The sequence below is a fragment of the Nafulsella turpanensis ZLM-10 genome (genome assembly GCF_000346615.1).
GTDB classification, from domain to species: domain Bacteria; phylum Bacteroidota; class Bacteroidia; order Cytophagales; family Cyclobacteriaceae; genus Nafulsella; species Nafulsella turpanensis.
In genome coordinates this window covers 1-57671 of record NZ_ANNU01000013.1, presented here as the reverse complement: position 1 = coordinate 57671, position 57671 = coordinate 1, and the positions used below count along the sequence as shown (strand labels likewise).

Sequence of the window (57671 nt, the reverse complement as noted above, 5' to 3'; positions counted from 1 at the left end):
TCGTATCTTATGGATTGGGAGCTAACTTTCAGGCAGGTATTACCATTACAGATGTAACAACGAATTTCGGGCCGGAAGAAACCTTCTTTCCCATCGATTCCGTAAAGCCAGGGTTAAATCCGGATGTGCTGGTGAATTTTTCCAAAGGGTGGAAATTAAGTAAAGGAACCTGGCTGGGTATCGGAACGATGTCCGGGTTCAATGTAGCCGATAATGGGGCAGACTTCTCTTCTTTTAATTACTTTAACGGCCAGACAAAAATCTTTAAGGATAACCTGGTCCTGCTGGGGGTTTATTACGGCAACGACACCCGGCTTGTCACCAAAGAAGGCAAATTTGGATTGCTAGCCGGATTTAAAGTGCCACTCTCAAAGAAGTGGTCATTTGCTGGCGATTATATTTCCGGGAATAATGCCAGGAGCTATATTAACACCGGATTTGGCTACAAAATTACCAGTCATTGGGCAGCCTATGGAGGAGCTGTTATCCCGGCTCCGGATAGTGGCAACAAGCTAGCAGGAACCCTCCAGTTCAGGTATTTAGGGGGGAAGGAGAAGAAGAAGAAAAAGCCGTAAAATAGCGGTAAAGAATTGCCATTCTTTTGTAGAGGTATGAAAAGAAACAGGTAAAATAGAATACTTAAAATCAATGAAGAACTGCGCCTCCCTGCACCTGCGGGAGGCGCTTTTTTTTAGAGGTTGATGAGGTTTTTCTTCCGTCAATAATATATTCTGCTTAATTAACCATTTAGTTAATTCCAGCCTGCTTTCCTTTAGTAAGTGTCGTTCCTTTATGCTTTCTTTGGGAACAAGCTGTTAACATAAATGAAAAACGTAAGGCTGGTTTTAGGAAGCGGGAGCGCAAGGGGTATCGCCCACATAGGCGTTATAGAAGAGCTTGAAAAGGAGGGGTATACCATTAAGGAAGTAGTAGGCTGCTCCATGGGAGCGCTGGTTGGAGGAATTTATGCGGCAGGATGCCTTCCGCAGTATAAAGAGTGGCTCCTTAAACTTAGCAAGCTGGACGTGTTCAGGTTGTTCGATTTTACTTTTTCTGTGCAGGGTCTTATCAAGGGCGAACGGGTATTTTTAGCCATAGAGGAATTGATAGGCGACCAGCAGATCGATGATTTCAGTATTCCTTTTACCGCAGTGGCCGTTGATGTGCTTAACAGAGAAGAGGTTTACTACCGCCGCGGAAGTCTTTTCAAAGCTTTAAGAGCCTCTATTGCCATTCCTACCTTGTTTACTCCTGTTCCGGATGGAGGAGCACTTCTGGTGGATGGGGGAGTGCTGAATCCATTGCCGCTCAACCTGGTAAATAAAGAAGAGGGAGACATAGTGGTGGCAGTAAACCTGAATGGAAAACCAGCTCCCTGTGCCCCACAACCTCTTACTGTCGAGAATAAAGAAAAAGCGGCTTACCTGAGAATGCTGGAGGCATTTCGCACCCAGATTTTAAAGATGGATACAAAAGCAGAAGAGAAGGCAGCTTATATGGGCTTCTTCGCTCTCCTTAATACCTCCTATGAGCTTACCCAGGATAAGGTAGCAGAGCTGATGGTGCACATTCACCAGCCCGATATTATGGTGACCATCTCGCGCGACAGTTGTGGAGTGTTTGAATATTACCGTGCAGAGGAGCTGATAGAAGAGGGGCGGAAGGCCTTCCATAAAGCACGTCAGCTAAGCCAGTAAACCGCTTATTTAATAAAACCTCCCGAGCTTGTTATTTGCCCCGGCAGGAAACCGTTCAGAGGACAAGACCATTCCTGCCTGATGGCTTTGTCCTCTCTGTAGGCTCATGAGAAACGGAACACACTGTGCTCAGTTACCGGCCCTAAATTTTACATATTGTAGAACTGCTTCAGAAAAGTTTCCACATCAACTGGCTCTCTTTGGAGAATACTTCGCAGGGTGTTATCCGGATAATCGAACTCACCTTTTTGGAGGGCATCAGCCATGTTGGTGCTGATGTCGATAACAGGAGCAGGCACCTGTGCATCTTTCATGCTTTTTCTCATGTAATCTGTAGAGATGGGGATATACTTCACCGGCTTATTGGCTGCTTTACTTAATGCAACTGCCACATCATAAAAAGAATAAGTTTGTGGAGCGGAAATCGTGTATACTTGGCTCTCCTGCTCTTTTCTGAGGATTACTTTTGCAATGGCTTCGGCAATATCTTCTCTCAGTACAAAGCCTGCCCGCTGCTCACCACCGGCAAAATAAAGAGAACCACTTTCTACTGCATTTCCGGCTATGTCCGGCAATAAATCGAGGTAAAGATTATTGCGGAAGAAGGTATAGGTGATTCCTGTTTCTTTTATAGCTTTTTCAGTTTCGAAATGTCCGGGAGTAGCTCCAAAGGTTGCATCAGCCGAAGGATTTACGATGCTGGTGTAGTAAATATGCCGGATTCCCGCTTCATGGGCGGCCTTTACAACATTTGAATGCTGGCGGGTTCGCTCTTCTCCGGTTACAGAAGTAGAAATAAAAAGAAGCTTCTCCACTCCTTCAAATACCTTTTGCAGGGAAGGATAATCCTCATAATCGGCCTGCCGAAGGGGCACGTTCCTGGATGTTAAGGCACCCGCTTTATCCGGGTTTCTTACCATGGCCCCTACCTGCTCTGGCTGAAGATGCTTTAGAAGAAAATCAATCGTTGATTTTCCGAGATTTCCGCTTGCTCCTGTTATTAATAGCATATAGATATTCGTTTAGCGTTAACTTTTGTTTCTACTAAACTATACTGCTATGACCCCTGAAGAGTTGTGGCCTCTTCCTTATTATTAGAAGGGCTCGTTTAAAGCATTGCTCTTCCTGCTGAGGTTAGGCAGGTTTCTTGGTTTTTTCCATCATCCAGTCGGGGCGGGAAATTCTTTCAAACCCATACTGCTCATATAGTCCGTGTGCGTCTTTGGTATTGAGTCCCCACCTTTGGAGACCCTGAAGGGAAGGGTGCTTCATTACTTCTTCCATTAGTTTTTTGCTCAGGCCTTTACCCCTGTATTCCTCTACAATAAAAACATCCATTATCCAGGCAAACACACTATAATCTGTAATTATTCTGGCAAATCCCACCTGCTCATTCTGTAAAGTGTATACTCCAAAACAAAGGGAGTTTTCGATAGACTTTTCTACAGTATCCCTGCTTCGCCCCCGGGCCCAGTAGGAATGGTTGGCTAAATAATCCCAGATAAGGGCGACGTCGAGTAGGCTCTGATCGGTAGAAATAAAAAAGCTGCGCTCTGCCATGGAAAGTTGATTAAGGTAGGCTGTTTATCATATACGGGCAATATAAGTTATCTTGGGTAAATTTTGTTTGTGACAATATATATGGAAATCCTTCTCCGCCGTAAAAAATGCCTTTAGTCTGGCTGATTAGCCCCCTGGACGGTAGATGGAAGGAAGTACTGTAATTAGAGTGGGCTTAATGTTGCCGGGAGCCGGACAAAAGTTGGTAAAAAAAGAGCTGGCAGGAATTTTCCTGCCAGCTCTTTCTTCGATAAAAGACTACTTTAGCCTATCCATTCACCGCCATTTACATGAATTACCTGGCCGGTGATGTAAGAGCCATCTTCTGAAGCCAGCAATACATAAGAGGGTGCTACTTCACATGGCTGTCCTGCCCGCTCAAGCAAACTGCTGGAGCCAAATTTCTCTACCTTCTCAGGTGGAAAGGTGGAGGGAATCAGCGGGGTCCAGATTGGGCCCGGCGCCACACCATTTACTCTTATTTTCTTCTTTCCAAGATTTAAAGCCAGGGCCCGGGTAAAGGATAATATGGCTCCCTTCGTGGAGGAGTAGTCCAGCAGGGTTGGGTTGCCTTTAACAGCCGTTACACTGGTGGTGTTAATGATGGCATCGCCTTCCTTTAAATGAGGGGAGGCTGCCTTGGTAAGATAGAACATACCGAAGATGTTAGTCTCAAAGGTTTTTCGCATCATTTCGGTATCTATGTCCTCAATCTCCTTGGCAGGGTGCTGCTCTCCTGCATTATTTACCAGTATATTGAGCTTTCCGAATTCATTAATTACCTCCTCAACTGCCTTCTGGCAAAACTGCTCGTCTTCAAGGTTCCCTTTTATGAGCATACAGCGCTGCCCTTCAGCTTCTACCAGCTTCTTGGTCTTGTATGCATCCTCATCCTCGCTAAGGTAAATAATGGCCACATCGGCTCCTTCACGGGCATAGTGAGCGGCTACAGACTGGCCAATTCCCGAATCTCCTCCGGTAATGAGGGCTACCTTTCCCTTTAATTTTTCTGCCCCTTTATATGAATCTCTGATAATGATAGGATCCGGGTTCATTTTACCCTGTTTTCCTGGTGCTTCCTGCTCCTGTGGCGGAAACTGCTTATTTTTTTGTTCTCCCATTGCTTAAAAAATTTATTAAAGTTTTACAACTATCAAATTAAAGCTCTCTTGATTTTTACTTCCTGGTGCTGTGGCTATGCCGGCAGTTACAATTAGATTACCTATCTGCCTTACATATAGCACCTTACCATTAAAAGAACGGTGGCGGAGGTTGAATGTTCGGAATATTTAAAGCCCTTGTCCACTTATCTTTAACAGGGTGTAAAGAGGATATAATGGATGTTACGGCCTTTCTTTATACCACATATTATATGTTAGAGGCCTTTAAGCAGCTAAAAAAATAAGAGGAGGAGCCTGTTGAGATTCCGTAGAATTGAATTCTTCTTTTTCCCATCAAAGAAAATTCTTTCTCCCGTAACTATAGCGGATTCTTTATAACTGAGGAGAGCTACTCCTCCCTGTTTAAACAAAAACAGGTCAGGGTATCTTACTTTTAAAACTGTTTATTATTTCTTTTGGAAACTAAAATTTTTACAGTATGGGCCTGACCTTCGGAAATCTTTTTTTTGTAAAGAAGGAAATGTTTTCTCCTGAAAAGCAAGCTGCTCACGAGGAACATCACCGGGGCATCAGTTGGGTGTATTATGCTATAATGGTGCTGGGGTTATGGCTTCTTGCCAATCCACTTACCTTTTATTATGAACAGACGGTAATGACCTGGAACGACATTCTGTCGGGCCTCTTGCTGATAGGGCTCAGCTACTTTGCACTGAAGCCTTATAATTTATGGGCACAGTGGGGGCTTGTTTTCCTGGGAGTTTGGCTTTTTGTAGCGCCAATGGTCTTCCACGTCCGGGATGGTACTGCCCTTTTAGTTGATTATTTTGTAGCAACCCTTACCGTTGGCTTTGCTATTGTGGTGGCCCGGCAGCCTGGCATTAAACTGTTCGCCCAGCCGGGACCTGGTATACCCCCGGGCTGGAGCTACAATCCTTCCTCCTGGGGTCAGCGGGCGCCGGTTATTTTTCTGGCTTGGCTGGGCTTTTTTATTGCCCGGTATATGGGTGCTTTTCAGCTGGAAATTATCCACACCGTGTGGGATCCATTCTTTGGCGATGGAACCAAGCAGGTGCTCACTTCAAAGGTTTCCAAATCCTTCCCGGTATCGGATGCTATGCTCGGTGCCTTTTCCTATATACTTGATGTTTTATTTGGATATGCGGGAGGAGTCCACCGCTGGCGTACCATGCCGTGGGTGGTTATTATTTTTGCTATCATGATTGTTCCGCTGGGAGTGGTAAGCATTACCCTAATTATTCTGCAGCCTGTCTCTGTGGGGTATTGGTGTTTTCTTTGTCTTTGCAGTGCCACCATTTCTCTTATTATGATTCCTTTTACAGTGGATGAAGTTGTAGCTACCATCCAAATGATTAAGGAGGAACGAAAGAAAGGGAAGTCATTCTGGGAGCTATTCTGGTTCGGTGGCACCATGGAAGGAGGCAAAATGGAAGAAAAGGAAGACCCCAAGTTGCTGCTCGGCAATACCATCCGGGCCATGGGAAAAGACCTTCTCATCAGGCCCTGGAATCTGTGCCTGATTGCCATTATTGGTATTTGGATAATGAGCTCTCCGGGCCTGCTAGGTTTTAAAGGTACCATGGCCGACAATAATCATGTGGCAGGAGCTCTTATTGTAACATTTGCCGTTATCAGTATGTCGGAAGTGGCCAGAATTGTTCGCTATATTTTTATCCTGTTTGGAATCTGGCTTATCGCAGCTCCTTTTATTTTTGGAACGGAACAAAGCATGGTAATGTGGGCTACGATTATTTCCGGAGTGCTACTAATACCACTCTCATTTCCAAGAGGAAAAGTGGAAGATAAAAGAGGAAGCTACGACAAGTACATCAAATGATGGCTCTTCTTTTGATGCCGTACAGGCCACAGTTAAATTCTGGTGAGTCAACAAATCCCAAGGCCCTTCTGGTGGTTTAGGTGGTGTTGAATGAGCCGGTAAAAAGCGGCTAAATACTAAAGGTAAACTTCCTGTTTTAATGGAGAGGGAAGGATTACAGAAATGGGTTCTTTGCCGTAGATTCAAAGCTAAACTTCGGGAATCTAAAGCAAAGAACCCTTCTTTTTTTATGGAGCTTATATTAACTATTCATTAGAACCCGGGCTTACCTTCGGTAGGGTTATCCTTAAAAGAATGTAACCACCTACACCTGCAATGGTAGAGCCAAGCAGGATGCCTATTTTCGCTGCCCCCAGTAATTCAGCATCTGTAAAGGCAAGGTTGGCAATGAAAAGAGCCATGGTAAATCCAACCCCGCCAAGGAGTCCCAGTCCAATAATGTGTTTCCAGTACGTTCCTTCAGGTAGGCTGGCAAAGCCCGCTTTAACGCCTATCCACGAGAGCAGGGTAATGCCCACCGTTTTTCCTATTAATAAACCCATGGCAATATTGAGGGTAAGCGGATTACTGAAAGCTGCTCCGGCATCTCCCAAAGCTACTCCGGCATTGGCCAGGGCAAAGACGGGCAGAATAAAGAAAGCCACAAAAGTATGGAGGCTATGTTCGAGCTTTTGCAAAGGTGGCTGCACGCTTTCGGCAGCACGCTCAATGGTACCAACAGCAGAAAGCTGTTCATAAGTAAGAAGGCGGTCGTTGGGTATATTATAATCCCTGAAATCGGTAAGGTTTTCTTCTATTTCCTCTACAAACTCTCTGCAGCGGATGCGGGAAGAAATAGGGATGGTAAAAGCAACCATAATACCGGCAATGGTAGGATGTAAGCCTGATTTGAGGAAAAAGTACCAGATTACAATTCCTAAAAGGAGGTAAGGCGTTTTTTTCTTGACATTGAAAAAGTTGAGAATCGGTAGAATGGCAAAAAGACCTAAAGCTATGTAAAGGGCAGTTAAATATATTTCGTTGCTATAAAAGAGCGCAATAACCAGTACCGCACCAATATCGTCGACTATGGCAAAAGCAGTAAGGAATATCTTCATGCTTACCGGCACTCTTTTGCCCAGCAGGCTTAAAATCCCAAGGGAGAAGGCGATATCCGTTGCCATAGGGATACCCCAGCCAGATGCCCCTGGTCTTCCTTGCTGTAACAGAATAAAAAGAAGGGCAGGTAGCACCATTCCTCCAATAGCCGCAAAAAAAGGAAGGGAAGCTTTTTTTACGGAGGATAACTCCCCAATTAGCACTTCCCGTTTAATTTCGAGTCCGACCAGGAAAAAGAAAATGGCCATTAGCCCGTCGTTTACCCAAAGAATTAACTCTTTTGAGAGAGCCCAGTCACCAAAGCCGATGGTGAGCTTGTTTTCCCATAGTGCAAAATAGCTTTGCGCCCAGGGTGAGTTTGCCCAAAGCATAGCAAAAAGGGTAAAGAAGATAAGCAAAATGCCACCTGCCGATTCGGTATGGAGGAAGCGCTGAAAAGGAGTTAGAATGGTTTTACGAATTACTTGAGTTGTCGGAATTCCGGCCATATTAAAGTTTGTGGTTTCTTAAATTATTAATAATTGAAACAGCTTATTGTTTGGCCTTAAAATAGGGGCTTATAAACAAGAAAAGGAAATGCACCGTTAATTTTATAAGCTGAAGGGTATAGCGTGGAGAACAGGAAGATCTTTATTTGCACATTATTCAGACTGGTAAGCTGAGCACGAAAGCCTGGAATAGCGAAATGGATGAATACTCTTTAACTTCAGATTTTGTGTAGGTATTGGACCTTCTTAATTAATAATGAAAATCCACTTTGGCGAGAATACCATTTTAATATGTCTTTATTTACCAGGCTAATCATCAGTAAAATAAACGAGGAAGTAAATGGGGTAAAGACCTTCAGCTTTGAAGGTGAAGAAGCGAGAAAAATATCGTACCAGGCAGGACAGTACCTGACCTTTGTTTTGCCCACTAATGCCGGAGAAATCCGCCGTTCTTACTCTTTAACCTCCAGTCCGGCAACGGGCGAGCCATTATCGGTGGCTGTAAAGCGAATAGAAAATGGTGTTTTTTCGCGCTACCTGGCAGAGGAGGCAAAAGTAGGAGATGAGCTTCTAACTACCGGAGCAGCAGGTTTCTTTACCTTTCCGGGTGATTTTGCCGGCTATAAACAGCTGTTCTTTTTTGCTGCAGGAAGTGGTATAACCCCAATCTATTCCCTTACTAAGACTGCTCTACTTACTCATCCTGAAAAGAAAGTGGTGCTGGTGTACAGCAACCGTACAGAGGAAAGCACCTTGTTCCTGAAAGAACTACAGGCACTGGAGAAGAAGTTTCCTGACCAGCTTAGCATTGAATTCCTTTATAGTACCTCGCCCGATCTTTACCGGGCCCGGCTGCACAAAGATTTATTAAAAACGCTGGTGAAGGCTCATTCGGTAGCACCAATGGAGAGGTCGCTCTTTTATTTATGTGGCCCTGAAAATTATATGGTAATGTGTGGCTATGGCTTATACCAGTTAGGCGTTCCGGATTCCAATATCCGTAAGGAAACTTTTACAACGGCTAAGGTTCTTCCAAAGTTAAGTCCGCCTGATAAGGAACCGCATGAAGTGAGGCTGAAACTGTTAGGGGAGGAGTATCACTTTATCGTGCAGTTTCCGGAAACTATCCATAGGGCAGCCAAAAAGAAAGGCATCATTCTACCCTATAGCTGTGAGGTGGGGAGATGCGGCAACTGTGTGGCCCGCTGCAAACAGGGAGAAGTATGGATGTCGTACAACGAGGTTCTTAGCGAACATGAATTGGAAGCAGGACTGGTGTTAACATGTGTAGGCTACCCGATCGGAGGAGATGTTGAGCTGGAAATCTCCTGAAAAAGATATGCAAAGTTTATGAAGTCAACCAGCAGTGAAATTAAAATTCTACCTACGGTAGGAGGAGGCTGAGAAGAGAATTTATATTTTTCCTGCAGAGTATTTCGCTTTTCGGCAAGAAGTTCTACTTTTGCAAAGCATTTAGCACCCGTAGTTCAACTGGATAGAATGCCAGATTCCGGTTCTGGTGGTTGCAGGTTCGAACCCTGCCGGGTGCACAAAACTGGTTCGTTTGAAATTAGTGGAAAGTAAAAAAAGGCCGATATGGAAATATATTCGGCTTTTTTTATTTCTACCCGCCAAAGGAAGGTGTTAAAAGATAGACCGAAGTAAAAACATAGAAGGTACCGTTATGTTCACTACTCAACAGATAAACAGACTTTTAACCTTTCATACAAAACGATGGCAGACAGCACAATTTTTACAGGCCTTGCTAAAGTAGGCGGAGCATTAGGAAAAGGATTAATTGCCGGCTTTGCTGGTACAGTGGCAATTACCGTATCGCAGATGATTGAAATGCAAATCACGAACAGGGAAGCGAGCAATGCTCCGGTGAAGGTGGCAGGTAAGGCCTTAGGTGTAGAACCAAAAGGGAAGGCAGAGTTAGAAAAAGAAAAAAACGGACGGGAGGAGCCCTCAGAAGAGACACAGCAGAAGGTAGAGGAGAATAAGCAGAAGTTTTCTGAAATGATGCACTTCAGCTATGGCACAAGTTGGGGTGTGTTTCGTGGAGCTCTGGACCTGGCCGGTATTCATGGCCCGGTGGCCGACCTGTGTCACTTTAGTGCTGTTTGGGGAACTGCACAGGTTATGCTGCCTGCTGCTGCCGGAACTCCTCCTATTACCCAATGGTCGCCAAAACAAATTGCTATCGATGCCATGCATCATGCGGTTTATGCCTGTGCAGTAGGCCTGACGTATGACGCAATGAGAAAGGCGGAGAAAAGAAGAATCAGCCGAAGGGCATCCTGGCTGGATCATTTGTTGTCCGGGAATCTTAAAAAGCCGGCTTAGCAGAAAATCAAAGTGGTGCTCCTGCGTGGAGGTTGCTAATTCTGAATGGGAGGGACCAGCAAGCGAACAAAGCCTGTAACTGTAAGACCCGGCACTAGTTCAGCTTCCTGAAGAGCTCTATTGCTTTTTTTATCAGCTTGTTAACAGGATCTTTACTCTTCTTTTTTTCCATTTCATGCTTCAGGTCAATAACAGCCCCTATAAAAGAGGCATGCACGAAAGTTTGAGGAATATTGCCGATCATTCTTTGATGCTCCACATCTGCTTCTTCAGAAAAAAAGCCCAGGTCAGTGGTGTACTGCAACGTTTCATCAATAATCTTTCTGGCTTTATCGAGCTCCTTTAAATAAATATAATATTGTGCCATCCAGAGGCTGCCGGCAAGAAAAGCACCTTCTTTTCCACTATCTGCATCAAACAGGTGACGCCTGTATAGCAAGCCTTTTTTATAATCTCTTTCCAGCACTTTCACAGTTGCCTTTACTTCCGGAGCATCAATTTCAGTGTAGGCCCAGGCCGGGAAAAGAATGGCAGAGATATCAACGCACTCTTCTCCGGCTGCGGCAGCATAGGCGCCTTCTGCATTAAGGCAGTTTTCCTTCACAAAAAGTCGTATGTCTTTTTCGGCCTTTTTCCACTTCTTTTTTTGTGCAGCGTCCTTGGTATGCTTGGCAATAAACATGAGGCCGCAGGCAACTATTACTTTTGAGGAAGTATAGTGCTTTTTAACTTTTTCCTCCCAAATCCCATGGTCTTCTCTGTGCCAGCTGTCGGCCAGGAAATCAGCGGTTGCAGCCATCACCTCCCAGTGTTCCCGGGTATCATATTTATTGTATATCAATTTGGCCGCCAGTAAAATATTGGCGGTGGTACCTAATTGAAGCTGGTTTCTTGCCCCGTTTCCCACCATAACAGGCCTGCTGTTTAAGTAGCCCTTCAGCTCTATTACCTGCTCCTTTGGCAGCAGTTTTTGCTCTGCGGTATACATAGGGGCAAAATGAGTGCCTTCCTCACCTTTTGCTGGTTCAAGGCCACAGATAAACTTCAGAAATCTTCTTTCTTCCACGCCATTACTTCCTGCACGGGTCAGGGCACTTACTATCATGCCTGCATCCCTCAGCCATACATATCGGTAGTCATAATTTCTGTCTCCACCTACTAATTCCGGCAGAGAGGTAGTACCGGCAGCTAATATCCCGCCACTTTCTTCATAGGTAAGCATGCGGATAGCTCGAATAGACTGGGCCACCTCTGCCTCATAAGGTCCATAGTAGCTAAACCGGTCGGCTATTTTTTTCCAGAAAGCCCTGGTGTTGTCCAGCCACTTTTCTGGTGCAGGCGCTTCCTTTAGCCGCCCTTCTGATAAAAACATCCACCCGCGGGTAAGGGAATCCAGCTGAATTTCAATTCGGTCCTCTACTACCTGCGCAGGAAAAGAGCTGTAGAAGAAGTGGCGATCGTTTATCCTGATGCAATTTTGTTCCTCCACGAGCACGGCCTTTTCCCGGCCAAAGTCGGGCGCAGGCTGGAGCTGAATGGTGCAGGGGGCTGCGCTTGCTTCCAGCATCCGGCAGATACCCTGAGGGCTGTTTTTTCCGGCAGGCATGAAATCAGTCACCACGTTTACTTCCTGGCCCTGTTGATACAGGCTGATCAGGATGGCTGAATCTTCTTCATAATCCCGCCGCTTAAAAGTGCTGTTATGCCATTTTATGCTCCATTCGCCCCCTTTTTCCTCATCCAGAAGACTGGCAAATAAGCTTCCGTTGTCGAACCTACCGGGGCAGTACCAGCAAATACTTCCTGTTTTACTTACTGCTGCCATGGTTCTTCGGTCGCCAATAAATGCCAGCGATTTTAAGGGTAGGCTCATTATCTTTCTGTTTAAGGAATAAGGTGTTTGACTTCCAACTTAAACCATTGCCTTTTATGATAGTTTGAAAATTAAGCAGGAGGGGTGGAAAAGCCTCAAGCTCGTGAAAAGAAGAAGTAGAGAATAAAAGAATTAGCCAGGGAAGAGGAAGACAGCAGAAAAACACCTGATATAACAGGTTCTTTTCTGGAGAGGTGCCTTAAACTCTCTTCATATTTCTCCCTTCCCGGCCTGAGGCTGGAGATAAATGGGAAAAGGGCATTACAATAAAATTGCGGGCACCTATGACCAAAGATGGAAGAATTACACCAGAAGGACCCTCCATAAATTGATGGAATATTTGCCGGCTTCACTTGAGGGGAAAAGGGTGCTGGACTTTGGTTGTGGTACAGGAGAGCTGATAAAAATACTGCTCAGGCATAAGCCGAAACTGAAGGAGGTAACAGCTTATGACCCTGCAGAAGAAATGCTCCGTCAGGCCCGGAATAAGCTTGAAAAGCTGCCGGAAAGACAGCAGGAAAAGGTGGTACTGCTGAATAAGCAGGAGTATGGGACAAATTTCGACCTGGTGGTGTCCAGCAGTGTTCTGCATTATCTGCCAGAACCAGCAGAAACGCTTCTCCATTTCAATTCTCTCCTGAAAGGAGGAGGCACTTTAGTTCTGCTGGATTACACGAAGAATAGCCTGCCGGTAAAGTACTTCAGGTGGCTTGTTCGATGGGTTGATCCGGCACACCATCAGGCTTTTTATCCGTAGCAAATGCGTGAAATGGTAGAAAAGGCAGGCTTTGCTTTTGACAGGGAGGAGACATTCAGGATTTATTTCCTGTGGGAAGGTAATGTTATCAGGGCCAGGAAACCCTGATGATAGAGCCTATCATAGATGAAGAGAAGTTGAAAGACAATTAGTCCTTAGCCCCTCTCTTTTTATTTCGCTTCCTATTTAGCTAAACAGGCATAAAAACAGTATAGTAAAGTTAGGAGGTGAGGTGGAGAAAGGAATGATCATATTAAATTTTTAATTTTTAGCGATGGAAAAGGTAAAAAAGACAGTGGTAAGGAAGATTCAAAGCAGAAACGATCAAAAGGCACTGCACCGCCGCGATATTGCCCTGCTTAGTGCAGCAGGAATTATAGATTTTATTCCTATTTCCCTTTATCAGCTCGGTATTATTAAACACATACCCGATTTTCCGACGAAAATTTTTGATTCTGATTATGTTAATGCCTCTAAAGAAGCCCAAATAGCAGGAGTACCCGACGGGCCGGTAAGCCTGCTAATGTATGCGGCTAACCTGGTGACAATTGGTGCAGCTTTGAAGAAGAAGAAACGGAAAAATGTATTTGACTACCTTGTGGCTGCTAATTCCATAGGACAGGCAGCCGGGGGTGCTTTTTACCTATATAACATGGCAACCAAACAAAAAAAGGTGTGCATATACTGTGTAACAGGTGCACTGTTGAATTTTGCTACGCTGGTTCCGCTGAAAAGACTCTTCTTTAGCAGCAAGTAATTGATAAAGAGGGCTTTGTTTCTGAATCCACTGTCGTGGAAATGATTACGGAGCGGTTGGAAAATACTTTATCTTTGCTGAATGCCTGCAGGTCCTGGAGGATCTTTCACATTCATGAAATTCCTGAAGAAAATTATGATTCCGTTACTAATAGCCACCGGCCTAATCGGTGCAACCACCTTATTTGTCATTCATCAACCACCTTTTGGAGGAAAACCAACGAAGGAACAACTTCTCCGATATCGAAAGTCTCCCAACTATAAGGACGGGAAATTCCATAATCTGGTGGAAACTCCTGTAATGGCTCCCGAAGCCTCTTATATAGACCTGCTGCGGCAGCAGTTGGCGGGAGGCGAAAGCAGAGCTCCTCAGGAAGCTATTCTGGTAGTGAAAAGAAATATGAAGGAGACTCCTTCATCCGGAAACCCCCACCTTACCTGGTTCGGCCATTCCTCTTACCTGCTGCAGTTGTCTGGTTACAATCTTTTGGTTGACCCGGTCTTTAGTGAAAGAACTTCTCCTTTTGATTTTGTGGGAACAAAAGCCTTTGCCGGCACAACAGAGATTGGAGTAGAGGATTTGCCTGCTATTGATTTTGTGCTGATAACGCATGATCATTACGATCACCTCGATTATCCCACCATTCAAAAGCTAGCCCATAAAGCAAAGGGCTTTTATGTTCCATTAGGAGTAGGGGCCCACCTGGAAAGATGGGGTGTCTCTTCCGATCAAATTCATGAACTCGACTGGTGGGAAGAAATCCCACTTGTGGCGGACCTGCAGCTTATTGCCACACCAGCCCGCCACTTTTCAGGCAGGGGAATCACCGATCGAAATAAAACCCTCTGGGCCTCCTATGTACTTAAAAGTAAACAGCACTCCTTGTATTTGGGTGGGGATTCGGGTTATGGGCCTCACTTTAAAGAAATCGGCAATCTGTTCGGGCCTTTCGATTTAACCCTGCTGGAGTGCGGTCAATATCATCCTTACTGGCCCAACATTCATATGATGCCAGAGGAAACAGTACAGGCGCATCTGGATTTAAAAGGAAAGGTGTTAATGCCTGTACACTGGGGTAAGTTTACCCTTTCCCTCCATGCCTGGAATGAGCCAGTTGAAAGGGTGACGGCAAAAGCCAAAGAAAAGGGGGTAACAGTAGTTACTCCCCGGATAGGCGAGCAGGTAGTGGTGGACTCAAAGCTCCCTGTGAAGCCATGGTGGTAAGTCATCTGTTTAGGTACTCCTGTAGGAGCTGAAGTTAAAAAAGCTCTTCAGGCATCAACTATATACACTGGAGATTTAAAGTTTGAAGAAGCATTCTGTAGTCTGGTTTCTCGATTTTACAGCTTAAAAGATAAACCGAAGGTGGCAAATTTACGCAGATATTCCATGAATCGGGCATCTGAAGTTGCCAAACAGGCAGCTGCAGATATAGAAGCCCTGTTAAGAAGGCAATCGAAGACCGTTGATGTTATTAATGTTGAAAATGACCCCATTTACCGGGAAAAGGATATTGATGTATTGTGGATAGTGAAGACCGAAGAAGGAGCTGTAAAAACAATTGGCATAGAAATTAAAGGGGACAGGTGGCATAAAACAGGGAACTACTTTTTTGAAACGGTCAGTAATGAAGAGAAAGGCACACCCGGCTGCTTTATGTACACGGAGGCCAGTTTTATTTATTATTACTTCGTGGAAGAAAGAGAGCTCCATATTTTACCTATGCCGGCAACAAGAGACTGGTTTAAGAAAAATGAAGAGACATTTCAGGAAAGAAAAACTTCTACGCCTGTAGGAAGGGGAGAGCATTATGTAACGGTGGGGCGTTTAGTCCCTCGCCACAGGGTGACTACTGAAGTTGCGGGGGTAAAAATTCTGAAGATTTGACCATGTGATAAAGAATAACGGAAAGTTGGTACTACAATTCTTTATTGCAGTCTTCCAGGCTTTTAATGATTGTGAATAAATGATAGAAATAATTTTTCTCACCTTCACTTCCAGTTCTCATTTACCTGTTTCTGTAGAAAGAGCTATCATGAATTTATTGAAAGGGAAATGAGCAAAAGAAAGAAAATTCATTTACCACAGGACGGCCAGCAGTATAATTTCTTTTCAACTTTCAGGGCAAACAAATAACCCGGGAAGAGCGGAGGATCGCTTTAAGAATTTAAAGAGGATTTAAGAGCATCCGCATCCGGGGAAGTGGTATTTCCCAGCACATGATCGTTTGATATGATCAACTCAAATATCTCACCACGGCCGCTCCCTTTTGAGTTGATAGCCCGCTTCGCTTTTACCCTTTCAATAGTGTATTCCTTGTACAGCTCCTGAAAGAAGGTATTACTCTCATCATTGTTGGTGGTATCAGAATTACTCTGCACAAAATAGGCCCCTCCCTTATTTACCAAATCGCAGAAAGCTTTAAGCCTAAGCTGATCATCATCAAAAAAACCACCTTTGGCATACGTATTAAAGGAGGCCGTTGTGCTGAGGGGTTTATACGGGGGGTCCAGATAGAAGAAAGTCTGCTCATTAATATAGCTTTCCGTTTCCGTAAAATCAGTGTTTAAGATTTCCACCTTCTGAAGTGCCTGGCTATTCGCTCGTATTACCTCTGCATTACAAATGGTTGGTTTTGCATATTTGCCAAAGGGAACATTAAAAAAGCCCTTTGAATTGACCCTGTATAGCCCGTTAAAACAGGTTTTATTTAAGAATATCATCAGCGCACTTTTTCGTACTGCTTCGCCTTCCAAATGATTAAACTCCTCTCTTTTTTCTAGAAAAAGCTTTTTCCTGTCCTCCTGCCCGGAGAAGCTAAAATACTGCTGTTCAAGCTTTGCCAGTTGGCTGATGAGGGGCTCAGGCGATTGCTTGATGATACTATAGCAATCTGTTAATACCGGGTTTAAATCATTTATGACAGCACGTTTTATATGCTTCCCGTACTTCCTGAGGAGGAAGAACAAAACAGCACCGCTACCCACAAATGGTTCAATATAGTTTACAGAAGTGTTTTTATGTAACCGTTGAATGAGTTTAGTTTCAATGGAAGGTAATAGCTGGGTTTTGCCGCCTGCCCACTTCAAAAAAGGTTTTATCTTTGCTTCAACTTCTGACATGCTCTGCTAAAAGGTGTTTTCAAAGATACTGAATTTAGGCAAAGCATTGAGAGAAAATGCTGTTAGCAGTTTTAGGTGGATGAGAGGGATAATCAAATTGAAAGAATAAATCATACTGCCTCCTCTTCAGTAAAGTACTGTTCTGCAAAATTATTCAGGAAGAAAAAAATGACCCAAGTGGCAGGAGCGCTAATTTATGGAAAGCCGATAGTCAGGTACACGTTCGCTGAAGCGAAGGAAAAAAGTCCTTCTGCAATAAGAGGTAATTTTTATAAACCTAACAGGCAGAGAGCCAAGTGTAAAAGAGATTACAAAAGAATGGGTACTTCCCGGGAAAAATAACCAGGGAAGTACCCAGATAAAACTATCTTTTCTTCTATGCACAGGGTTATTCCGGCAGTTGACTAATTTCCCTCTTATTGTTGCGAGATCCCCGGCAGAGCCGGATGTAAAATGTACAACCCTTTTTTTGCTAAAATTTAGGCAAGGGAAAAGATACCAGTTCCATCGAAGATGTTGCTAAAAGGAGTTGCCTTGCTTCGGGAGCCGATATTAAAATAAGGTATACCCCAGTATTATGGAGGATGTTTGGTAGTTTGAACCCCAGTATACATACTCAAACAAAACTTCTCTGCTGGTATGATATCTTAACTCTATGCTGTACCTGTTATTATATTCGTAGCCAACTCCCATTGAAAAATTATTATTGGTCACGATATCCAGTGAATACAGAACTGATTCGTCTGATCTGGTAAATTCAATGGAAGAATGAAAAGGGAAGTCAAAAATATAAGAAGCATTGATGAACACTTTAGATTTTTCATTCAGAAAAAAATAGTGTCTTAAACTGAGAGGAAGCTCAAGGGACTGGTAATTAATGCTCTTGTTGATTTTGCCTCCTTTTATATCATTTGCTTCATCTGTTGCTTCTGCCTTAAAAGATTGAAAAGTTGGTTCTACCAGGAGAGCCCATTTATTTTTATTATAGGGTAAAATGAATTCCAGCTCAAGTCCGAACCTGAGACCAGGTTTACTCCCAAAAACAGTACTTCTGGAATCTAAATAATAGTTTTGTATACTTAATGAAGAGCTGTATATACCAGGTCTGGCGGTGAGGTTAAATAAGTCCCTGTCCTGGTTTTCAGGACTTGTAAAATCGGAATTCTTACATTGGTTATGTTTTATGAAAAAATTGGTTAATTCTTTTTTGTTGTATCCTAAATTTTCAACTTTATGTAAGGAGAGGGTGGGGCATTTTAAATCGTTCCACAGCTGCTGCCTGAATCTGTTATTTTCATTGATTTGATTGTCGGGAGTTTTGTATTTTTTAAAAATTAGTTGTTCGACTGTAGAGCTGTCATGCTTATAAAAATACTTTTGCAGGTTTCCATCTGCATATAAAAATAAGCTGGCATCACCTTCTACAAGTATTTTTAAAAAAAGGACCTCTTCCTGGAATACCGGCTTCCTGAAGCTGGTCAGTTGGCTGAGCATTTCACTTGACCTGTCAATATTTACGCGGTGCCTTACATACCTGGATGCACTGTAAATTTCAAATTCTTTAACAGATTCAATGGAGGCTTTTCTTGGTTCTGTGTTTTCAGATAATTTATATTCAAACTCAGTGGGGTTGTCTTTCCAGTCTATATTCTTAATCAGGCATTCTACTTTTTGATCAGAATTATCGATAAAATGCCCTCTTTCAAAGGAGATCTGTGAGTGAGCCTCCATACAAAGAACTGTTAATAAAAGAAATAGTAATAGTTTTTTCATGTTTGGTTGTTATTAATTTTCTTTCTGAATTAAAAAAAGGCGGTTTTGTACCAGGCAACTGGTAGTACAGTTGTGCTTAACGGTATGGCTATATGGAACTGAAAGTCAGCCGGTATTGGCTGATGAGCAGCAGAAAAGGTTTTTCCACTAATATTACCCTTCCTGCCACCTATTCTGAGTGCTTCCTATCTAAAACCGGCTCAATATAAAAATTAATGATGGATTTGAACCTTAGGAGTTCCGGGCAGAGAGAGAGCTAATGTAATTTTGTAATTCAGATTCCATTCTTCTACAACTTCTGAGGTAAATATGGAAAGAAGCACTCTCTGCAGCGGTACCTCTGTTTTCACAGCGATTCCGCGGCATTTGCCAGCTGAACCTTTTCTGCTGCTCATCAGGTGCCGGGTATTTGCGGCTGAACAAAAGACCTCCATTGATGGTAAATTTCATTGCTCATGGCCGCGGCTCATAGGGAACCGCAGGAAAAAAGCTGTGCCTACCCCTTCAATTGATTGTAATTGGATGCTGCCTCCATGGAGCACCACAATTTGCTTGCACAGGCTCAGGCCAATGCCGCTTCCCTGCTTTTTAGTGCTGAAAAAGGGTATAAATATTTTTTCCTGTACCTCTTTTGACATGCCGGTTCCATTATCCGCTACCTTTACCATTACTTTTTTATCTGCAATCCGGTAGGCAGATAAGGAAATTTTAGGTTCGGGGGAGTCCTTTACTGCTTCTATTGCATTTATGATTAGGTTGATAAATACCTGGTCCAGCAGGTTAATGTCTGCCTGCAAAAACAAATCAGGTTCTTTCAAATCAACTTCCAGCTTAATTTTTTTCTGCGTCAGGGTGGGCTGCATCAGGCGCTGGAGATTGATAAACACTTCTCTAATGTCTACTGCGTTGAGATTAAGAGTGGTAATTTTGCTGAGGTTACGGTATGTTTCGGCAAACTTTAATAAGCCGTCACTACGGTGCTTAATAGTACGGATTCCTACTTCCAAATCTTCAAAATCTTCCGGAGAGGCTCCTTTTGCCATGCTTTCCTGCAGGCGATTCTTTAGGGTATCTGCCAGGGAGGATATGGGCGCTACGGAATTCATGATTTCGTGGGTCATCACGCTCAGAAGTTTTTGCCATGCCCTGGATTCTGTTTCATCTAATGCAGCATTAACATTTTGAAAGGCAATAAGCTTGTACTTTTTTCCGTCTGTTTGAAAAACGGTGGCGGAAATTAGAACTTTAAAATCATCTTTATCAAGATGGGCAGTGGCGATCTTATTATGCCCTGCCTGTAGGGCCTGAATTTCTTTGTAGAGCCTGGCGTCTCTTTTTTCCAGCGAATGAATACTTTTTAAAAACGGCAACTGTAAGAGCCTTTTTAGAGATTCGTTCATCCACACTACCTTGCCGGTTTCCAGCTCATAAGAGAGAATGCCTGTTTCTACCAACTCCAGGATTTTTTGCAGGTAATGGTACTGGGTTTCCTTTTCTCTGCTGATGATCTGGAATGTACTGCTTATTTCATTGAAGCCCTTACGGAGTTCCTTTAATTCGGCAGGGGAGCCTTTCACGTCGAAGCTCCTCGAAAAATCTCGATAGTGGATGGAATCAACAAACTGCTGCAGCTCTGCCTGTGCTCTCCATTGCGAACGAACAAGCGAGATGAGCTGTAAAAGAATAAGGGGGGCTAAGGGAAGAAAATAGACATACTTTTCTTTTACCAGCACAAAGGAGGCAGCACAAAGAGTTAGAAAAAGAAAAAGAACCCGGAGCACAGGCCACCATTTCGATTGTTTAAATTCCATATTTACTTAATCGTCGGTATAAGGCGGTGCGGGTAATTCCTAACTCAATGGCGGCTTTCGAAAGATTGCCGCCATTCTTTTCTATCACTCTTAAAATGGTCGACTTTTCCAGTTCTTCCAGGTTTGTCTGCTGGAGAAAATTTTCCTCTGCAGGCGCGGATTCAATGGGAGAAAAAAGAATATCACTGGCCTCCAGCCTGGGTTTGTCGGCCATAATAACTGCCCGCTCAATAGCATACTGCAGTTCCCGCACATTGCCGGGAAAATGGTAGGCTAATAATTTTTCTTCTGCGGAAGGACTCAGCTCAGGGGCAGACTTGAGGTATTTATTTGCGTACAGGTTAATAAAATGCCTGGCCAGTACTACAATGTCCTTTCCTCTCTTTCGAAGAGGAGGCAATATAATTTCGACGGTATTAATCCGGTAAATAAGGTCCTTCCGGAAGCGCGATTCATTGGCCAGTTCCGCCAAAGAGTGGTTGGTGGCACATAAAAGGCGCACATCAATAGGCACTGCCTCATTACTTCCGACCCTGGTCACCTGCCTGTTTTGCAAAACACTTAGCAGCTTTGATTGCTGCTGTAAGCTAATGTTGCCGATTTCGTCCAGAAAAATAGTGCCTCCGTTGGCTTCCTCAAAACGGCCTTTTCTATCTTCGCGGGCATCGGTAAAAGCACCCTTCTTATGGCCGAACAGTTCACTCTCGAAGAGCGATTCAGTCAGGGCGCCTACATCTACTTTAATAAAAGGTTTTTCGGCACGAAGAGAATGCTGGTGGATTGCTTTTGCAATTAGCTCCTTTCCGGTGCCATTTTCTCCCAAAATTAAAATGTTGGCATCGGTTGGGGCTATCTTACTGATCTTAAAAAAGATATCCTGCATGGCGGCCGATTCGCCAAGTAGTTCGCTGCCAATGACCGGAGACTGATCCTTGCTGCGGGAGCCGGTTTTCTCGTTTTTCTGCCGGAGGGCTTCTGTAATGGTATTGAGCAGCTTTTCATTGTGCCAGGGCTTCACCACAAAGTCAAAGGCACCTTCTTTTAAGGAGCGGATAGCCAGGTCGATGTCGCCATAAGCGGTTATCATGATGACGGCGGCAGAAGGTTTTTGCTCTTTAATTTTCCTTAACCAGAACAGCCCTTCGTTACCGGTATTTATGGCGCTGGCAAAATTCATATCCAGCAGAATTACATCGAAAGAATGATGAAGCAGGAGTGATTGTATCTGCTCAGGATTTTTTTCTGTAACGATTTCCTTAACCTGCGGTCTAAGTAATAAACGAACTGCTGTTAGCACATCCGTGTCATCATCAACAATCAGTATGGAGGCTTTTTTTAGGAGCATAGGTATCGGATTTCAGGTATCGGGTAAGAGGCTTAAGCTGCCAGGCACCACCTTTTCCTCATATCTGATGCCACCTACCTCACCCATTCAATTAACCACAATTATGCCATTATTACAACAGGCTGAAAACAAGCGATTCTCCTGCTTCTTCAGGAAGGAACTGTATCAAAAGCGAACACCTGCTGTACGGTTTCGCACGCTCTTTCCAGGTGAAAATAAGCTAAATGGCTGTAAAACAAGGAAATTAAGAGTTGGCATCTATTCTGCAGCCAAATTAAGTAGCCTCAGTAAAAAGTTTAATAGCACAGCCTTAGGCTTGTGATAAATAAAACAGAAAAGTGGATCAGATTATCGAAAAAAAGAAGTGGAGTAAAAAAAGAGTGCTGACCATTGCAGGTATCACGGCACTTGTTTTGCTGATTGGTGCCAGTGTGTTTTTTGCCTCCGGAAAAAGCCGCCTGAATGTAGAAGCAGAACGCTTAACCATCAGCGAAGTACATCAGGATAATTTTCAGGAATTTATACCCATTAATGGAACAGTATTACCGGTAGCCACAATTTACCTCGATGCCCTTGAAGGTGGCAGAGTGGAAGAGAAATACCTGGAGGATGGGGCCATGGTTACCAAAGGTCAGCCTATTCTGCGTCTTTCCAACACCGACCTGGAGCTTAGCCTTGCCGTTCAGGAAACTGCCGTATTTCAGGTGCTTACCCAAATGCAGAATACCAAGAATAATGCGGTTCAAAACTCTATTCAGCAGCTCAATCAGAAAGCCGAGGTAGACAATGCGTGGGAAGAAGCGAAAAGGATCTACGAACTCAACAAAAAGCTGTATGAAGCGAAAGTCATCAGTAAGCAGGAGTTTCTTGCATCTGAAAATAACTTTCAGTTTCAGCAGAACCGCAAAAAGCTTAATCAGCGGACCCTACACCAGGATTCTGTTTCCATGGAGCAGCAACTAAGTCAGATGGAGGAGTCCTATGCTCGAATGCGCAACACCCTTGAACTTATGCGCAGAAAGGTAGACGACCTGATTGTACGTGCTCCTATCGATGGGCAGCTAACCGCCCTGGATGCAGAAATAGGGCAGTCGAAAAATGAAGGAGATCGCCTCGGCCAGATTGATGTAACGACCGGCTTTAAGGTACAGGCCGATATTGATGAACATTATATTTCCCGCGTTTTTATTGGCCAGATGGCTGAAACGCGCCTTTCCGGAAAGACCTACCAGCTGCAGGTAAAAAAGGTGTACTCCCAGGTGCGGAATGGCCGCTTTCAGGTAGATATGGAGTTTGTCGGGGAAGTACCAGAAGGGATCCGCCGGGGACAAAGCCTGCAAATAAGGCTGGCGCTGAGCGATGAAACTGAGGCCTTATTACTGGCAAAAGGAGGCTTTTATCAGCAAACAGGCGGCAACTGGGTTTTTAAACTCGATGAAGACGGCTCCACTGCTTATCGTACCGAAATACAGCTGGGCCGCCAGAATCCGGACTATTATGAAGTATTATCGGGCCTGGAGCCCGGAGATAAAGTAGTCACCTCCAGCTATGAAAATTATGGAGACATGCAGGAGCTGGTGCTGGAGTAGGAAGTATGAACCTCTTCCTTTTAGCTAAAACGGCAACACAAAATACATTTAGTAGAAATCAAATAAACTGCTTTTACAGCCAAAACTTGAATTAATATGATTAAGATTACGAACCTCGTGAAAGTTTACCGGACGGAAGAAATGCAAACCACCGCCCTCAACCAGCTTAACCTTGAAGTAAAAGAAGGAGAATTTGTAGCGGTAATGGGGCCTTCCGGCTGTGGCAAGTCCACCCTGCTCAATATTCTTGGCTTGCTGGACGATCCGGACTCCGGAAGCTTCCTGTTCAATGGTATAGAGGTCGCCAACTTTAATGAGCGGCAGCGTTCTTCACTCCGAAAGCAGCACATCGGCTTTGTTTTCCAGAGCTTTAATTTAATTGATGAACTGTCGGTTTTCGAAAATGTGGAGCTACCCCTGATTTACCTGGGTGTAAAAGAATCAGAGCGCCGGAAAAGGGTAGAGGAGGTGCTGGACAAAATGCAGATTATGCACCGGCAGAAACACTTCCCGCAGCAGTTATCTGGTGGACAGCAGCAAAGAGTTGCCGTGGCCCGGGCCGTGGTCAATAAGCCTCACCTGATACTGGCCGATGAACCAACCGGTAACCTTGACTCCTCGAATGGCAATGAGGTAATGGAACTGCTTACCGACCTGAACGAGCAGGGAACGACCATCGTAATGGTAACCCACTCCGAGCACGATGCCCGCTACAGCCACCGCATTGTGCGCATGCTCGACGGCCAGACGGTTCTGACCGATATAATGGTGTAGTTAAGCTGTGGCAGCAACAGCCTTGGCTACCTAAGAGAATCATTCCCTTAAATCCAAAGACATGTTAAAGAACTATTTCAAATCAGCCTACCGAAGCCTGCTGAAGCAGAAGAGTTTTTCATTTCTGAATATTGCCGGCTTAACCTTTGGTCTCACGGCCTGCCTCCTAATCGCTCTTTTTGTATGGGATGAGCAGCAGTATGATAAGTTTATTCCGGAAGGGGAACAGGTGTACCGGGTTTATATCGAACGGACAACCGTAAGTGAAGGGACCGAAAATATGGCCTTTACTCCGCCTATGTTTGCCACCACACTGGAGCAGGAATTTCCGGAAGTGGAAGAGGCGCTAAGGTTTTTTAACATTCAGTGGAAGGTGCTGTTCGAAGCGAACGGGAAGCAAATTTATGAGGGGAGTGGCATTGCGGCTGAATCCGGGTTCTTTGAGTTTTTTCCACTTCACTTTGTGTTTGGCTCACCGAAGAATGCCCTTGCTGATCCTACTTCCATTGTCATTTCAACGTCTTTAGCAGAAAGATATTTCGGGACTGAAAATCCGGTAGGTAAAGAAATCCTGATTGATAACGATCCTTTTCAGGTAAAAGGGGTATACCAGAACAACCCTAAGTTTCACCTGGCAGTCGATTATATAATTCCACTGCAAACCATGGGATTTCCGGAAGAGCGCATGCAAAGCTGGACCTGGCAAAATTTATTTACCTATGTAAAAGTCAAAAAGGGAGTAAATGGCGAGAACCTGGAGGCAAAGTTTCAAAAGCTCGTTGAACAGGACGTTCATCCGATCCTGAAAGAAGGTGGGATGACGTATTTGCCTCAATTTCAGCCATTAGAAAATATTCACCTTTATTCGGCTGATTTTAAATATGATATGGCTGTCCGTGGTAATATTACTTATGTGAAGGGACTGAGCCTGATTGCCCTTTTTATTTTGGTAATTGCCTGTTTCAATTTTGTTAACCTCGCCACCGCCAAATCGCTTAAACGGGCAAAGGAAGTGGGAGTGCGCAAATCCATTGGTGCCAGCCGAAACCAACTCATCCTCCAGTTTCTGAGCGAAAGTATACTCCTTGCCTTTATAAGTGTTTTAATCTCAGTACTTCTCACCCTGCTGCTGCTCCCGTGGCTTAATGATTTTACCGGAAAGCAGATGGCGCTCCCGGTATTGAACCCACTAGTTTTGTTGCTGCTGGTTTCCCTTAGTATCATAGTGGGAGTGATTGCAGGCTTATACCCGGCGATGGTTTTATCAGGCTTTCAACCTGTGAAAGTGTTGAAAGGAGGCTCTGCCGGGAATGTTCAGCCCGGGAAAATTCCCTGGTTGCGGCACGGCCTTGTGGTGTTGCAGTTTGCCGTCTCCGTTTTATTAATTATCAGCGCCATTGTAGTATACCAGCAGGTAGAGTTCCTGAATAATAAAGATCTGGGTTTTGAAAAAGAACAGATTATGTTCTTCCCCATGAGGGGCGAAAACATGGTTGGGAACTATGAGGCATTTAAAAACCAGCTATTACAATCTCCGGGGGTTTCTTCCGTGTCCATAGGGTATGGCTTTCCGGGAGATATGGTGGCAGGTGATGGTATTATCGTGCCCCGTGGAGGGGAGCATAAGCGGTATTCTGTTACGCAGTTAATGGTAGACCATGATTATATAAAAACCCTGGGGGTGGAAGTTATCGCCGGCAGGGATTTTTCAAAAGAAATTACCACCGATGCCACAGAAGGTTTTATTATTAATGAAACAGCCGTAAAGGAGCTGGGATTTGGCACTCCCGAGGAAGCACTGGGGCAGCCTTTGCATTGGGAAGTATGGGTGGACGAACCAGCCGATTCCCTTAAAAAAGGGCAGGTTATTGGGGTGGTAAAGGACTTCCATTACAAGAGTTTGTATGATGAGGTAGAGCCGACCGTGCTCCAGATTTTTCCTCCGGCTTTCTGGAAAGTGGCCGTAAAAATGAAAACAGCTGATATCGCTGCTACACTTGAACATGTGAAGACCACCTGGAACAGCTTCTCACCCGAGTATCCGCTTGAGTATGGCTTCCTTGACGACAGTTTTGAGCAGATGTACAAGGCAGAGGATAAGCTAAGGGCCCTGCTCTGGATTTTTACAGGAATGGCCATTTTTGTGGGCTGCCTGGGCCTGTTTGGTTTAGCAGCCTATGCCGCGGAGCGCCGCAAAAAGGAAATAGGTATCCGGAAAGTACTGGGAGCCAGTGTACAGAATATTGTAGTTCTTTTATCGCAGGATTTCGTCAAGCTGGTCCTGATATCGCTGCTTATTGCCTCGCCCATTGCATGGTACCTAATGCAGGGCTGGCTGCAGGACTTTGCCTACCGGATTGATATTGGCTGGTGGGTGTTTGGTCTTGCGGGTTTTGCTGCCGTGGCCATTGCCCTGCTTACGGTAGGTTTCCATGCTATCAAAGCTGCCCTCAAAAATCCGGTAAAAAACTTAAGAATCGAATAAATCCACTGCCATGCTAAAGAATTATATAACCGTCGCATTTCGGAATCTGATGAAACATAAGGGATTTTCCTTCATCAATGTTCTGGGCCTTTCCATCGGCTTAACCTGCTGCATGCTCATTTCGCTGTACATCTACCACGAGTACAGTTATGACTCCTACCATGCAAAAGGGGAGCGTCTTTATCAGTTAGGTGCTGTATTTAATAATGAAGGAGAGCTTGAGCACCGGGCTACTGTACCGTCTGCCCTGGCCGTTGCCCTGCAGCAGGAGTTTCCGGAAATTGAAGAAAGTGCCCGCCTGCTTTCCTTGTTCAGGGATGATAAAACACTACTGCAGTACCAGGAGTCAGGAGAGAACGTAAAATCTTTCTATGAAAGCAAAGGATATGTTGCGGATCCTTCGCTTTTTAAATTGCTGGCCTATAACTTTATTGAAGGAGACCCTGCCACTGCGCTACAGAACCCAAACACGGTGGTGGTAACAGAAGAAATTGCGGAAAAGCTCTTTGGGGAAGAATCTGCGCTGAATAAAACCATCCGGATTAGCAGCAATACCAATGGTGATGGGGATTATACCATTACAGGGGTGTTTCGTCCCCATAACGTTCCTTCTCATATCGATGCCCGCTTCCTGCTTTCTCCGAGAGGAGGAGGGCTGGAGAATTTCTTCCTGAACAGTACGACCCTGCTGAACAATAATATGTTTTTCACCTATTTTCTGCTGAAAGAAGGTAGCGATGCACAACAGCTTGAAAAGAAGCTTCCTGCTTTTGTGGAAAGGCATATGGGTGAAGAATTGAAGAACAGGGGGAGCGATCGACAATTGTTCCTCACCAATATAGAGGATATTCACCTGGCCTCCGAAATTGAGGGCAATGTTACACCTGCCGGCAGCCTTACCTATATCCGTATTCTGGCGTCTATTGCTGTACTTACGCTGCTGATTGCCTGTATTAACTTTATGAACCTTTCCACTTCCCGCTCTTCTAAAAGAAGCAGAGAGGTGGGGGTGCGGAAAGTTTTAGGCGCTGAACGTTCATTTCTCATCTGGCAGTTTCTGGGTGAATCTCTAATAATGGCACTAGTTGCTTTCATTTTTGCCATTGTGCTGGCCGTTGTCTTTCTTCCGGTGTTTGAGCAGCTTTCGGGCAGAGACATTATTCTTTCCTTTCAACAACATGGCTTCCTGCTGGGGGTTTATTTTCTCTTAGCCATTATTACAGGTTTCATTGCAGGAAGTTATCCTGCGTTTTACCTTTCTTCTTTTAAACCGGTACAGGTTTTAAAAGGCAGGTTCAGTAGTTCTCTTTCAGTAGTTTCTCTAAGAAAAGGACTCGTTATTTTTCAGTTCGTCATATCAGTGGTACTTATCATTGCTTCGGTAATTATTTCGAACCAGATGAGCTACCTCCGCTCCAAAGATTTGGGCTTTATTAAAGACCAGCAGATTGTGATTCCACTAAGGAGTGAAACGGCTAAAAGCAGTTACGCCTCTTTAAAAGCCCAACTCAACAGCCATACATCGATACGTTCGGTAGGTGGTTCCTTAAATTACCCGGGCATCTCCAATCCTACCGATTGGCTGATGTACAAAGAGGGGAGCAGTGCACAGAATGCAGAATCTGTTGTGATTACCCATGTAGATGATTCCTTTCTCCAGACTCTTGGACTTAAGGCAGTGGCAGGCCGTTTATTTTCTCCGGATTTCCCTGCCGATACCAATAATCATATTATTCTCAATGAAAAAGGGGTTGCCGAGTTTGGCTTTCCTTCAGCGGAAGAAGCGGTTGGCAGCTGGGTAGCCTTTGACTGGGAAGGCGAACAGTACAGGTTCGACATTGTGGGAGTGGTAAATGATTTTCATTTTAAGGATTTACGCGTACCTATTCAACCCTTTGGTTTTCTGCTGGTTAATGCCCCCATCTATAACTACCTGATTGCGCATGTAAACCAGGGAAATATGGGGCAGACACTCCAGGTAATAGAGGAGCGATGGAATGCTCTCAACCCCAACGAGCCTTTCGAGTACAGTTTCCTGGATCAGGATTTTCAAAAGAACTATGAGGCGGAAAGCCGGCTGGCTGGCATGATTCGCTATTTTACCATTATTGCCATTTTAATCTCCTGCCTGGGCTTATTCGGGCTGGCTACCTTTAGCGCAGAACAGCGAATTAAAGAAATAGGCATTCGTAAAGTGTTAGGTGCCAGTGTATCGAGCCTGGTTGCCCTGCTGTCGAAGGATTTCCTGAAGCTGGTAGTGGTGTCGGTTGTACTGGCTTCTCCTATCGCCTGGTACATCATGCATGAATGGCTGCAGACATTTGCTTACCGGGTCGATATTTCATGGCAGGTCTTTGCCCTGACTACCTTTTTAGCAGTCATGATTGCGCTTGTTACAGTAAGCTTTCAGGCCATTAAAGCTGCGCTGACCAATCCGGTAAAAAACCTCCGAACCGAATAAACTCCACGCTCATGTTTAGAAACTATTTAAAAGTAGGACTTCGCTACCTGCTTAAGCATAAAGGGTACACCTTTATTAATGTATTGGGCCTGGCGGTTGGTATAACAGCAGCCATTCTCATCATGCTGTTTGTCCGGAGTGAACATTCCTTCGACCGGTTTCATTCCAAAGCCGACAGAATTCACAGGGCCTGGCTGCAGGAGTTTTACGAAGGGCAGATTTTTACCAATGTAGTAACCCCTGTTCCTCTGGCTCCTCTGCTGCAGGAAAACTTAGCGGAAGTGGAGACGGTGAGCAGGGTGGCCGGTATTGGGGCACCTATTCACCATCGTGGTAACATCTTCAATTATCCGGTCACAATGGTCGACAGTACCTTTTTTGATATATTTGATTTTGAGCTGATTAAAGGGAACCGGCAGAATCCTTTTCCCAGCAAGAATTCCATTATTCTATCAGAAGAGGCGGCTACTTTATTTTTTGGTAACATTTCTCCCATTGGAGAAACCCTGGAATTGGAAATAGGAGGAGAAAAAAGACTGTTTACGGTTTCCGGCCTCACGAAAAATGTTCCGTATGAATCAAGCATCCAGTTCGGTTTGCTGATCCCGTTTTCTAATGCTGTACACATCTGGAGCGATTATGTCAGGACCAGTGCCTGGTCGAATGTATCGGTAGAAACATATGTCCTTTTAAAGGAAGGGGCTGATCCGGCGAAAGTAAATGCAAAGATTCCTTCTTTTATGCAGCCATTGGTGGCCGGAAATTACAAAGCAGGCGAATACAATGTAAGGCTTCAGCCACTGACCGACATTCACCTCGACAATACTTTACCGGCAGGCATGGTAGCACCATCAAATCCCCTTTATTCCTACATACTGGCGACCATTGGAATTTTAATACTGCTGATTGCCTGTATTAATTTTATTACATTATCAGTAGGCCGCTCTGCCACCCGTGCCCTGGAGGTAGGGGTGCGAAAAGTTCTGGGTGCAGAGCGTCGACAGCTGATCTGGCAGTTCTGGGGGGAGGCGCTGTTGCTTACGTTAAGTGCTTTACTGCTTGGGGTGCTGTTGGCTTATCTTTTACTGGGGCAGTTCAATCAGCTGGCTAACCGCGAGTTTGTACTGAATGCCGATGTATTTACCCTTCTTTTCTGCTTTTCTCTTCTCATCCTGATAGGTCTCTTTGCCGGTAGTTACCCGGCTCTTGTTCTGTCATCCTTTCGGCCTGTTCAAGTGCTGAAAGGGAAGGTTAGGACCAGAGGGATGGGTTTATTCGGAAAGGGGCTTGTGGTGGGGCAGTTTGTAGCTTCCATTATCATGATTATCTGTACGATAACGATAGGCCGGCAACTTCATTATTTACAGCAGAAGGACCTGGGCTTTGAACGGGAGCATAACGTGATTGTTCCTACAAATCAGCAGGGTTCAGCGGCCGCCTTACTGGCGAACCGCTTTATTGCCGCCCTTGAAAAGAACCCTCAGGTAATAGATGCTACCACCTCTCTTTACAGTATGGCAGAGTATGGCTGGATGCAGCTGGGCTATAAAGATGATAAAGACGTTTTTCGCCTGTTCCGCTTCAATGTCATAGATCCTGATTTTGTTAAGGCCATGGACCTGGAGGTAGTGGAGGGAAGGAATTTTATGGAAGGAAATCCGGCCGATTCCAATGCTATTCTGGTGAATGAGGCATTGGTGAAAGAATATGGCTGGGACGATCCAATTGGCCGGAAGTTACCAGGTGCTTACCCGCAGCAAATAATTGGAGTGGTAAAAGATTTCCATTTCGAATCCCTGCATACTTCTATCAAGCCTGTAGTAATGGCTTTAAAGCCAGATGCTTTTTTTGAAAACTCCAGCGATGTTAGCTATGATTATTCTCCAAGGCCCCGGATTTCGGTGAAGTTCAGGGGAGGGAATGCGCAGGAGCATATAGCACTTCTTCGTGAGAACTGGAAGGAAGTAGCCGGCGACCAGGAGTTTGAATATCGCTTTTTGGACGATGCCCTTAACGCCGCCTATGAGCAAGAGCAACGATTAGGGAACATTGTTCAGTATGCTTCTTTGCTTTCGATTTTTATTGCCTGTATGGGCTTGTTTGGTTTAGCCACCCTGGTGGTGCAAAGAAGAACCAAAGAAATAGGAATCCGGAAAGTTTTAGGAGCGAATGTCAGCACCCTGGTAGGAATGCTCACCAAAGACTTTGTTGTGCTGGTTCTTCTGGCTTCGGTTATTGCTTTTCCTGTTGCCTGGCTGGTGCTGAAAAGATGGCTCCAGGATTTCTCCTACAGAATTGATATTAGCTGGGATGTGTTTTTATTGGCTGCCCTGGTTTCAGTACTGGTAGCCCTGCTGACGGTAAGCTACCATGCCATTCGGGCAGCACTTAAAAATCCGGTACATAGCTTACGAACTGAATAAAAACCTGAATTATGTTTAAACATACTTTTAAGCAGATTTTCCGCAGCCTGTGGCGGCATAAGGGTTTTACCGGCATTAATTTGCTGGGCCTGTCCCTGGGCATTGCCGCGGTATTGCTCATTGTCCTGATAGGACATTATGAGAGGAGCTTCGACACTTTTCATACCAAAAGCCAACAGCTCTTCAGGGTGGTGAGTGAGACCAGCAGGGCCGATCAGATCCTGTACAACGCTAATGTTCCTTATCCAACCGGCAGATTCCTAAGGGAAAGAGATCCGGGAATTTTGGCTTCTCAGATTCATTTTGCAGAAGAGATGCAGGTACGCCTGGGGGAGGAGGCTCCCTTTACCGAAGAGCAGGTGGTATTTGCAGATTCCCTCTTTTTCCAGGTACTGGATTTTGCCGGAATCGAAGACTTCTGGGTGGCGGGCAATCCCGCCACTGCCCTGCAGGGGCCGGGGAAAGTAGTGCTCACCGAGTCCACTGCACGGCAGTACTTTGGATCAGAAGATCCCATAGGTAAGCGCCTGCTACTTGACAACAAAGCAGAGGCGGAAGTAGTGGGAGTGGTCAGAGATATCCCGCAGAACAGTCACCTGCCTTTTAATATGCTGGTGTCCTATGGCACTTTCAGTAATGATTTTATCGGAGGACTGGATGTGAATTCATGGGGATTTACGGGCAATGGGTATGCTTATGTACGCCTGCAGGATGAAAGGACCCGAAGTGCCACCCATGAGGCCCTTCAGGCGATTGTACTCAGCAATGCTAAGTCCGAAGCAGACCTGAAAATGAAGATGTACCTGCAGCCCTTGCCGGAAATTCACTTCGACCTGGCTTTTGAGGGCAGTAATCCTACTTACACCGTTAGTTCGAACTACCTGAATATGCTGGTGCTGCTGGGTATATTTATTATCCTGATTGCCTGTATCAACTACATTAACCTCTCTACCTCCTTTGCTTTTACCAAGTCGAAAGAGGTAGGGGTCCGGAAAACCATAGGGGCTTCTAAAAAGCAGCTGTTCTTTCATTATATGCTGGAGACCTTCACCCTCACCTGTGCTGCAGCTGTACTGGGCCTGTTGCTGGCGCTGGCATTTTTGCCGACAGTGAACCAGATCCTTGACAAAGGAATTACGGCAGCTCCTCTGCTGGAACTGGACTTTATTGCAGGAAGCCTGCTGGCCCTCCTGCTGCTTACCTTTATTTCAGGAGCTTACCCGGCCTTAATTATGGCAGGCTTCAATCCCGTATCCTCCCTTAAAAACCAGCTGGCCTTGCCCGGAAAATCATCTGTACTGCTGCGGAAATCATTAGTCGTGTTTCAGTTTAGCGTCTCTATTCTCCTTATTATTTGTACCCTGGTCATTGCCCGCCAAATGGAATATTTTCAGGACAAGGAGTTAGGCTTTATCAAAGAAGCAGTAGTGGAGGTTAAGCTGCCGGAGGCGGATAGTGTAAAAAGGGCCCATTTCCAAAGCCTGTTACAGAACCAGACCGGCATTCAGCAGCTCTCCTTCTGTATGGGGGCACCTGTTTCTGATAATGGCCTCGGCGTGAGCATGGAGGCTCCTGAACTGCCTGAAAATACCAGCTATGAAGCAGAGATAATTCCCTGCGATATCAACTACAAAGCGACCTTTGGCCTTGAATTACTGGCAGGCCGCTGGTTATTGCCTTCAGATGAAAAAAATATTGGAAGTGCCGTGGTCGTTAACCGGCAGCTGATAAATACCCTGGGATATACCGATCCGAAAGAAGCCATCGGGAAAAGAATAACCCTGGGGATTAACTCCATGAGACCCGCCATTGTAGGGGTTACCGAAGACTTCCATACCAGTTCGCTGCACGAGGATATAACGCCAGTGGCGCTTTTGCCTTTCCCTTACTTCTACGTAACGGCAGGTATCCGGCTGCATCCGGGACAGATGCGCAATACACTGGCGGAAATAGAGGAAGCCTGGAGAACAGTATTTCCTGAGCATGTGTATGAAATTAGCTTTGTCGATGAAACCCTTGCCTCCCGCTATGAGCAGGAAAGGCGGGATTACCAGCTGTTCAAGGCCTTTTCTGTTATTTCTATATTTATCTGCTGTATCGGTCTCTGGGGTCTGATTGCCTTTGTAGTGGTGCGTAAAACAAAGGAGATTGGCATTCGAAAAGTACTGGGGGCAAGCATCAGCAGCATCGTAATGCTGATCTCAAAAGACTTTTTAAAGCTGGTAGGAATTGCACTGCTCATTGCCTCTCCGCTCGCCTGGTATTATATGAACCAGTGGCTGCAGGACTTTGCCTACCGCATTGAAATCGGATGGGCGGTGTTCCTGATAGCGGGCCTGTTCGCCCTGCTGATTGCCTTCCTGACCATCAGCTATCAGGCCATAAAGGCGGCCTCGGCTAATCCGGTAAAAAGCCTGAGAACAGATTAAATGATATGATTTTTCTCCTGTTTCAGGATGAGGGTTTTAATATTTTTTGAATAATCAAAAGGAGCGATTATGATACGGAACTACCTTAAAATTGCACTGCGCAACCTCCAAAAGAACAAGCGCTATGCCTTTATTAATCTCATAGGTTTGGCTGTTGGTATTATGGGCTGCCTGCTTATCGGGCTATACATCTGGCATGAATGGAGCTACGACCGTTTTCATGAAAAGGCTGATAGAATTGTACGGGTTACCTGGGAATTTAATTTTGGTGATGTACTGAACGAAACCGCTCTAACCGGTACCAGGGTAGGACCTGAGTTTAACAGGAGATTTCCGGAAACAGAGGCTTTTGTCCGGCTCCTGAAATACCCTCGGGTGCTGGCTGTAGCTGATAAAATGTTTGAGGAAAAGAATTTTCTTTATGCGGATTCTGCTTTTTTTACCGTTTTTTCCTTTCCTCTCCTGGAGGGGAATCCGGCCACTGTACTGGATGCCCCCCATAAACTGGTCATTACCCAATCCATGGCCAAAAAGTATTTTGGCAGTCAAAACCCTATTGGCGAAAGTATTACCGTAGGGGGAGATAAAGAGTTTGTGGTTTCAGGTATAGCGGCAGATGCCTCAGATAACTCCCAGATAAAGTTTGACTTTGTGGGCTCATTTACCAGCCTGAATGCTTCGAAAGAAGAAAAATGGAGTGAAGCCAACTATCTCACTTACCTGCTGCTTCGAGACGAGGAAGCAATTGAGACCCTGCAGGCTAAAATTACTGCTTATATGCAGGAGGTTGGTAAGGATGAAATGCAGTTAACAGGAAATAGCTATACAACCTATCAGCTCGAGCCCTTAACCAAGGTACACCTTTATTCGCAGCTGGATGGCTTCGAACCAAATACAAACGTTGTTTACCTCTATGTTTTAACGGCTGTAGCCCTTTTGATTTTACTGATTGCCTGTGTCAACTATACCAATTTAAGCACGGCACAATCGGCCGGACGAAGTGCGGAAATTGGCATGCGAAAAGTAATGGGAGCGGGGCGAAGAGAAATTTTCCTTCAGTTTATCAGCGAAGCCTTTTTACTGGTACTGATGGCCGTAGGAGTAGCGGTAGGCTTTACCATTCTGGTGCTGCCGTGGTTTAATCAGTTGGCAGGAAAGGAATTTCAGCCAGACTTGTTACTATCGCCCTTCATATTTCTTATGCTGCTTGGCTTATCCGTAGTGGTCGCTTTTATCGCGGGTACTTATCCGGCTGTAGTGCTGTCTGGAGGTAAGGTAAGTAAAATTTTAAAATCAGGTTTTTCCTTTACTGGTTCCACGAGTCTTCGCAAGGGACTGATTGTCTTTCAGTTTGTAGTATCAATTTTTATGATTATCGCCACGGTTGTTATTCTGCAGCAGCTTTCTTTCATCAAAAATAAAGACCTTGGGTACAGCAGAGAGCAGGTGGTGGTGCTTCCGGTAGATGCACAAATAAGAGAGCAGTATGACCTGTTAAAGAACGCCTTGAGGCAGGCGCCGGGAGTGGCAGAAGTTGGGGGTGCCTATGAAGAACCTACCCATATTGGCTGGGGCGACGGTTTGAGTACTACTGAAGGAAATAAGCGCATTACCATTAATGCGCTGCCAGCCGATGAACACATTGTAGAAACACTCGACCTGGAGATTGTTGCCGGCAGTAACTTTACCCGCAGCGATATTCAACTGGCAGACCCTGCCAGAGGAGGCGATAATATCACGTATACCTATATGCTTAATGAGGCGGCAGCAAGTGCATTAGGCTGGACGCCGGAGGAAGCCATCGGTAAAAAGGTGGCCAAAGGAAGAGAAGGAATTGTTCGGGCGGTTGTAAAAGATTTTCATTTCCGTTCCCTGCATGAACCCATTGGTCCGCTGGTAATTTTTATGGATAAACGTTTAGTAGGCGCCATGTTCGTGAAGTTGTCCGGCAGAGATATCGCCTCTTCTTTGGCCCAACTGGAAAAGATATGGGAGCAACGGGTAAATCACCGCCCATTCGAATACCAGTTTCTGGATGAAAATTACCAGGCCATGTACAAGGCAGAGCAAAGAATTGCAGGAGTTTTTACCGCCTTCTCTGTGGTCGCTATTCTGTTGGCCTGTCTGGGTTTATTTGCCTTAACGGCCTTTGCAATGGTCCGGCGATCCAAGGAAATAGGCATCAGAAAAATTCTGGGAGCCAGTGTGCAGGATATCCTGGCATTGGTCTCGAAGGATTTCGTGCAGCTGGTGCTCATTGCGATTCTTATCGCCATTCCCCTTTCTTTTCTGGCAGTAAGCCAATGGTTAGAAGGATTTACCTACCGGATAGAGATAGAGTGGTGGGTGTTCCTTGCCGCCAGTGTGCTGAGCCTGCTCATTGCCTTCCTTACCATTTGTTTACAAGCGATTAAAACGGCCTATCATAATCCTGTTAAAAACCTCAGAAGCGAATAATGATACAGTTACAGAATATTTTTAAATGGTATAACACCGCCAACCGCCCTACTTTCATCCTCAAAGATGTAAGCCTTACGATTGATGAAGGAGCTTTCCTGTCCATTATGGGGCCTTCCGGCTCAGGGAAAACTACCTTATTAAACATTATGGGAATGCTCGACCAACCTTCGGAAGGAAGCTATCACTTCATGGGACAAGATGTTTTTAACCTGAAGGAAAAACAGCGAAAGGAGCTGTATAAGCAGTACATTGGCTTTGTGTTCCAGGCTTATCACTTACTGGATGAGCTAACAGTGTATGAAAATATCGAAACCCCTTTGTTGTACCAGGGGGTGAAATCGGCAGAGCGGAAGGCTATGGTTGGCGATATGCTGGATCGCTTCAGAATTGTAGGGAAGAAGGATTTGTTCCCTTCCCAGCTCTCGGGTGGACAGCAGCAGCTGGTGGGTGTTGTACGGGCTTTAATTTCCAAACCAAAGTTGATTCTGGCCGATGAACCTACCGGTAACCTAAATTCCACTCAGGGAGAGGAGATCATGCAGCTGTTTCAGCAGCTCAATAAGGAGGAAGGGGTCACGATTGTGCAGGTAACCCATTCTGAAAAAAATGCTGCTTTTGGAAACCGCATCATCCAACTGCTGGATGGTCAGGTTCAGGACTAGGTCTTTGGCTGCTAACTTACCAACTGTCCTTGGATGGAAGCTTTATATCTGTCAACTAAACCTTTAACATATGAAAAAGCTATTCTTGATTTTGGTATTACTATCTACCGTGGGTGTGGTTTACGCACAAAGCCCGAGTGAAAGAACGAAAGTAAGCTTACTTCAGGAGCTGTCCTGGATGGAAGGTGCCTGGAAAGGCATGGCAGGCAGTTCTCCGTTTTTTGAGCGCTATGAACTGGTGAATGATACCCTTATAAGAATAGACTACTATGCTGACTCCACCCTAAGGGAGATAGAGGCATCGGGTAATTTATTTCTGGAGGAAGGGACTCTTTTCCACACATACGGCCAATCAAAATGGAAGATGACTCAAAATGAGGGAAGAACCTGGTGCTTTGAGCCGGTTGTAAATGCGTCCAACAGTTTCTGCTGGACCTTTATTGACAAGGATTCATGGAGCGCCCGTTTAATGTCTTCCGGTAAAACATCAGACTACCTGATGAAAAGAATCAGTCCGTAGCGTTTTAAGGAAGCACTTACAGGTTCTTTCTGCTAAATCATCGGGTAAGAGCCAGAAATAAAATAGTGGAATTAAAAATATTTTCATTTAAATGTTAAGCTTATGTCTCTCAAAACAAAACTTTTCCTGTGCCTGACCGCCGGTATGCTACTGGTTGGCACCTCAGCCTTCTTACTGAAGCCATTACAAACAAGCCCTGGAACTGAGCATGACCTGGTTAAAGAAGCTATTCTGGACTATGTAGAAGGGGTATACACGATGGATACCAGCAGAATTTACCGAAGTGTTCATCCTAGCCTGGTAAAGAGAGGAAGCTGGTTTGACCGGCAAAAAGGGGAGTATGTTCCGCTCCAGGAAATGACCTTTCAGCAGCTGGTAAACCTTACCAAGCACTGGAATAAAGATGGTAAACGGGCAAATGGCGAATCTATGCGGAAAATTGAAGTGTACGATGTGCAGGATAAAACAGCTACAGCCAAACTTACTGCGGTGTGGGGAACTGACTATTTTCATTTAGCTAAACAGGATGGAAAGTGGTACATCATGAATGTCCTTTGGCAGTCTCCAAAACCACATTAGAAGACAGAGACTCTTCTGGACTATACGAAAGCTTGGAGAAATGAAATGCCCTCTGTCGCTAGAAAGAAAAAGGAGCAGGCTAACCCAGCCTGCTCCTTCAAAGAAAAAACTTATATACTGTTAATAAATCATTTTACAGTAGTCCAGTTTACTTTTATTTGTGTTTTTCCATCTCCATCTGTATCAGCATCTATTTCTTCAGTAACCAGAGTTCCATTTATAAACACCTGGCCCTTTAGTGCTCCGCCTGTTGCTTTTGAATCTAAGCTAATTGTTTCTCCAATATTGGCGACAATAGTGGTATCCCAGGTCCCATCAAAAGGGGTGTTAATGGTTTGGATGGAGCTTTTGTAGTTGAATTTTACTTCTGTAACGGAGGTGCCGGTGATAGCAAACTTTACCTCCTGAGTAGTTTCCTCTTTTCCGCAGGCTATAATGAGCAGCAAAAATGTCGCAATTAGAATTACGTTTTTCATATGTTTTATTTTGATTATCCTGCCAAAATAGATGGGTTAGCAGGATAATGTCTTCTGCGGGGATGGGAAAAACTTACTTGAGTAGGTTGTGACTTAATTAAGATTAAAAACATTGATTTGAGGTAAGTCTGGAGTCCTAAAGAAGTACATGAAAGGAGGCAGGAATTATTTACAGTAAAAGGGAATATTTTTAAGAATGGGCTCTCTAAAAAACAGGTAGAAAGATTATTTCAGAACAATAGCTGGTTAGTGTAAGGGTTTAAACTCTTTATAGGCGGAAGGTAATTGTTAGGAGCCTTTTCATTCCTTTCAAAAATTACTTGTTAAAATACTTGTAATAAGCGGCTGAAGTCTCAGTTTTTTGCTGAAGGGAGAATGGCTTTCTTTGCTTAAAATTGAGCTTAAACATGAAGAAATCTCTTTTATTTCTGACTTTGCTTCTTGTAACAGCCTGGGGCTGTAGTAAAGAAGACGAGGAACCCGCTACAGGAGTATTGTATGGTACTGTTACAGATGCGGCAACAACCTCCGTTCTGGAGAACGTGAGAATTATCGTTTTTGAATCTAATTCAAATAATCCTGTTGCCTCCACCACAACGGGAGCAGATGGTGCTTATTCGGCAGAGCTCCTCCCGGGGAGTTATTACCTGAAGCTTTACCGGCAGGGCTACGATCATGTTCCGCCACGGAACATAAGCCCAATTCCATTTACAGTTAGTAAAGGAATGGAGCTTGATAAGCCCGTGAGCATGAACCTGAGCGAAGTGGAAAATGGCGGGTATATCCATGGGAAAGTAGTGGAGGCAGAAAAAGGAGTTCCAGGGGTGCTGGTAGTAGGAGTGAAGGATGGTAAAGGATATTCGGCCGTATCGGATGCCGCGGGAGAGTTCTTTCTTTACAACCTTCCTGCAGGAAGCTACACGCTAAAGGGCTGGCGCGCCGGATATGAGTCTGAGCAGGCATCGGTGAATGTAACAACCGGACAGGGTGCTGAACAAATTGTAAACCTGAGTAAAGGAGCGGCCGGCTCGGTAAGTGGTACCCTTTCCTTTTTGGCCAGCACAGCTGTTGAAGTGGATGTCGCCTTAACCCACCCCTTAACCGAAGAGGCGGTACCTGGATTACAGACAAAAACCAGTGCCAACTATACCATAGAAAATGTGCCTGCAGGAACCTTTCTGGCAAGAGCGACCTACCAGAATGACCAAAGGGTAGTCGACCCGGACTGGATAGTGAAGTTTGGAGAGCCGTTGGTGGAGGTTAGCAACGGAGCTGTTAGCAGGGACTTTAGCCTTACTAACTCAGTAAGCCTTATCGACCCGACCAACCCTTCTACTTCCACCATTCCGCTAACGGTGAGTGGTACTAACCCAACCTTTTCCTGGACTCCTTATTCCAGTGCCAGCGATTATGTAATAGAAGTGAGTGATGCAAATGGTAATGTAATTTGGGGTGGCTTTGACTATAGCCAGGATGTACTGGTAAAGAAAGTAAGCATTCCTTCCAGCCAAACGAGCGTGGAATTTAACTTTGACCAGACGGCCAGCAAAAACCTGGAAGCTGGAAAAGTATACCGATGGAAAATATACGCCAGTAAAGATGATAAACAGGCCGCTGCTGGATGGAAGTTGATTTCGGTGAGTGAAGACCAGCTGGGGCTGATTACCATTGGTCAGTAAAAATTAAAAAATAAGTATTGTTAATAAATAGAAAAAGCTGACTGTAACAAGCCGGCTTTTTCTGTTCACGGCTAGTTGAAGTTTCTTTAGTGGAAAGGAAGTTGCTCATTTAGGCAATTAATTATACCTTACCTCTATAATCAAGGTAGGGAAAAGCTTTTCCACTGATAAATTTGTTTTTTTTCTTAAAGCAGTAAGAGCGCTTATAGCTACTACTTCTCGACCAAAGGCTAACCGGAAGTTGCCAGCCGAACAACTTGTAAAAGTAGCGGGCGCCTGTTGTTTATGGTAGCCAATTGGAGCCGAAATGAAGTAAAGAGGGATTTGCCTTTTGTAAGTTTATGACTTTAGGGCCTCCCGGATTACCAGTCTTACTTTCTCGCTGGTCAGGGGTTTCCTAAGAATATTGGCCACCTTAAAGTTATTGACTCTTTCTATATCCGCAGGCTGGTTAGAGGAAGTCAGGAGTACGACCCAATAAGTCTGGTACCAATCTTCTCTTTCCTTTAAAGCTTCCAGAAACTCAAAGCCGTTCATCATTGGCATATAGAGATCCAGGAAAATGATAGAGGGAATCTGCTGCTGATCCTTCAGTACAGAGGAAGTGTCCCTGATAAGCGACAAAGCTTCCTTTCCGTCGTAAGCGAGGTGAATCTTTTCCGAAAGATTCATCTCTTCCAACAGAAGCTTATTAAAATGATTCGTGGTAGGATCGTCGTCTACCAACAGAATGCTACTAAATTTTTCAGGCATTCACCAAAAAGTCTATAATAATAAAAAAAACCAGTTCATCGCTCACTTACTATTCCTGGAATTATAAGTCCAAGGCCCCTGTACTCAACACCTGTCTTCTTCTGGTGCTTCTTTTTACGTATTCTTTCAGGAATAGTTGATAGGTAAAAGCAATATTAGGAGGACAATCTACTACTTTTGGAAGGAAATTAAAAAGTAGTTAAAGGTATATCTGAAAAGGAATCTGCCATCCGGGATAAATGCTAAAAAGGATGGTGGTATTTTTATGATAGCAGGCTGCTTATTAGATTTGAGGTTGTAATAAAGTTAATTGATTCTCACGAGCTCTTTAAATTGTGGCAGTTCCACAAGAGGCTTATGCTTTAGTTTAGATTTTTAAGAACAGATATTTTTATGGCTGTACATATTGTTTTGAATGAAAAACCACTTTTCTGCCATGTGCGACTGGCTTTGTTTGGTAGTTTCCTCTGGCTCTTCCTGCTACTTTCTTTTGATACTCAGGCCCAGTTACTTCCTTCGGCTGCGGCAGAGAAAGATACCGCGGAAGTGATGGAGCCGAAGTGGCCGGAAGATCCTCTCGGTCGGCGCACCCCTCGTGGCACTGTAAGTGGGTTTATTAAAGCGGTGGCAGACCAGAACTACGAAAAAGCCGCCTTCTATCTCAACATAGAACCTGCGTTGCAGGAAAGCCAGGAAGGGGCTGAACTAGCAAGAGTATTACAGGGCCTGCTGGATAAAGATGGCAATATATTCCCTTATTCCTTAATTAGTGATGATACCGCCGGGGAGGTTGAGGATGAACTAAGGCCAAGCTTCGATCAGGTGGGTACCCTGATGATTCAGGAGGAGACTGTTGAAGTGCTGGTAGAGGAGATAAAAGGGCCTGAGGGTGGACCGATCTGGTTGTTCTCCTCCGAAACGATTGAAAAAATTGCCGCCCTTCAGGGGGTTATGGCCGCACCATTGGTAGACAGACTGCTGCCGGAAATTCTCGAGGAATACCAGTGGGGAGGAGTTGCTGCCGGACAATGGCTGATAATGGTAGTATTGGCAGTACTTGCGTACCTGCTGGCATGGTTAATTACTGCTGCCTTTTTGTTTCTGCTTCGCCGCTTTTGGCATACGGCAGCAACAGAACCTCTTTCCGGGATATTACAGGCATTTGTACTGCCTGTAAGGCTTTATCTGGCCGTGTGGATTTTTGTGGCTTCCACGCAGGAGGCAGGAATTTCCATTATTCTGCGCCAGCGGTTTAGCGGCATTACCCTCATTATTGGGCTGGCAGCCCTGCTGCTGCTATTATGGCGCTTAACCGATTTTATTACCAGTTTTAGTGAAAAAAGGATGAGCATCCGGGGCCACCTGGCGGGGGTATCGGCTGTTCTCTTTCTCAGGCGTGCGGCAAAAGTGGCCATTATTGTGTTTGGAGTTATAGTAGTATTAGGTGCATTTGGTGTGGATGTTACTACCGGTCTGGCTGCTTTAGGGATAGGTGGTATTGCACTGGCCCTGGGCGCACAAAAAACAGTAGAAAACTTTGTCGGAAGTGTAACACTTATTGCCGACCAGCCGATACGGGTGGGAGATTTCTGTAAGGCCGGGGATACCATTGGGACTGTAGAGCAGATTGGGATGCGGTCTACCCGTATCCGTACCCTAGACCGTACCATTGTAACCATTCCGAATGGGGAATTTTCTTCTGCTAAAATTGAAAATTATGCCCATCGTGATCGCTTCAAGTTTGCTCCGGTATTTAATTTAAGATACGAAACTACTCCGGACCAGATGCGCTACCTGTTGGTAGAGCTCCGGGCAATTCTTTACGCACACCCTAAAGTCGATCCTGTTCCTGCAAGGGTGCGCTTTGCAGAGCTTGCTGCCGCCTCACTAAATGTGGAAATTTTCGCCTACATTCTTACCAAAGACTTTAATGAATTTGTGGAGATTCGGGAAGATTTACTCTTACGGATGATAGATGTGGTGGAAGCAAGTGGTACTGGTTTTGCCTTTCCTTCACAAACACTCTACATTGCCCGCGATGCAGGTTTATCTGAAGAAAAATCCCGGGCAGCAGAAGAGAAGGTGCGAAAATGGAAGGAGGCAGGAGAGATGCAGATTCCTTCCTTCGATCCAGAAAAGATTGATGAGTTGAAGGATACCATCGCTTATCCACCGAAAGGGTCTGCGCAGCAGGATAGTACGAAGCCTTAGTTTCTGTGGGTGCTCAGCTCTGTTGCTGATTTTGATTCAGGTTACGATAAATCTTCCGGTGAAGGAAAATTGTAAGCTGAAATGGTAAGAGCCATGTCTTTACGGGGGCATAGGTTAGGGCGGGTACGTTTAGGGAAGCAGAGAGGGAACAAATGGTGCAGGAGAATTAATTTTAGGGGAAATTTAGCTGCTAAAAGCTCCTGCTAAAGATTCTTTCAGTTTTACAGCTCTCGCATCCAGCAAACTAAATATTTAGGACTGCTCCTCTTTTCGCCTATATCGGGCCATTCCATGGTTGCCCGAATGGAAGGCTCCTTCTTATAACCTCTTTTCTGCCAGAAGGCTTCATTGGAGCGGTAAGCGGCTGGTCTTAGAGGGTGGTGGGCAGGCCTCTCGACAGATAGAAAGCAGGCTTTGGTATAACAGCCAAAAGAGCGGGCATGTGCTTCCCGCTCATCAAAAAACCGATGTCCGAAGCCCCTTCCTCTGTAGGAAGGCAGCAGGATACTTTCCGCAAAATAAAAGATTTTATCAACCTCCAATCCCGCTTCCTCAAATGGTTGCCTCACTTCAGGCATTTCATCCTTTAATGGTATACAGGTGGTGGCACCTACCATTTGGGAACCATCATATACTCCAAACAGGAAAGCCCTTTCCGAGTGAATATAGGTGGCGAGGTATTCTTTTTCATAATCCACAGAGCCCTCATAGAGGTAGGGGTAATCGCGGAATACCATAATTCGCAATCTGGCTAAATCATCGAAAACACTTTCAATTTCCCTGCCTTTCTTGCTGGTAAAGGTTAACTTATCCATTGTTTAGGAGTGGGTTAGGAGGAAACCAGCTTTATCCAGAGGGTAAGATTGTAATAGGTAGTAATCCGGAAGATTTTTCCTTCCTTTACCTCTAAAAAAGCGGCGGCAGGTAGTTGGTATTGCTGGTTGCGTGCCGGCGGAAGCCCCGCTTCTGCCTTTTTGTATACTCCGTTTACCACAAACTCAACAGCCACTCTGTTTCCTTTGTCCTCTGTAAAGAACACCATATCAGTAAGCTCTTCTTCATAGGAGGCATCCATGTGCTGAAGAAACTGAGTGAATTTTACCAGCCCAATTCTTGGCTCTTCACTCTGGTTAGGTTCATGTCGTACATTGGGATGAACCAAAGTCAGCATTCCTTCCCAGTCCTCCCGGTTAAAGGCATTATAATACTGTTGTACAATTTCTAAAGCAGTCATTTTTCTGTTGAGTTTTAATTCTGTAAAAGCTAAACTGCAAACAAAACGCTCTAGAGGTATTCTTGTTCGAGTAGAAAAGAGCTCGGGAGTTTATAAAAAGAATGGACATTTGTTTTGGAGCTACCTGCTGGTAAAGAGATGGCCGGGCCTGTTGAAGAGTTAGTAAAAGGAATAGCCTGCTGAGCTTTGAATGACCCAGCAGGCTATACAGAAAGAGAAGAGGATTAATCTTTCCTGATTCGTAAGAACAGGTTAATGCCTAAAGGCTCTGTATCTACCATTACCTGAGCCGGTAAAGCACCCGCCTCCAGGGCCAGGAGCTTTAGTTCTCCCGGACTCCGGTGCTGCAGGTGCCAGTCGCCGAAAATTTCCATATAAGCCCTGCTGGGGTTGTCGTTAGAGAAGTTCCCGACAATAAGCTCTCCACCCGGGGCGGTCCATTTTATCAGCTTCCTGAGAATCCTTACAAAGGTTCTGTTGTCGAAATAATCGAAAAGGCCCGCCGACCACACTACTTCGTACTGCTCTTCCGTATCGAACCTGAAAATATTTTCATTGATAAAGGAAATATGCTGCAGAAAATGGTCGCACACTTTCTGTGCATGGGTGATAGCCCTTTTATCATATTCTATACAGGTGCTCTGCAGGCTCTCCGGATCACTAGCAGCGTAAAGTTGGCAAAGGTCCCGGGCGGGTCCGCTGGCAACATTTAACAGCCGTAAAGGAGCAGAGGAGTTTAGCTTCTGCTGCATCAATTTCAGGAAGTAATCCTTGCGGTTTCGTACTGCTTCAGCAGCAGGATGATTAATGGTAAAGTCATCCCATTTGCTGTATTGAGAAGACACATCTCTGAGATAAATCCGGTCAATAATGGAATAATCACCTGCATAGCCGAAAGGCTTGTGTTTAATATGGCCCATTATACTTTCAGGAGATTGAAGGAAAGGACAGTTATCCATTATTTCCTGTAATTCCCCGGCTTTAATTTCCCCGCTTTTAAGGAGGGTTGGTAAGGAGTTGAGTGCATAGTTGAGCGCTTCATATTCTTCCGGTTCCGGCCCTTCCTTTAGGAGCAGCTGGTCGAGCAGAATAAATATTTCTTCTTTGGATGGCCTGGTAACTTCAAGGGGTAAAGATGTACGCATAGTATTTACGGTTAAGTAAAAGAGTATTATTTATTTGCCAATTAGGTGGAGGCAAGGATTTTCCGGAGAAAATAATGATGATAGGTTATGCCGGCACAGCCTCGATCTTTTTCTTTGGCGAAAGCATACGGGGTTCCGGAAAGTGTCGGGCAGCCTTTTCTTCTCTGATGGAGAAATGGCTATTGAGCAGGCGCTCGTTGTAGATGAAGTTGCCTAATAAACTGCTTACCCCTTCCAGAAATTCATGGTGATGTTCTTCTGCTAATGAGAAGGAAGCGAGCTCAATTATCCCTTCCACTCTGCCGTTAAACATGAGGGGAATAATCATCAGAGAGTTAGGGGTAGCTTCTCCCAGGCCGGAAGTGATATAGGTGTAACCCTGGGGGATGTCCGTTAAATAAATAGCTTCCTTTTCAAGGTAACACTGCCCAATCAGTCCTTCGCCAGGTTCCAGATACTGAGAAACAAACTTTTTACGGTTATAGGCATAGCAGGCTTTTAGCTGAATCCGCTTTTTTCCATCCAGCTCCTCTAGCAGGTAAAGAGAGCCCTGATTGCCGCCAAGGGTTTTAACTATTTTACTGATGACCTTATCGAAAATTTCCTGTTCGTTGTTCTGGTATCGCACGATTTCTCCTAGCTCCTGCAGGCTTTGGCTAATCCAGCGGCGCTTTTTTTCTTGTGCCTGCGCCTCTTCAACCTGGAGAATGTATTCCTCCATTTTTTTACGATCGTCTTCCATTTTGCTGTTTTTCTCTTCCATCTCCACGAGCAGGTGCTGGTTTTTCTCCTGAGCCTTCTGCTGCATTCCTCTGGCAAGAGCGGTTATGCTAATAGTGCCGAAAACCGAAATGAGTAACCCAAAATCGGTTCCTATTCCTAAATGGTAAATACTATTATCCATTCCTGAGGTGTTCTGACCTGGTAAGTAAATGCTGAAGAGAATCAGCGCCACATTGAGGAGGTTAACGAAAATAAGGCCGGCTTTTTCTTTAAAGCGAAACATCATCCACGGAACGGTGAGCATACCTGTTTGAATAAGTAAGACGGCTACCACCATTTTCTGGTCAGGCAACTTGATGGCTATTTGCAGAATGGCCAGGTACAAACTAGGAGCTATGCTTATTATATATCGGGAGCTGAAAAAGTGACCTCCGGCATTTAAAAACAGGCAGGAAGCATTAATAAAAGTGAATAGCCAGCTGACTATTACAAGCTCAGCAGATAGACTGTAACTTAGAATGGTACAGCCCAGGGAGGCACCTACAATCAGCAGGCTTATCCAGTTCGAAAAAGTTATGGCATTATTAACCTCTTCGCCGAACTCGGGCTGTCTTCCTAAATTAGAAATGAGTTTCATGAAATGAGTTTGAAAAGTATAGAAAATAAATTTTGCTACTGGCCCATGTACGAAGGGAAAATGCGGATGGTTTTCTTCTCTGGTTTTGGTGTATGTAAGTTTATGTAAGAATAAGTGGAATGAATAATAGCGGCTGAAAGAAGCTAAAGGATAAATAAATTGCTGATAGACAATTTGCTTTAAGAACTATTAATTTTTGTTATGAGAAAGATGAGAATGATAGATTAGGGCTGGTAAATTGATGAATGGCCTGTAATAAAAGTTTTAATTAAGTAAAAAAAATATTTATAATGGAATCAACTTTATTAAATTAATAATAAGTTTATCTGTAATTGCTGTTTAAAAAGAAGCTGCTTTTTTCTTAAAAATATCCGTGTCTGCTCTAACGGTCCGCCTACATTGACATCTTGAAGGTGTAAAAGAATTCAATAGTATGTTTTAAATTTTCTCTTAACCTCCACGCCATTGCTTAGGAGCAAATAACTTACAGATTTACTTTTTTGGACCGGCTGGTTCTGGTAAAGGTAAACCAGAATCGGGATTCTGAAAAAGTTGGCCTTGCTATAAAAGGTAGTATAAATTTTCCTCTCCTAGGCACTTTTCCTGCCATCTTAACCGGGAAAACAGTAAAAACTGGATCTTCTGCGAATAGGCCTTTTTGCTTTAGCTGGCAAAAGAACGCCATACTTCCACACTTTTAATGAAGAAAGTTTCCCCACATTGGGGACTTTTTCCCGTTATACAAAAAAAGTTATTGTTGATTTTTATGATAATATGCTGTAAAACAAGCGTTTGTGGTTTGGGTAGGTTTCTGGCATGGTTATTTTATCCATACAGACAGAAAGAATTTTTGATGTTTATAAATTTTTAGAATGATGAAGAAGATATTTTTAAGCCTTTTAGCTGTTGGATTTAGTGTTTCTATTGGCTGTGCCCAAACAGGAAGTTCTGTTGAGACAGGAACCACTGAGGAACAGGAAGTAGTAAAAGAAAGAATGGTATCCGGGGATAAGGTCGGCCGGACAGAAGTTGAACTTGCCTCACTTCCTATTGTGGTCAGGGAGGCTTATCAGGAAGCCGCCCCAGCTGAATTGGAATTAGTGGCAGTTTATAAACTTGCGACAGAAATTGGGACGGAGCCTGTAATCTATGAATTTGAACTGGTAGAAAAATCAGGTGAAAAAACTGCTGCGGTCTTTGAGGGGGTAGAAATTGAGAAAGTCAGTGACCGACAGCCGGATCTTGTACTGGCGATTAATGAAGATGGTGAAGTGGTAGAAGAACAGGCCACGGAAGAAATGGAACGATAGTTTATAAGTCTAAAGTAAAAAAAAGCGGGGTTTAAACCAGTAGACCTTGTCTGTAAATTTCTATTTGGTTTCCTTAAAAAGAGTACAGCGCCTCCTTTTGCGGGCGCTGTGCTTTTTTCCGGCTGAAAAGAAAACGTGCAGGTGCTGAGTGAAAAGACTTTTGTCACTTTTCTATAACAGTCCGGAGGAATTCACCATCATTTTTTCATCTTAAATATGGAGCACATGAAAAAGCAGGATCAGATTATTTTTATTGAAAGTGATGAAATTAGCCTGTTTTTAGCTGAAAGCCTGCTGGAGGCAATCAATTTCAAGGGGCTATCTCATTTTTTTACTAATATGGAGGAAGTTCTGGAATTCATAAATGCCCTTAATTCTTCCCGTAGCGGGTCTGTTAGCTTGTTTATAAGCACCAAAATGCTGGTGGGTGAAAGGGAACTGATACAGCAGCTCAGGGATTTACTTTTTCATTTTCCCTCTAAAATATGCCTTTTAAGCTCTATGGAAGGCTTTTCAGGTGAAGAAAAGGGGGATTTACAGCAGATGGGTATTTCCTGTACTATAGAGAAACCCTTAACGGAAGCAAAGCTTTTACATGCTTTACAGGAGACAGATATAGTTCCTGCTCAGGTGAAAAAATAGTTCTTATCCGTTCTGAAGTTAAGGGGCGGAGGGCATTGGAAGCAGTTACATTGGATAGGCTGTTGGGGCGGAATACATCTCCAAACTGGTTTTCGGATAAACATAAAGAGTATGTGGTCGTACTATTACTAGAGGTAATAGTCTGAATATCAAAACTATAGAGCTAATGGAAAACTACGTATTATTATATCATTTCGAAGACAATAAGGCAGAGAATGCCTTTAGAAAAAAAGTAGAGGACGAATTCTGGCGCCACCAAACAGAAGAAAATCAGGATTTTAAATATTTAGGTTTTGCCGGGCGCGCAGAGCCGGAAGTGGTGGATAAGCTAAATGGAATGATGCACCATATCGACTACACTACCAAAGATTATGTGGCCCTGTATCATTCGCGGGAAGAGGAGCCCGATAAAATTAAGCGGCAAATGCTGTTAGGACATGATGAACTGGTGGAAAATAAGGTCGAGGATGGAGACTTCTCTTTTGATGCCCACCGCAACAGCCTGACAAAGCTACTTAACTTCGATTATGTAAAAGCCCAGCCGGAACCACCAAAAAAATAGATGTTGGCCGGAGAAAAAAAAGGTCACCAGACTTCAGTTCTGGTGACCTTTTTTTGATAAAGAAAGGAGTTTAAGCAAGTGCTTCTTCTACTCTCTCGGCAGCATCTTTCAGTAAAATAGCTGATTTTACTTTCAGGCCGCTTTCTTCAATAATTTTAGCACCTTCTTCGGCATTGGTCCCCTGCAGACGAACGATAATTGGTACTTTAATATCACCAATTTTCTTGTAGGCCTCCACTACACCATTGGCAACACGATCGCAACGAACAATACCGCCAAAGATGTTAATTAAGATAGCTTTTACGTTCGGATCTTTCAGGATGATGCGGAAACCGGCTTCTACCGTTTGCGCATTGGCGCTACCGCCTACATCGAGGAAGTTTGCAGGCTCTCCACCGCTTAGCTTAATAATATCCATAGTTGCCATGGCAAGGCCGGCACCATTTACCATACAGCCAACGTTTCCGTCGAGCTTCACATAGTTAAGGCCGCTTTCACCTGCTTCTACCTCCAGTGGATCCTCCTCAGAAAGGTCGCGAAGGTCGGCCAGGTCTTTATGGCGGAACAAGGCATTGTCGTCGAGGTTAACCTTTGCATCTACTGCCAGAATCTGATCATCTGAAGTTTTTAACACAGGGTTGATCTCGAACATGGAAGAGTCGGTGCTTACATAGGCTTCGTAAAGGCTGCCAATGAATTTCACCATCTCCTTAAATGCTTTTCCTTCCAGCCTAAGAGCAAAAGCTACTTTGCGGGCCTGGAATGGCTGAAGGCCAATGGCAGGGTCAATCCACTCTTTATGAATTTTTTCAGGTGTTTTCTCTGCCACTTCTTCAATATCCATACCGCCTTCGGTTGAGGCCATTATAACATTGCAGCCTTTTGCGCGGTCGAGCAGCACGCTCAGGTAATATTCTTTTGGCTCGCTGTCGCCAGGATAATAAACATCCTGCGCAATGAGCACTTTATTTACTTTTTTACCTTCAGGACCTGTCTGGTGCGTAACGAGAGTTCCTCCGAGGATGTTCTTTGCTTTTTCAGGCACTTCGTCGAGGCTCTTGGCTAAGACTACACCATTCGAATTTGTCTGCTGGATTTTACCTTTTCCGCGGCCTCCGGCATGGATTTGGGCTTTGATAACGTACCAGCTGGTACCTGTTTCGGTATTCAGCTTTTGCGCTACCTGCCTGGCTTCCTCGGCAGTTTCAGCTACATAGCCTTCCTGCACCTTAACGCCGTGTTTCTTAAGGATTTCCTTTGCTTGGTATTCGTGTATATTCATTCCTGATAAAAATTTTTGCACGAATGTAAGGCTTTTGTGGCAGCTTTTCAAGCCTGAACCGGATTAAGTGGCACCGGTCCTGCTTCATAAAATTGCGTTTCTGTGAATATTTAGCGGGAGGAATTGCGTATGTTTGGGAGTGATTTGTGAGGATGGAGCTCATCTTTTAATTAATTGCAGGCAGTAGTTTCCAATTTGAAGTATGAAGCCATACGCTCTGCTGTAATCTGAACCAGGCTCCTGTTCACGTGTTTCAATCGTGGCTAACCATTGAAAGCCAGAGTAAAAGCAGATTTTTTATGCTGAAAGCCATTAATGTTACCAAATCGTACGGAAGTTTACAGGTATTAAAGGGTGTGTCGCTGGAGGTGCAGCAAGGGCAGATTGTCTCCATTGTAGGAGCCTCCGGTGCGGGTAAAAGTACATTGTTGCATATTTTGGGTACCCTGGATTTGGCTGACGGGGGAGAGCTTTACCTCAACCGGCAAGCCGTTCATACTCACCAGAAACCCAACCAGCTGGCCCGCTTCAGAAATCAGCATGTCGGTTTTATATTCCAGTTTCATAACCTCCTGCCCGAGTTCTCGGCCCTGGAAAATGTAGCCATTCCCGGTTTTATTGCCGGTAACCGGTCCGACAAAGAAGTGAAAGCCGAAGCCGAAGCTTTGCTGCAGCGATTGGGCCTGGCTAAGCGTATTCATCATAAACCCGGACAGTTAAGTGGTGGAGAGCAGCAGCGTGTAGCCGTTGCCAGGGCCCTTATAAATAAACCCTCCATAGTTTTTGCCGACGAACCCAGCGGTAACCTCGATTCGGCCAGTGCCGATTCCCTGCACAGCCTCTTTTTCCAGCTTCGGGAAGAAACCAACCAGACTTTTGTTATTGTAACCCATAATAATGAACTGGCAGATATGGCCGATCAGAAATATGTAATGGAAGATGGGGTAATACTTTAGTCTGCAGCTTATAAAATAATGCGCCTCCCTATGCCACTGCAGGAAATGATGAAGCTCTATAGTTGATTATCCTCTTTTTGGAGGCTTGTATAATGAGTAATTGAAGTGTTAATGAGTAGCGAAACAGATATTTTTAGAGAAATTTCGGAAGGATCGCCCGATTGTATTTTTGTATTCGATTTTAAGGAAAACACTATTTCTTTTGTAAATAAGGCTGTTGAAGCATTACTGGGACTCTCCCAGGAAGAGGTAATTTCAAAACCAGAAAAGCTGCTGGAGATAATCCATCCGGATGACCAGGAGTATGTTAAAAGTAAGCAGCCGGAAGTAAAACCATCTTCTCCCTTTATTAAACTGGATTTCAGGTTGCTCCTGCCGGGACAGAAAACCAAGTGGGTCCAGTTAAAAGGCTATGGCGTAAGAGCGAAAAGCCCACAGCCCCAGTTTGTGGCATTTGTCGAGGACATTACCGAACGCAAGGAAGCCGAACTGAACTTTTACACCGTAAAAGAGCAGAAGGATGTTGTGCTGCAAATTCTTGGACACGATTTGCGGGCACCGCTCAATACCATTAAAATGTCTTCTTTATTGCTTGAAAAGGAGTTTAAAAATAGTAAAGAGGAGGATGTGGAACGATTACTTAAAATCATAAATGTCACCTGTAATAATTCCCTTGAGCTGATTCGGGAGATTCTGGATATGGAATACCTGGAATCCCAGGCTATGCCCCTCCGGAAGAGTCGCGTCGATATCGTGGCCCGCTTGCAAAATCAGGTAGATACCTTTCATCTGCGGGATAGGCAGAAAACAATTATACTGGATGCCTCAGAACCGGCGGTTTACGTTGAGGTAGATGTGCTGCGTTTTATGCTGGTGGTTGAAAACATCCTGTCCAATGCGTACAAATTTACAGCTGATGATGGTAGAATTTCAATTTCAGTGAAGGATAAGGGAGAAACGGTTCTTCTGACATTTGAAGATAATGGTATAGGTATACCTGATAAACTGAAGCCCTACATATTTGATAAATTCACTAAAGCAAGGAGGCCTGGGATGAGGGGAGAACGGCCGGTTGGTTTAGGCATGCACCTCATCAGGACCCTTGTGAAAATGCATAACGGCGACATTTGGTTTGAAAGTGAAGAAGAAAAAGGAACCACTTTTTATGTGGAAGTTCCGAAGTTCTGATGCCTCCTCTAAATTTTGTTAAAGGGGCCGGTGGGCTTTTTATTCAGCAGTACCAATAGATGTGCCTGCCGGAGAAAAGAGACTGAGGGTTGAGTACCCCTTCCATGGATAAGGTTAAATGGTCCAAAAGATAACTGAATCTGGTGCAGGCAAAGAGATTATTGTACTGAAGAGCGCTTTTCTGAAAAGGAGGGCGCTCTCTTTTTGGCGGGAGATTAAATGGCTATTTTTGCAGGCCAAATATAAAAGGCTTTATGGTAATTTCTAGAGGGATGGGCTATATGCTCCTTGCTACCCTGCTTTTTACATGTATGAATGTACTGGTTAAGCTGGTGCCTCATATTCCGGCTATCGAAATCATTTTTTTTCGTTCTGTCATTTCCCTCCTCATGAGCTATGTGGCACTGAAATCACAGCAGGTGTCGGTGTTTGGCAATAATAAAAAATTATTGATCCTGAGAGGGGCGGCAGGGGCCCTGGCCCTGGTTTGTTACTTTATTACACTCCAGAATATCCCTTTGGCCAGTGCGGTAACCCTGCAGTACCTTTCGCCGGTGTTTACCACCATTCTAGGCATTTTTCTCGTGAGAGAGAAGGTAAAGCCACTTCAGTTTCTCTTTTTTGCCATGGCCTTTGGTGGGGTGCTGGTAATAAAAGGCTTCGATCCCAGGGTTACAAATCTTTACCTGCTGTTAGGGATAGGGGCTGGCTTTTTTGCCGGGCTTGCCTATAACATTATCCGGAAGCTTAATACAACCGAACATCCACTGGTAATTGTTTTCTACTTCCCCCTGGTAACGCTGCCGCTTACCGGTTTTTATGTATGGGCTAACTGGGAGCAACCCCAGGGGATTGAGTGGTTCTACCTCATTTTAATAGGAGTACTTACCCAGTTTGCCCAGTATTTTATGACCAAAGCTTACCAGCTGGAGGAGCTTAGTAAAGTAGCCAGTCTCAACTATATCGGTATCCTGTATGCCATTGGTTTCGGCTATTTTGTTTTTGAAGAAAGTTTTCATCCATTTAGTTATTTGGGTATGCTGCTCGTGCTGGCAGGGGTAATTCTCAACATTCAGTATAAACGAAAGCAAATAAAGCCAGAGAAGGCCTAAAGCGGGAAATGGATGGCAGCCGGAAGAAAAATTAGTTAAATTTGATTATCTTTTAAAGCAACAGAAAAATTATGGCAGGACACAGTAAATGGGCGAATATTAAAAGACGGAAAGGAGCCCAGGATGCAAAACGCTCAAAAATTTTTACGAAGCTGATAAAAGAAATTACCGTAGCGGCCAAGGAAGGAGGTGAGGACCCGGATGCCAATCCGCGCCTGCGCCTGGCAATAAATAATGCCAAGGGGGCCAATATGCCTAAAGATACCATTGAAAGGGCAGTCCAGAAAGGCTCAGGAGCTGACTCTGAGAATTATACGGAGGCAAGTTATGAAGGCTATGCCACCCATGGGGTAGCCGTATTCGTGGAAACCATGACCGATAATATTAACCGTACAGTCGCCAATGTCCGCTCTGCATTCAGCAAAAACGGCGGCAGCCTCGGGACCAACGGATCGCTCGAGTTTATTTTTGACCGGAAGGGAATATTTAATTTTAAACTCCCGGATGGAGCCGACATTGACCAGCTAACCCTCGAAATAATAGATGCGGGAGCAGAAGAAGTAGAGGTGGAAGATGGGTATATGCACCTAAGCTGTGCCATGGAAGATTTTGGTGCCGTACAACGTAAGCTGGATGACTTAAATATTGAAGCAGAGAATGCGGAGTTACAAAGAATTCCGCAAAACAGGATTCCGCTCAATGATGAGGCTTTTGAAGAAGTATACAAACTAATAGAGGTGCTCGAGGATGACGATGATGTTCAGAAAGTATACCATAATATAGATGCGACCGATGAGCAGATGGAAAGAATGTAGTTTCTGTAGTAAGGAGCGGCCGCCGTTGCGGTAGTGAATAGGGAGGAAGCCGGGCGAAAGCCCGGCAGCGCGGCTCTAAAGCAACGACATTTATACATTTAAATCTTAATTGAAAGAAATGGCTTATACCTATGATTATCCTCGACCTGCAGTAACAGTCGATGCTGTTGTTTATGCTCTGGCGGATGAACAGTTGCATGTGCTGCTGATTCGCAGGAAGCAGGATCCTTTTAAAGGCAGCTGGGCCTTCCCTGGTGGCTTTATGGACATTAATGAAGTGCCTGAAGAGGCGGTAAAGCGGGAGCTCCTGGAGGAAACAGGGGTTCAGGCAAATCATTTTGTACAGATTGGGGCTTTTGCAGGTCTTCACCGCGACCCACGACACAGAACGGTGAGTATTGGGTATATCAGTCTATTGCAGGGACAGCTCCCGGTTGTGGCCGGGGGCGACGATGCTGCTGAAGCCAGGTGGTTTGCCCTGGATAAGCTTCCTGAACCTATGGCCTTTGACCACCATGAAATGCTGCAGCAGGCGAACCGTCGGCTTGAGGTACAGCTTAGAATGGCAGCCGCCGAGTCGGAAAGTGCTTTCGGTTTAAATGAAGCGGCAATAGGACAGGTATTAAACCAGATAAGTTGAAATTTATTTACCAATGGATATGAAATTATTTCAGGTTGATTCCTTTACGAAAGAAAAGTTTAAAGGAAACCCTGCGGGTGTTTGCATCAGTGAAAAACCGCTGCCAGATGTGCTTATGCAGCAGATAGCCGCTGAGATGAACCTTTCGGAAACTGCTTTCGTCAGCACCGAAGATGGCTATAGCCGACTTCGCTGGTTTACCCCTACGAGCGAGGTAGATCTTTGCGGACATGCTACCCTGGCCACCGCTCATATACTATTCGAGCAGCAATACTTTGGTAGAAACGAAGCGCTGAAATTCGAAACCCGCAGTGGAGTTCTTCAGGTAACGAGTGAAAATTCTGCTCAACTCTGTATGGACTTTCCGCTGCTGGAAACAAAACGGCAGGAACCAACGGAAGCGGTACGGCAGCTGTTCGGAGAAGTGGTGGAAATGGCCAGTACAGCCAAAAATGATATTGTAGAACTGCCCTCAGCAGAGGCAGTCGCTAAAGCCTCTCCGGATATGGGCTACCTTAGTAAAAACAGCCGACAGGGAATTATTATTACCGCCAGGGGTAGTGGTAAGTGGGAAGCTTTTGATATTGTTAGCCGCTATTTTGTACCGAATGTTGGGGTGCCGGAAGATCCGGTTACCGGCTCTGCCCATTGCGAACTGGCGCATTTCTGGCAGCAGAAGCTTGGTAAGAATGAATTAAAAGCCTATCAGGCCTCTGCAAGGGGCGGAAACCTGGGCGTAAAAATTATGGGGAGCCGGGTAATGATTACCGGCGATGCTGTAACCGTTTTTGCGACTACTCTAAAAGTATAATAGAGGTAAGGCAATTAATGGGGTTAAACAAAAAGTAAAAAGGCTGTTCCTTATTAATTCAGGAACAGCCTTTTCTATGTTAAGAAGTTTTCTCTATACTGCGCTTACATGCTGGCCAGTTTCTGAATAAGATCGGCTGTACGGTTAGAGTATCCGGCTTCATTGTCATACCAGCCTACCACTTTCACCAGGTTCCCGGTAGCGGCAGTAAGCTGAGCATCGAAGATGCATGAATGTGGGTCGCCAACGATATCGGAAGATACAATTGGATCTTCCGTAAATTTAAGGATTCCCTTCATTGGGCCTTCAGCTGCTTTCTTAACGGCTGCATTTACCTGGTCAGCCGTAACTTCTTTTTTCAATACCACTGTAAAGTCAGTTACTGAGCCTGTTGGAGTAGGAACACGCATGGCAATACCATCGAGTAAGCCTTTAAGCTCCGGTAGTACAAGACCTACTGCTTTGGCTGCACCGGTTGAGGTAGGAACAATGTTAATGGCTGCCGCACGTGCACGACGCAGGTCTTTGTGAGGGGCGTCCTGCAGGTTCTGGTCAGCAGTATAAGCGTGGATGGTGTTGATATATCCTTTTTCAATGCCAAACTCATCGTTCAGGATTTTGGCCATAGGAGCAAGGCAGTTTGTGGTACAGGAAGCGTTGGATACAATTTTGTCATCTCCGGTAAGCTTCTCCTGGTTTACGCCCAGTACAATCGTCTGGATATTGCCTTTTGCCGGTGCAGAAATTACCACTTTTTTGGCACCTGCCTGAAGGTGTCCGCTGGCACTCTGTTCGTCGGTAAAACGGCCGGTAGATTCCAGAACTACATCTACACCTAATTCGCCCCAAGGCAATTTCGCAGGCTCTCTTTCTGCTGTTACTCTTATTTTCTTACCATTAACAGTAATGCTGTTTGCATCCGCAGTTACCTCACCCGGAAATTTTCCGTGTACCGAATCGTACTTCAGCAGGTGGGCAAGGGTTAGGGTGTCGGTAAGGTCATTAATGGCTACGATTTCTATATTGTCGCCTTTTTCCTGTAAAGCTTTAAAAGTGAGCCGGCCAATACGGCCAAAGCCATTAATTGCAACTTTTATGTTTGCCATTGGAGTGAATGAATTAGGTTAAAAATTTATAATTTGTGCCAAAACTACAACTCTTGGAGATTAAAACAAAAAGAGAAGCGTCGATTATAGACGTTGTGGCTGAAAAGCCTTTCTGGCTTATTCTTGCTGTATTTAATAATTATCTAAACGGCTAAAGGTTTAGATTTTTTTTTAAAACTTTTGAGATCGCTAACTGCCTGATTTAGCGGAACAAAGAGAGGAGGGGACCTAAGCCTGTTAAGAAAAATTCAGCAGGACATTTTGCATTTAAAAAAACGACTTCTATATTTGCATCACCAAATCACAAAATGGTCCGTTCGTCTAGGGGTTAGGACGCCAGGTTTTCATCCTGGTAACAGGGGTTCGATTCCCCTACGGACTACAAGTTTAAATTTCAGGTGATT

48 protein-coding genes and 2 tRNA genes (1 of these 50 running past the window's edge) are annotated in these 57671 nt (G+C 44.7%); 33 read left to right on the top strand and 17 right to left on the bottom strand.

Going from position 1 to position 57671, the window contains the following annotated elements:
- Positions 1-575: the 3' portion of a hypothetical protein gene (locus tag F752_RS0106330; protein ID WP_017730891.1), read on the top strand. The gene continues 166 nt to the left of window position 1, outside the view; 575 of the gene's 741 nt are visible here — the last part of the coding sequence; the start codon falls outside the window, past its left edge; its stop codon occupies positions 573-575.
- A gap of 249 nt (positions 576-824) precedes the next feature.
- Positions 825-1697 (top strand): patatin-like phospholipase family protein, encoded by an 873-nt coding sequence (locus tag F752_RS0106325; protein WP_017730890.1) that lies wholly within the window; start codon positions 825-827, stop codon positions 1695-1697.
- Positions 1698-1846: 149 nt separating this feature from the next.
- Here F752_RS0106325 and F752_RS0106320 read toward each other — a convergent pair whose 3' ends face one another.
- From F752_RS0106320 to F752_RS0106310, 3 genes are all read right to left on the bottom strand, one after another.
- Complete coding sequence (locus tag F752_RS0106320) at positions 1847-2707, bottom strand: SDR family oxidoreductase (RefSeq protein WP_017730889.1); 861 nt, start codon at positions 2705-2707, stop codon at positions 1847-1849.
- 124 nt (positions 2708-2831) lie between these two features.
- On the bottom strand, positions 2832-3257 hold the full coding sequence (locus tag F752_RS0106315; protein WP_017730888.1) for a GNAT family N-acetyltransferase: 426 nt from the start codon (positions 3255-3257) through the stop codon (positions 2832-2834).
- A 263-nt stretch (positions 3258-3520) separates the two neighbouring features.
- Entirely contained in the window at positions 3521-4378 is an 858-nt protein-coding gene (locus tag F752_RS0106310; protein WP_017730887.1) for an SDR family oxidoreductase, read from the bottom strand.
- A gap of 478 nt (positions 4379-4856) precedes the next feature.
- Between F752_RS0106310 and F752_RS23585 the strand changes: the two genes are divergently transcribed.
- The gene (locus F752_RS23585; RefSeq protein ID WP_017730885.1) at positions 4857-6233 is read left to right on the top strand and encodes a vitamin K epoxide reductase family protein; all 1377 of its coding nucleotides are present in this window, start codon (positions 4857-4859) and stop codon (positions 6231-6233) included.
- Positions 6234-6478: 245 nt separating this feature from the next.
- Here the strand turns inward: F752_RS23585 and nhaA are convergent, their stop codons facing one another.
- A complete protein-coding gene (nhaA, locus tag F752_RS0106295) occupies positions 6479-7819 on the bottom strand; it encodes a Na+/H+ antiporter NhaA (protein ID WP_017730884.1) in 1341 nt (446 codons plus the stop codon).
- A 291-nt stretch (positions 7820-8110) separates the two neighbouring features.
- On the opposite strand from nhaA, the gene F752_RS0106290 reads away from it, so the two are divergent.
- The 3 genes from F752_RS0106290 to F752_RS0106280 all read left to right on the top strand — a co-directional run bounded on the left by F752_RS0106290 (position 8111) and on the right by F752_RS0106280 (position 10165).
- On the top strand, positions 8111-9151 hold the full coding sequence (locus F752_RS0106290) for a ferredoxin--NADP reductase (RefSeq protein ID WP_017730883.1): 1041 nt from the start codon (positions 8111-8113) through the stop codon (positions 9149-9151).
- A gap of 144 nt (positions 9152-9295) precedes the next feature.
- Positions 9296-9369 (top strand) — tRNA-Arg (locus F752_RS0106285).
- A 184-nt stretch (positions 9370-9553) separates the two neighbouring features.
- On the top strand, positions 9554-10165 hold the full coding sequence (locus tag F752_RS0106280) for a hypothetical protein (RefSeq protein ID WP_017730882.1): 612 nt from the start codon (positions 9554-9556) through the stop codon (positions 10163-10165).
- Between the two features lie 94 nt (positions 10166-10259).
- Here the strand turns inward: F752_RS0106280 and F752_RS23580 are convergent, their stop codons facing one another.
- The gene (locus F752_RS23580) at positions 10260-12038 is read right to left on the bottom strand and encodes a glycoside hydrolase family 15 protein (protein ID WP_017730881.1); all 1779 of its coding nucleotides are present in this window, start codon (positions 12036-12038) and stop codon (positions 10260-10262) included.
- A gap of 247 nt (positions 12039-12285) precedes the next feature.
- Here F752_RS23580 and F752_RS0106270 point away from each other — a divergent pair, with 247 nt between their 5' ends.
- From F752_RS0106270 to F752_RS0106250, 4 genes are all read left to right on the top strand, one after another.
- On the top strand, positions 12286-12795 hold the full coding sequence (locus tag F752_RS0106270; protein WP_017730880.1) for a class I SAM-dependent methyltransferase: 510 nt from the start codon (positions 12286-12288) through the stop codon (positions 12793-12795).
- A gap of 274 nt (positions 12796-13069) precedes the next feature.
- Positions 13070-13552 (top strand): vitamin K epoxide reductase family protein, encoded by a 483-nt coding sequence (locus tag F752_RS0106260; RefSeq protein ID WP_017730878.1) that lies wholly within the window; start codon positions 13070-13072, stop codon positions 13550-13552.
- A gap of 114 nt (positions 13553-13666) precedes the next feature.
- Positions 13667-14776 carry an MBL fold metallo-hydrolase gene (locus tag F752_RS0106255; protein WP_040664423.1) on the top strand — a complete coding sequence of 370 codons (1110 nt, stop codon included), beginning with the start codon at positions 13667-13669 and terminating at the stop codon, positions 14774-14776.
- A 165-nt stretch (positions 14777-14941) separates the two neighbouring features.
- The gene (locus F752_RS0106250) at positions 14942-15439 is read left to right on the top strand and encodes a hypothetical protein (RefSeq protein WP_017730876.1); all 498 of its coding nucleotides are present in this window, start codon (positions 14942-14944) and stop codon (positions 15437-15439) included.
- A gap of 272 nt (positions 15440-15711) precedes the next feature.
- On the opposite strand, the gene F752_RS23575 is transcribed toward F752_RS0106250, so the two are convergent.
- The gene (locus F752_RS23575) at positions 15712-16674 is read right to left on the bottom strand and encodes a DNA adenine methylase (RefSeq protein ID WP_017730875.1); all 963 of its coding nucleotides are present in this window, start codon (positions 16672-16674) and stop codon (positions 15712-15714) included.
- Positions 16675-16749: 75 nt separating this feature from the next.
- Between F752_RS23575 and F752_RS26010 the strand changes: the two genes are divergently transcribed.
- Positions 16750-17016, top strand: coding sequence for a hypothetical protein (locus F752_RS26010; protein WP_152425051.1), 267 nt, complete (start codon positions 16750-16752; stop codon positions 17014-17016).
- Positions 17017-17226: 210 nt separating this feature from the next.
- Here F752_RS26010 and F752_RS0106235 read toward each other — a convergent pair whose 3' ends face one another.
- The 3 genes from F752_RS0106235 to F752_RS0106215 all read right to left on the bottom strand — a co-directional run bounded on the left by F752_RS0106235 (position 17227) and on the right by F752_RS0106215 (position 21603).
- Complete coding sequence (locus F752_RS0106235; protein WP_040664402.1) at positions 17227-18447, bottom strand: porin family protein; 1221 nt, start codon at positions 18445-18447, stop codon at positions 17227-17229.
- A gap of 446 nt (positions 18448-18893) precedes the next feature.
- A complete protein-coding gene (locus F752_RS0106220) occupies positions 18894-20258 on the bottom strand; it encodes a sensor histidine kinase (RefSeq protein ID WP_017730871.1) in 1365 nt (454 codons plus the stop codon).
- On the bottom strand, positions 20248-21603 hold the full coding sequence (locus F752_RS0106215; RefSeq protein ID WP_017730870.1) for a sigma-54-dependent transcriptional regulator: 1356 nt from the start codon (positions 21601-21603) through the stop codon (positions 20248-20250). Before F752_RS0106215 ends, F752_RS0106220 begins: the two co-directional genes overlap by 11 nt.
- Positions 21604-21941: 338 nt before the next feature.
- Here F752_RS0106215 and F752_RS0106205 point away from each other — a divergent pair, with 338 nt between their 5' ends.
- From F752_RS0106205 to F752_RS23570, 10 genes are all read left to right on the top strand, one after another.
- Entirely contained in the window at positions 21942-23192 is a 1251-nt protein-coding gene (locus F752_RS0106205) for an efflux RND transporter periplasmic adaptor subunit (protein ID WP_017730868.1), read from the top strand.
- Between the two features lie 96 nt (positions 23193-23288).
- Complete coding sequence (locus F752_RS0106200) at positions 23289-23966, top strand: ABC transporter ATP-binding protein (RefSeq protein WP_017730867.1); 678 nt, start codon at positions 23289-23291, stop codon at positions 23964-23966.
- 61 nt (positions 23967-24027) lie between these two features.
- Complete coding sequence (locus F752_RS0106195; protein WP_017730866.1) at positions 24028-26451, top strand: ABC transporter permease; 2424 nt, start codon at positions 24028-24030, stop codon at positions 26449-26451.
- Between the two features lie 10 nt (positions 26452-26461).
- Positions 26462-28912: an ABC transporter permease gene (locus F752_RS0106190; protein WP_026135558.1), complete on the top strand. Its 2451-nt coding sequence runs from the start codon at positions 26462-26464 to the stop codon at positions 28910-28912.
- Between the two features lie 11 nt (positions 28913-28923).
- Entirely contained in the window at positions 28924-31335 is a 2412-nt protein-coding gene (locus tag F752_RS0106185) for an ABC transporter permease (protein WP_017730864.1), read from the top strand.
- Positions 31336-31346: 11 nt separating this feature from the next.
- Positions 31347-33764 (top strand): ABC transporter permease, encoded by a 2418-nt coding sequence (locus F752_RS0106180; RefSeq protein WP_017730863.1) that lies wholly within the window; start codon positions 31347-31349, stop codon positions 33762-33764.
- A 69-nt stretch (positions 33765-33833) separates the two neighbouring features.
- Positions 33834-36221 (top strand): ABC transporter permease, encoded by a 2388-nt coding sequence (locus F752_RS0106175; protein ID WP_017730862.1) that lies wholly within the window; start codon positions 33834-33836, stop codon positions 36219-36221.
- Entirely contained in the window at positions 36221-36886 is a 666-nt protein-coding gene (locus tag F752_RS0106170) for an ABC transporter ATP-binding protein (protein ID WP_017730861.1), read from the top strand. The genes F752_RS0106175 and F752_RS0106170 overlap by 1 nt, the downstream gene beginning before the upstream one ends.
- Positions 36887-36956: 70 nt before the next feature.
- Positions 36957-37406, top strand: coding sequence for a hypothetical protein (locus tag F752_RS0106165; protein ID WP_017730860.1), 450 nt, complete (start codon positions 36957-36959; stop codon positions 37404-37406).
- Between the two features lie 102 nt (positions 37407-37508).
- Entirely contained in the window at positions 37509-37985 is a 477-nt protein-coding gene (locus tag F752_RS23570; protein WP_017730859.1) for a nuclear transport factor 2 family protein, read from the top strand.
- Positions 37986-38113: 128 nt separating this feature from the next.
- Here F752_RS23570 and F752_RS0106155 read toward each other — a convergent pair whose 3' ends face one another.
- Positions 38114-38461 carry a hypothetical protein gene (locus F752_RS0106155; protein WP_017730858.1) on the bottom strand — a complete coding sequence of 116 codons (348 nt, stop codon included), beginning with the start codon at positions 38459-38461 and terminating at the stop codon, positions 38114-38116.
- Positions 38462-38868: 407 nt separating this feature from the next.
- Between F752_RS0106155 and F752_RS0106145 the strand changes: the two genes are divergently transcribed.
- Complete coding sequence (locus F752_RS0106145; protein ID WP_017730856.1) at positions 38869-40140, top strand: MSCRAMM family protein; 1272 nt, start codon at positions 38869-38871, stop codon at positions 40138-40140.
- Positions 40141-40479: 339 nt separating this feature from the next.
- Here the strand turns inward: F752_RS0106145 and F752_RS0106140 are convergent, their stop codons facing one another.
- Positions 40480-40893 (bottom strand): response regulator, encoded by a 414-nt coding sequence (locus F752_RS0106140; protein ID WP_017730855.1) that lies wholly within the window; start codon positions 40891-40893, stop codon positions 40480-40482.
- Positions 40894-41286: 393 nt separating this feature from the next.
- Here F752_RS0106140 and F752_RS0106135 point away from each other — a divergent pair, with 393 nt between their 5' ends.
- Positions 41287-43104, top strand: coding sequence for a mechanosensitive ion channel family protein (locus F752_RS0106135; RefSeq protein ID WP_017730854.1), 1818 nt, complete (start codon positions 41287-41289; stop codon positions 43102-43104).
- A gap of 221 nt (positions 43105-43325) precedes the next feature.
- On the opposite strand, the gene F752_RS0106130 is transcribed toward F752_RS0106135, so the two are convergent.
- The 4 genes from F752_RS0106130 to F752_RS0106115 all read right to left on the bottom strand — a co-directional run bounded on the left by F752_RS0106130 (position 43326) and on the right by F752_RS0106115 (position 46843).
- Positions 43326-43919 (bottom strand): GNAT family N-acetyltransferase, encoded by a 594-nt coding sequence (locus F752_RS0106130; RefSeq protein ID WP_017730853.1) that lies wholly within the window; start codon positions 43917-43919, stop codon positions 43326-43328.
- A gap of 14 nt (positions 43920-43933) precedes the next feature.
- Positions 43934-44338: a nuclear transport factor 2 family protein gene (locus F752_RS0106125; protein WP_017730852.1), complete on the bottom strand. Its 405-nt coding sequence runs from the start codon at positions 44336-44338 to the stop codon at positions 43934-43936.
- A 224-nt stretch (positions 44339-44562) separates the two neighbouring features.
- Entirely contained in the window at positions 44563-45483 is a 921-nt protein-coding gene (locus tag F752_RS0106120) for an SAM-dependent methyltransferase (RefSeq protein WP_017730851.1), read from the bottom strand.
- An 85-nt stretch (positions 45484-45568) separates the two neighbouring features.
- A complete protein-coding gene (locus tag F752_RS0106115; protein WP_017730850.1) occupies positions 45569-46843 on the bottom strand; it encodes a GAF domain-containing protein in 1275 nt (424 codons plus the stop codon).
- A gap of 872 nt (positions 46844-47715) precedes the next feature.
- On the opposite strand from F752_RS0106115, the gene F752_RS0106105 reads away from it, so the two are divergent.
- The 3 genes from F752_RS0106105 to F752_RS0106095 all read left to right on the top strand — a co-directional run bounded on the left by F752_RS0106105 (position 47716) and on the right by F752_RS0106095 (position 49357).
- On the top strand, positions 47716-48153 hold the full coding sequence (locus F752_RS0106105) for a hypothetical protein (protein WP_017730848.1): 438 nt from the start codon (positions 47716-47718) through the stop codon (positions 48151-48153).
- Between the two features lie 225 nt (positions 48154-48378).
- Positions 48379-48795, top strand: a complete 417-nt coding sequence (locus F752_RS0106100; protein ID WP_152425050.1) for a hypothetical protein — start codon at positions 48379-48381, stop codon at positions 48793-48795.
- Between the two features lie 166 nt (positions 48796-48961).
- Positions 48962-49357 carry a hypothetical protein gene (locus tag F752_RS0106095; RefSeq protein ID WP_017730846.1) on the top strand — a complete coding sequence of 132 codons (396 nt, stop codon included), beginning with the start codon at positions 48962-48964 and terminating at the stop codon, positions 49355-49357.
- A 70-nt stretch (positions 49358-49427) separates the two neighbouring features.
- On the opposite strand, the gene sucC is transcribed toward F752_RS0106095, so the two are convergent.
- Entirely contained in the window at positions 49428-50639 is a 1212-nt protein-coding gene (gene sucC, locus F752_RS0106090; RefSeq protein WP_017730845.1) for an ADP-forming succinate--CoA ligase subunit beta, read from the bottom strand.
- A gap of 299 nt (positions 50640-50938) precedes the next feature.
- On the opposite strand from sucC, the gene F752_RS0106085 reads away from it, so the two are divergent.
- The 6 genes from F752_RS0106085 to F752_RS0106055 all read left to right on the top strand — a co-directional run bounded on the left by F752_RS0106085 (position 50939) and on the right by F752_RS0106055 (position 56161).
- Positions 50939-51595, top strand: a complete 657-nt coding sequence (locus tag F752_RS0106085; protein WP_017730844.1) for an ABC transporter ATP-binding protein — start codon at positions 50939-50941, stop codon at positions 51593-51595.
- A gap of 111 nt (positions 51596-51706) precedes the next feature.
- Complete coding sequence (locus F752_RS0106080; RefSeq protein ID WP_017730843.1) at positions 51707-52783, top strand: PAS domain-containing sensor histidine kinase; 1077 nt, start codon at positions 51707-51709, stop codon at positions 52781-52783.
- A gap of 254 nt (positions 52784-53037) precedes the next feature.
- Complete coding sequence (locus tag F752_RS0106070; protein ID WP_017730841.1) at positions 53038-53895, top strand: DMT family transporter; 858 nt, start codon at positions 53038-53040, stop codon at positions 53893-53895.
- Positions 53896-53966: 71 nt separating this feature from the next.
- Positions 53967-54710, top strand: coding sequence for a YebC/PmpR family DNA-binding transcriptional regulator (locus tag F752_RS0106065; protein WP_017730840.1), 744 nt, complete (start codon positions 53967-53969; stop codon positions 54708-54710).
- A 118-nt stretch (positions 54711-54828) separates the two neighbouring features.
- Positions 54829-55350, top strand: coding sequence for an NUDIX domain-containing protein (locus F752_RS0106060; RefSeq protein ID WP_040664410.1), 522 nt, complete (start codon positions 54829-54831; stop codon positions 55348-55350).
- A 19-nt stretch (positions 55351-55369) separates the two neighbouring features.
- Positions 55370-56161, top strand: coding sequence for a PhzF family phenazine biosynthesis protein (locus F752_RS0106055; RefSeq protein WP_152425049.1), 792 nt, complete (start codon positions 55370-55372; stop codon positions 56159-56161).
- A 104-nt stretch (positions 56162-56265) separates the two neighbouring features.
- Here the strand turns inward: F752_RS0106055 and gap are convergent, their stop codons facing one another.
- The gene (gene gap / locus F752_RS0106050; RefSeq protein WP_017730837.1) at positions 56266-57267 is read right to left on the bottom strand and encodes a type I glyceraldehyde-3-phosphate dehydrogenase; all 1002 of its coding nucleotides are present in this window, start codon (positions 57265-57267) and stop codon (positions 56266-56268) included.
- A gap of 310 nt (positions 57268-57577) precedes the next feature.
- Here gap and F752_RS0106045 point away from each other — a divergent pair.
- A tRNA-Glu gene (locus F752_RS0106045) sits at positions 57578-57649 on the top strand.
- The last annotated feature ends 22 nt before the right edge of the window (positions 57650-57671 follow it).

What these genes read in the sequence shown, in the direction of transcription:
- F752_RS0106260 (WP_017730878.1), top strand. Translation starts at nt 13,070, where the DNA reads ATGGAAAAGGTAAAAAAGACAGTGGTAAGGAAGATTCAAAGCAGAAAC.
- sucC (WP_017730845.1), bottom strand. Translation starts at nt 50,639, where the DNA reads ATGAATATACACGAATACCAAGCAAAGGAAATCCTTAAGAAACACGGC.
- F752_RS0106055 (WP_152425049.1), top strand. Translation starts at nt 55,370, where the DNA reads ATGAAATTATTTCAGGTTGATTCCTTTACGAAAGAAAAGTTTAAAGGA.
- F752_RS0106155 (WP_017730858.1), bottom strand. Translation starts at nt 38,461, where the DNA reads ATGAAAAACGTAATTCTAATTGCGACATTTTTGCTGCTCATTATAGCC.
- F752_RS23585 (WP_017730885.1), top strand. Translation starts at nt 4,857, where the DNA reads ATGGGCCTGACCTTCGGAAATCTTTTTTTTGTAAAGAAGGAAATGTTT.
- F752_RS0106175 (WP_017730862.1), top strand. Translation starts at nt 33,834, where the DNA reads ATGATACGGAACTACCTTAAAATTGCACTGCGCAACCTCCAAAAGAAC.
- nhaA (WP_017730884.1), bottom strand. Translation starts at nt 7,819, where the DNA reads ATGGCCGGAATTCCGACAACTCAAGTAATTCGTAAAACCATTCTAACT.
- F752_RS0106135 (WP_017730854.1), top strand. Translation starts at nt 41,287, where the DNA reads ATGGCTGTACATATTGTTTTGAATGAAAAACCACTTTTCTGCCATGTG.
- F752_RS0106180 (WP_017730863.1), top strand. Translation starts at nt 31,347, where the DNA reads ATGTTTAAACATACTTTTAAGCAGATTTTCCGCAGCCTGTGGCGGCAT.
- F752_RS0106095 (WP_017730846.1), top strand. Translation starts at nt 48,962, where the DNA reads ATGGAAAACTACGTATTATTATATCATTTCGAAGACAATAAGGCAGAG.
- F752_RS0106320 (WP_017730889.1), bottom strand. Translation starts at nt 2,707, where the DNA reads ATGCTATTAATAACAGGAGCAAGCGGAAATCTCGGAAAATCAACGATT.
- F752_RS0106125 (WP_017730852.1), bottom strand. Translation starts at nt 44,338, where the DNA reads ATGACTGCTTTAGAAATTGTACAACAGTATTATAATGCCTTTAACCGG.
- F752_RS0106085 (WP_017730844.1), top strand. Translation starts at nt 50,939, where the DNA reads ATGCTGAAAGCCATTAATGTTACCAAATCGTACGGAAGTTTACAGGTA.
- F752_RS0106145 (WP_017730856.1), top strand. Translation starts at nt 38,869, where the DNA reads ATGAAGAAATCTCTTTTATTTCTGACTTTGCTTCTTGTAACAGCCTGG.
- F752_RS0106290 (WP_017730883.1), top strand. Translation starts at nt 8,111, where the DNA reads ATGTCTTTATTTACCAGGCTAATCATCAGTAAAATAAACGAGGAAGTA.
- F752_RS0106080 (WP_017730843.1), top strand. Translation starts at nt 51,707, where the DNA reads ATGAGTAGCGAAACAGATATTTTTAGAGAAATTTCGGAAGGATCGCCC.
- F752_RS23570 (WP_017730859.1), top strand. Translation starts at nt 37,509, where the DNA reads ATGTCTCTCAAAACAAAACTTTTCCTGTGCCTGACCGCCGGTATGCTA.
- F752_RS0106120 (WP_017730851.1), bottom strand. Translation starts at nt 45,483, where the DNA reads ATGCGTACATCTTTACCCCTTGAAGTTACCAGGCCATCCAAAGAAGAA.
- F752_RS0106255 (WP_040664423.1), top strand. Translation starts at nt 13,667, where the DNA reads ATGAAATTCCTGAAGAAAATTATGATTCCGTTACTAATAGCCACCGGC.
- F752_RS0106315 (WP_017730888.1), bottom strand. Translation starts at nt 3,257, where the DNA reads ATGGCAGAGCGCAGCTTTTTTATTTCTACCGATCAGAGCCTACTCGAC.
- F752_RS0106105 (WP_017730848.1), top strand. Translation starts at nt 47,716, where the DNA reads ATGATGAAGAAGATATTTTTAAGCCTTTTAGCTGTTGGATTTAGTGTT.
- F752_RS23580 (WP_017730881.1), bottom strand. Translation starts at nt 12,038, where the DNA reads ATGAGCCTACCCTTAAAATCGCTGGCATTTATTGGCGACCGAAGAACC.
- F752_RS0106185 (WP_017730864.1), top strand. Translation starts at nt 28,924, where the DNA reads ATGTTTAGAAACTATTTAAAAGTAGGACTTCGCTACCTGCTTAAGCAT.
- F752_RS23575 (WP_017730875.1), bottom strand. Translation starts at nt 16,674, where the DNA reads ATGTCAGAAGTTGAAGCAAAGATAAAACCTTTTTTGAAGTGGGCAGGC.
- F752_RS0106115 (WP_017730850.1), bottom strand. Translation starts at nt 46,843, where the DNA reads ATGAAACTCATTTCTAATTTAGGAAGACAGCCCGAGTTCGGCGAAGAG.
- F752_RS0106250 (WP_017730876.1), top strand. Translation starts at nt 14,942, where the DNA reads ATGAATCGGGCATCTGAAGTTGCCAAACAGGCAGCTGCAGATATAGAA.
- F752_RS0106070 (WP_017730841.1), top strand. Translation starts at nt 53,038, where the DNA reads ATGGTAATTTCTAGAGGGATGGGCTATATGCTCCTTGCTACCCTGCTT.
- F752_RS0106215 (WP_017730870.1), bottom strand. Translation starts at nt 21,603, where the DNA reads ATGCTCCTAAAAAAAGCCTCCATACTGATTGTTGATGATGACACGGAT.
- F752_RS0106130 (WP_017730853.1), bottom strand. Translation starts at nt 43,919, where the DNA reads ATGGATAAGTTAACCTTTACCAGCAAGAAAGGCAGGGAAATTGAAAGT.
- F752_RS0106220 (WP_017730871.1), bottom strand. Translation starts at nt 20,258, where the DNA reads ATGGAATTTAAACAATCGAAATGGTGGCCTGTGCTCCGGGTTCTTTTT.
- F752_RS0106060 (WP_040664410.1), top strand. Translation starts at nt 54,829, where the DNA reads ATGGCTTATACCTATGATTATCCTCGACCTGCAGTAACAGTCGATGCT.
- F752_RS0106200 (WP_017730867.1), top strand. Translation starts at nt 23,289, where the DNA reads ATGATTAAGATTACGAACCTCGTGAAAGTTTACCGGACGGAAGAAATG.
- F752_RS0106310 (WP_017730887.1), bottom strand. Translation starts at nt 4,378, where the DNA reads ATGGGAGAACAAAAAAATAAGCAGTTTCCGCCACAGGAGCAGGAAGCA.
- F752_RS0106170 (WP_017730861.1), top strand. Translation starts at nt 36,221, where the DNA reads ATGATACAGTTACAGAATATTTTTAAATGGTATAACACCGCCAACCGC.
- gap (WP_017730837.1), bottom strand. Translation starts at nt 57,267, where the DNA reads ATGGCAAACATAAAAGTTGCAATTAATGGCTTTGGCCGTATTGGCCGG.
- F752_RS0106195 (WP_017730866.1), top strand. Translation starts at nt 24,028, where the DNA reads ATGTTAAAGAACTATTTCAAATCAGCCTACCGAAGCCTGCTGAAGCAG.
- F752_RS0106165 (WP_017730860.1), top strand. Translation starts at nt 36,957, where the DNA reads ATGAAAAAGCTATTCTTGATTTTGGTATTACTATCTACCGTGGGTGTG.
- F752_RS0106190 (WP_026135558.1), top strand. Translation starts at nt 26,462, where the DNA reads ATGCTAAAGAATTATATAACCGTCGCATTTCGGAATCTGATGAAACAT.
- F752_RS0106270 (WP_017730880.1), top strand. Translation starts at nt 12,286, where the DNA reads ATGGGAAAAGGGCATTACAATAAAATTGCGGGCACCTATGACCAAAGA.
- F752_RS0106100 (WP_152425050.1), top strand. Translation starts at nt 48,379, where the DNA reads ATGAAAAAGCAGGATCAGATTATTTTTATTGAAAGTGATGAAATTAGC.
- F752_RS0106140 (WP_017730855.1), bottom strand. Translation starts at nt 40,893, where the DNA reads ATGCCTGAAAAATTTAGTAGCATTCTGTTGGTAGACGACGATCCTACC.
- F752_RS0106280 (WP_017730882.1), top strand. Translation starts at nt 9,554, where the DNA reads ATGGCAGACAGCACAATTTTTACAGGCCTTGCTAAAGTAGGCGGAGCA.
- F752_RS0106325 (WP_017730890.1), top strand. Translation starts at nt 825, where the DNA reads ATGAAAAACGTAAGGCTGGTTTTAGGAAGCGGGAGCGCAAGGGGTATC.
- F752_RS0106235 (WP_040664402.1), bottom strand. Translation starts at nt 18,447, where the DNA reads ATGAAAAAACTATTACTATTTCTTTTATTAACAGTTCTTTGTATGGAG.
- F752_RS0106065 (WP_017730840.1), top strand. Translation starts at nt 53,967, where the DNA reads ATGGCAGGACACAGTAAATGGGCGAATATTAAAAGACGGAAAGGAGCC.